63 protein-coding genes and 1 pseudogene (1 of these 64 running past the window's edge) are annotated in these 54,209 nt (G+C 70.0%); 32 read left to right on the forward strand and 32 right to left on the reverse strand.

Features of this window, described 5'->3' with window-relative positions; all coding sequences use genetic code 11:
* The 3 genes and pseudogenes from J7E94_RS00040 to J7E94_RS00050 all read left to right on the forward strand — a co-directional run.
* Positions 1–620, forward strand: a pseudogene (locus J7E94_RS00040) (hypothetical protein); the annotation flags it as partial.
* 71 nt (positions 621–691) lie between these two features.
* Positions 692–964, forward strand: a complete 273-nt coding sequence (locus J7E94_RS00045; RefSeq protein ID WP_215011046.1) for a DUF1876 domain-containing protein — start codon at positions 692–694, stop codon at positions 962–964.
* A 101-nt stretch (positions 965–1,065) separates the two neighbouring features.
* On the forward strand, positions 1,066–1,218 hold the full coding sequence (locus J7E94_RS00050; RefSeq protein WP_215011048.1) for a hypothetical protein: 153 nt from the start codon (positions 1,066–1,068) through the stop codon (positions 1,216–1,218).
* Here J7E94_RS00050 and J7E94_RS00055 read toward each other — a convergent pair.
* Together J7E94_RS00055 and J7E94_RS00060 are read right to left on the reverse strand one after the other, a co-directional pair.
* The gene (locus J7E94_RS00055; RefSeq protein WP_215011050.1) at positions 1,215–2,183 is read right to left on the reverse strand and encodes a hypothetical protein; all 969 of its coding nucleotides are present in this window, start codon (positions 2,181–2,183) and stop codon (positions 1,215–1,217) included. The two genes, J7E94_RS00050 and J7E94_RS00055, sit on opposite strands and share 4 nt — an antisense overlap.
* A gap of 101 nt (positions 2,184–2,284) precedes the next feature.
* Positions 2,285–2,680: a hypothetical protein gene (locus J7E94_RS00060; protein WP_215011052.1), complete on the reverse strand. Its 396-nt coding sequence runs from the start codon at positions 2,678–2,680 to the stop codon at positions 2,285–2,287.
* A 381-nt stretch (positions 2,681–3,061) separates the two neighbouring features.
* Between J7E94_RS00060 and J7E94_RS00065 the strand changes: the two genes are divergently transcribed.
* Positions 3,062–3,391, forward strand: a complete 330-nt coding sequence (locus J7E94_RS00065) for a hypothetical protein (RefSeq protein WP_215011054.1) — start codon at positions 3,062–3,064, stop codon at positions 3,389–3,391.
* Between the two features lie 75 nt (positions 3,392–3,466).
* Here J7E94_RS00065 and J7E94_RS34005 read toward each other — a convergent pair whose 3' ends face one another.
* From J7E94_RS34005 to argS, 6 genes are all read right to left on the reverse strand, one after another.
* Positions 3,467–3,685, reverse strand: a complete 219-nt coding sequence (locus J7E94_RS34005) for a hypothetical protein (RefSeq protein ID WP_251055888.1) — start codon at positions 3,683–3,685, stop codon at positions 3,467–3,469.
* A gap of 77 nt (positions 3,686–3,762) precedes the next feature.
* Positions 3,763–3,951, reverse strand: a complete 189-nt coding sequence (locus tag J7E94_RS34010) for a hypothetical protein (RefSeq protein ID WP_251055889.1) — start codon at positions 3,949–3,951, stop codon at positions 3,763–3,765.
* Positions 3,952–4,019: 68 nt separating this feature from the next.
* The gene (locus J7E94_RS00075) at positions 4,020–5,492 is read right to left on the reverse strand and encodes a hypothetical protein (RefSeq protein ID WP_215011058.1); all 1,473 of its coding nucleotides are present in this window, start codon (positions 5,490–5,492) and stop codon (positions 4,020–4,022) included.
* Between the two features lie 208 nt (positions 5,493–5,700).
* Entirely contained in the window at positions 5,701–5,841 is a 141-nt protein-coding gene (locus J7E94_RS00080) for a hypothetical protein (RefSeq protein WP_215011060.1), read from the reverse strand.
* Complete coding sequence (locus tag J7E94_RS00085) at positions 5,838–6,185, reverse strand: DUF6247 family protein (protein ID WP_215011062.1); 348 nt, start codon at positions 6,183–6,185, stop codon at positions 5,838–5,840. The genes J7E94_RS00080 and J7E94_RS00085 overlap by 4 nt, the downstream gene beginning before the upstream one ends.
* A 112-nt stretch (positions 6,186–6,297) precedes the next feature.
* The gene (argS, locus tag J7E94_RS00090) at positions 6,298–8,079 is read right to left on the reverse strand and encodes an arginine--tRNA ligase (protein ID WP_215011064.1); all 1,782 of its coding nucleotides are present in this window, start codon (positions 8,077–8,079) and stop codon (positions 6,298–6,300) included.
* 131 nt (positions 8,080–8,210) lie between these two features.
* On the opposite strand from argS, the gene lysS reads away from it, so the two are divergent.
* Positions 8,211–9,974, forward strand: coding sequence for a lysine--tRNA ligase (gene lysS, locus J7E94_RS00095; protein ID WP_215011066.1), 1,764 nt, complete (start codon positions 8,211–8,213; stop codon positions 9,972–9,974).
* A gap of 122 nt (positions 9,975–10,096) precedes the next feature.
* On the opposite strand, the gene J7E94_RS00100 is transcribed toward lysS, so the two are convergent.
* The 3 genes from J7E94_RS00100 to J7E94_RS00110 form a co-directional block, all read right to left on the reverse strand.
* The gene (locus J7E94_RS00100) at positions 10,097–11,428 is read right to left on the reverse strand and encodes a DUF2637 domain-containing protein (RefSeq protein WP_215011067.1); all 1,332 of its coding nucleotides are present in this window, start codon (positions 11,426–11,428) and stop codon (positions 10,097–10,099) included.
* 119 nt (positions 11,429–11,547) lie between these two features.
* The gene (locus J7E94_RS00105) at positions 11,548–12,276 is read right to left on the reverse strand and encodes a DUF3558 family protein (RefSeq protein ID WP_215011069.1); all 729 of its coding nucleotides are present in this window, start codon (positions 12,274–12,276) and stop codon (positions 11,548–11,550) included.
* A gap of 114 nt (positions 12,277–12,390) precedes the next feature.
* Positions 12,391–13,239 carry a DUF3558 domain-containing protein gene (locus tag J7E94_RS00110; protein WP_308344302.1) on the reverse strand — a complete coding sequence of 283 codons (849 nt, stop codon included), beginning with the start codon at positions 13,237–13,239 and terminating at the stop codon, positions 12,391–12,393.
* Between the two features lie 162 nt (positions 13,240–13,401).
* Between J7E94_RS00110 and J7E94_RS00115 the strand changes: the two genes are divergently transcribed.
* On the forward strand, positions 13,402–14,595 hold the full coding sequence (locus J7E94_RS00115) for an RtcB family protein (RefSeq protein WP_215011071.1): 1,194 nt from the start codon (positions 13,402–13,404) through the stop codon (positions 14,593–14,595).
* A 62-nt stretch (positions 14,596–14,657) separates the two neighbouring features.
* On the opposite strand, the gene J7E94_RS00120 is transcribed toward J7E94_RS00115, so the two are convergent.
* The gene (locus tag J7E94_RS00120) at positions 14,658–15,476 is read right to left on the reverse strand and encodes a hypothetical protein (protein ID WP_215011073.1); all 819 of its coding nucleotides are present in this window, start codon (positions 15,474–15,476) and stop codon (positions 14,658–14,660) included.
* Positions 15,477–15,767: 291 nt separating this feature from the next.
* Positions 15,768–16,499, reverse strand: a complete 732-nt coding sequence (locus J7E94_RS00125) for a hypothetical protein (RefSeq protein ID WP_215011075.1) — start codon at positions 16,497–16,499, stop codon at positions 15,768–15,770.
* 437 nt (positions 16,500–16,936) lie between these two features.
* Here J7E94_RS00125 and J7E94_RS35245 point away from each other — a divergent pair, with 437 nt between their 5' ends.
* Positions 16,937–17,062 carry a hypothetical protein gene (locus tag J7E94_RS35245; protein ID WP_285440683.1) on the forward strand — a complete coding sequence of 42 codons (126 nt, stop codon included), beginning with the start codon at positions 16,937–16,939 and terminating at the stop codon, positions 17,060–17,062.
* 30 nt (positions 17,063–17,092) lie between these two features.
* On the opposite strand, the gene J7E94_RS00130 is transcribed toward J7E94_RS35245, so the two are convergent.
* From J7E94_RS00130 to J7E94_RS00140, 3 genes are all read right to left on the reverse strand, one after another.
* Positions 17,093–17,845: a hypothetical protein gene (locus J7E94_RS00130; protein WP_308344303.1), complete on the reverse strand. Its 753-nt coding sequence runs from the start codon at positions 17,843–17,845 to the stop codon at positions 17,093–17,095.
* Positions 17,846–17,908: 63 nt separating this feature from the next.
* Positions 17,909–18,673, reverse strand: a complete 765-nt coding sequence (locus tag J7E94_RS00135; protein ID WP_215011077.1) for an SDR family NAD(P)-dependent oxidoreductase — start codon at positions 18,671–18,673, stop codon at positions 17,909–17,911.
* Positions 18,674–18,737: 64 nt separating this feature from the next.
* A complete protein-coding gene (locus J7E94_RS00140) occupies positions 18,738–19,073 on the reverse strand; it encodes a YnfA family protein (protein ID WP_215011079.1) in 336 nt (111 codons plus the stop codon).
* A 126-nt stretch (positions 19,074–19,199) separates the two neighbouring features.
* Here J7E94_RS00140 and J7E94_RS00145 point away from each other — a divergent pair, with 126 nt between their 5' ends.
* Positions 19,200–19,691 carry a hypothetical protein gene (locus J7E94_RS00145; protein ID WP_215011081.1) on the forward strand — a complete coding sequence of 164 codons (492 nt, stop codon included), beginning with the start codon at positions 19,200–19,202 and terminating at the stop codon, positions 19,689–19,691.
* 43 nt (positions 19,692–19,734) lie between these two features.
* On the opposite strand, the gene J7E94_RS00150 is transcribed toward J7E94_RS00145, so the two are convergent.
* On the reverse strand, positions 19,735–20,469 hold the full coding sequence (locus tag J7E94_RS00150; RefSeq protein WP_215011083.1) for a Mut7-C ubiquitin/RNAse domain-containing protein: 735 nt from the start codon (positions 20,467–20,469) through the stop codon (positions 19,735–19,737).
* 418 nt (positions 20,470–20,887) lie between these two features.
* Here J7E94_RS00150 and J7E94_RS00155 point away from each other — a divergent pair, with 418 nt between their 5' ends.
* Together J7E94_RS00155 and J7E94_RS00160 are read left to right on the forward strand one after the other, a co-directional pair.
* Positions 20,888–21,289: a VOC family protein gene (locus tag J7E94_RS00155; protein WP_215011085.1), complete on the forward strand. Its 402-nt coding sequence runs from the start codon at positions 20,888–20,890 to the stop codon at positions 21,287–21,289.
* Between the two features lie 358 nt (positions 21,290–21,647).
* Positions 21,648–22,550, forward strand: coding sequence for a helix-turn-helix transcriptional regulator (locus J7E94_RS00160; RefSeq protein WP_215011087.1), 903 nt, complete (start codon positions 21,648–21,650; stop codon positions 22,548–22,550).
* Positions 22,551–22,653: 103 nt separating this feature from the next.
* Here J7E94_RS00160 and J7E94_RS00165 read toward each other — a convergent pair whose 3' ends face one another.
* The 3 genes from J7E94_RS00165 to J7E94_RS00175 all read right to left on the reverse strand — a co-directional run bounded on the left by J7E94_RS00165 (position 22,654) and on the right by J7E94_RS00175 (position 25,760).
* Entirely contained in the window at positions 22,654–24,270 is a 1,617-nt protein-coding gene (locus tag J7E94_RS00165) for an ice-binding family protein (RefSeq protein ID WP_308344304.1), read from the reverse strand.
* Between the two features lie 658 nt (positions 24,271–24,928).
* Positions 24,929–25,141, reverse strand: coding sequence for a hypothetical protein (locus J7E94_RS00170; protein WP_215011091.1), 213 nt, complete (start codon positions 25,139–25,141; stop codon positions 24,929–24,931).
* 181 nt (positions 25,142–25,322) lie between these two features.
* Positions 25,323–25,760, reverse strand: a complete 438-nt coding sequence (locus J7E94_RS00175) for a hypothetical protein (protein WP_215011260.1) — start codon at positions 25,758–25,760, stop codon at positions 25,323–25,325.
* Between the two features lie 304 nt (positions 25,761–26,064).
* Here J7E94_RS00175 and hemL point away from each other — a divergent pair, with 304 nt between their 5' ends.
* From hemL to J7E94_RS00215, 8 genes are all read left to right on the forward strand, one after another.
* Positions 26,065–27,387, forward strand: a complete 1,323-nt coding sequence (gene hemL, locus J7E94_RS00180) for a glutamate-1-semialdehyde 2,1-aminomutase (protein WP_215011098.1) — start codon at positions 26,065–26,067, stop codon at positions 27,385–27,387.
* Positions 27,384–28,079, forward strand: coding sequence for a histidine phosphatase family protein (locus J7E94_RS00185; protein WP_215011100.1), 696 nt, complete (start codon positions 27,384–27,386; stop codon positions 28,077–28,079). The genes hemL and J7E94_RS00185 overlap by 4 nt, the downstream gene beginning before the upstream one ends.
* Before the next feature lie 210 nt (positions 28,080–28,289).
* Entirely contained in the window at positions 28,290–29,534 is a 1,245-nt protein-coding gene (locus J7E94_RS00190; RefSeq protein ID WP_215011262.1) for a hypothetical protein, read from the forward strand.
* Positions 29,535–29,640: 106 nt separating this feature from the next.
* Entirely contained in the window at positions 29,641–30,273 is a 633-nt protein-coding gene (locus tag J7E94_RS00195) for a TlpA disulfide reductase family protein (protein ID WP_215011102.1), read from the forward strand.
* Positions 30,274–30,277: 4 nt separating this feature from the next.
* On the forward strand, positions 30,278–31,063 hold the full coding sequence (locus J7E94_RS00200; RefSeq protein ID WP_215011104.1) for a cytochrome c biogenesis CcdA family protein: 786 nt from the start codon (positions 30,278–30,280) through the stop codon (positions 31,061–31,063).
* 13 nt (positions 31,064–31,076) lie between these two features.
* Positions 31,077–32,801: a cytochrome c biogenesis protein ResB gene (locus J7E94_RS00205; RefSeq protein WP_215011106.1), complete on the forward strand. Its 1,725-nt coding sequence runs from the start codon at positions 31,077–31,079 to the stop codon at positions 32,799–32,801.
* Positions 32,798–33,937, forward strand: coding sequence for a c-type cytochrome biogenesis protein CcsB (gene ccsB, locus J7E94_RS00210; RefSeq protein ID WP_215011108.1), 1,140 nt, complete (start codon positions 32,798–32,800; stop codon positions 33,935–33,937). The genes J7E94_RS00205 and ccsB overlap by 4 nt, the downstream gene beginning before the upstream one ends.
* A 25-nt stretch (positions 33,938–33,962) precedes the next feature.
* A complete protein-coding gene (locus J7E94_RS00215) occupies positions 33,963–34,475 on the forward strand; it encodes an SRPBCC domain-containing protein (RefSeq protein WP_215011110.1) in 513 nt (170 codons plus the stop codon).
* 64 nt (positions 34,476–34,539) lie between these two features.
* On the opposite strand, the gene J7E94_RS00220 is transcribed toward J7E94_RS00215, so the two are convergent.
* Positions 34,540–34,866 carry a PLD nuclease N-terminal domain-containing protein gene (locus J7E94_RS00220; RefSeq protein WP_215011112.1) on the reverse strand — a complete coding sequence of 109 codons (327 nt, stop codon included), beginning with the start codon at positions 34,864–34,866 and terminating at the stop codon, positions 34,540–34,542.
* 89 nt (positions 34,867–34,955) lie between these two features.
* On the opposite strand from J7E94_RS00220, the gene J7E94_RS00225 reads away from it, so the two are divergent.
* The 5 genes from J7E94_RS00225 (at position 34,956) to J7E94_RS00245 (ending at position 39,352) form a co-directional block, all read left to right on the forward strand.
* The gene (locus J7E94_RS00225; protein ID WP_215011114.1) at positions 34,956–36,413 is read left to right on the forward strand and encodes a menaquinone biosynthesis decarboxylase; all 1,458 of its coding nucleotides are present in this window, start codon (positions 34,956–34,958) and stop codon (positions 36,411–36,413) included.
* A 226-nt stretch (positions 36,414–36,639) separates the two neighbouring features.
* A complete protein-coding gene (locus J7E94_RS00230) occupies positions 36,640–37,110 on the forward strand; it encodes a hypothetical protein (protein WP_215011116.1) in 471 nt (156 codons plus the stop codon).
* Positions 37,107–38,030 carry a menaquinone biosynthesis prenyltransferase MqnP gene (gene mqnP / locus J7E94_RS00235; RefSeq protein ID WP_215011118.1) on the forward strand — a complete coding sequence of 308 codons (924 nt, stop codon included), beginning with the start codon at positions 37,107–37,109 and terminating at the stop codon, positions 38,028–38,030. The genes J7E94_RS00230 and mqnP overlap by 4 nt, the downstream gene beginning before the upstream one ends.
* 44 nt (positions 38,031–38,074) lie before the next feature.
* On the forward strand, positions 38,075–38,641 hold the full coding sequence (locus J7E94_RS00240) for a Uma2 family endonuclease (protein ID WP_308344305.1): 567 nt from the start codon (positions 38,075–38,077) through the stop codon (positions 38,639–38,641).
* 39 nt (positions 38,642–38,680) lie between these two features.
* Entirely contained in the window at positions 38,681–39,352 is a 672-nt protein-coding gene (locus tag J7E94_RS00245; protein WP_215011123.1) for a UbiX family flavin prenyltransferase, read from the forward strand.
* A 2-nt stretch (positions 39,353–39,354) separates the two neighbouring features.
* On the opposite strand, the gene J7E94_RS35250 is transcribed toward J7E94_RS00245, so the two are convergent.
* Positions 39,355–39,483, reverse strand: coding sequence for a hypothetical protein (locus J7E94_RS35250; RefSeq protein ID WP_285440687.1), 129 nt, complete (start codon positions 39,481–39,483; stop codon positions 39,355–39,357).
* Positions 39,484–39,606: 123 nt separating this feature from the next.
* Here J7E94_RS35250 and J7E94_RS00250 point away from each other — a divergent pair, with 123 nt between their 5' ends.
* The 5 genes from J7E94_RS00250 (at position 39,607) to J7E94_RS00270 (ending at position 44,084) form a co-directional block, all read left to right on the forward strand.
* A complete protein-coding gene (locus tag J7E94_RS00250; RefSeq protein ID WP_215011125.1) occupies positions 39,607–40,062 on the forward strand; it encodes an Lrp/AsnC family transcriptional regulator in 456 nt (151 codons plus the stop codon).
* Positions 40,063–40,115: 53 nt separating this feature from the next.
* Positions 40,116–41,294 (forward strand): aminofutalosine synthase MqnE, encoded by a 1,179-nt coding sequence (gene mqnE / locus J7E94_RS00255; protein WP_215011127.1) that lies wholly within the window; start codon positions 40,116–40,118, stop codon positions 41,292–41,294.
* A gap of 148 nt (positions 41,295–41,442) precedes the next feature.
* Positions 41,443–41,967, forward strand: coding sequence for a GNAT family N-acetyltransferase (locus J7E94_RS00260; protein WP_215011129.1), 525 nt, complete (start codon positions 41,443–41,445; stop codon positions 41,965–41,967).
* Positions 41,968–42,028: 61 nt separating this feature from the next.
* A complete protein-coding gene (locus J7E94_RS00265; protein ID WP_215011131.1) occupies positions 42,029–42,379 on the forward strand; it encodes a DUF4229 domain-containing protein in 351 nt (116 codons plus the stop codon).
* 400 nt (positions 42,380–42,779) lie between these two features.
* On the forward strand, positions 42,780–44,084 hold the full coding sequence (locus tag J7E94_RS00270; protein ID WP_215011133.1) for a dicarboxylate/amino acid:cation symporter: 1,305 nt from the start codon (positions 42,780–42,782) through the stop codon (positions 44,082–44,084).
* A gap of 107 nt (positions 44,085–44,191) precedes the next feature.
* Here the strand turns inward: J7E94_RS00270 and J7E94_RS34015 are convergent, their stop codons facing one another.
* The 10 genes from J7E94_RS34015 to J7E94_RS00310 all read right to left on the reverse strand — a co-directional run bounded on the left by J7E94_RS34015 (position 44,192) and on the right by J7E94_RS00310 (position 49,571).
* Entirely contained in the window at positions 44,192–45,115 is a 924-nt protein-coding gene (locus J7E94_RS34015; protein WP_308344306.1) for a recombinase zinc beta ribbon domain-containing protein, read from the reverse strand.
* Positions 45,039–45,635 carry a recombinase family protein gene (locus tag J7E94_RS34020; RefSeq protein WP_251055891.1) on the reverse strand — a complete coding sequence of 199 codons (597 nt, stop codon included), beginning with the start codon at positions 45,633–45,635 and terminating at the stop codon, positions 45,039–45,041. The genes J7E94_RS34015 and J7E94_RS34020 overlap by 77 nt, the downstream gene beginning before the upstream one ends.
* 122 nt (positions 45,636–45,757) lie before the next feature.
* The gene (locus tag J7E94_RS00280) at positions 45,758–46,078 is read right to left on the reverse strand and encodes a hypothetical protein (protein WP_215011135.1); all 321 of its coding nucleotides are present in this window, start codon (positions 46,076–46,078) and stop codon (positions 45,758–45,760) included.
* The gene (locus tag J7E94_RS00285) at positions 46,075–46,398 is read right to left on the reverse strand and encodes a hypothetical protein (RefSeq protein ID WP_215011137.1); all 324 of its coding nucleotides are present in this window, start codon (positions 46,396–46,398) and stop codon (positions 46,075–46,077) included. Before J7E94_RS00285 ends, J7E94_RS00280 begins: the two co-directional genes overlap by 4 nt.
* Positions 46,395–47,066 (reverse strand): hypothetical protein, encoded by a 672-nt coding sequence (locus tag J7E94_RS34025; RefSeq protein ID WP_251055892.1) that lies wholly within the window; start codon positions 47,064–47,066, stop codon positions 46,395–46,397. Before J7E94_RS34025 ends, J7E94_RS00285 begins: the two co-directional genes overlap by 4 nt.
* The gene (locus J7E94_RS34030) at positions 47,063–47,782 is read right to left on the reverse strand and encodes a hypothetical protein (protein ID WP_251055893.1); all 720 of its coding nucleotides are present in this window, start codon (positions 47,780–47,782) and stop codon (positions 47,063–47,065) included. Before J7E94_RS34030 ends, J7E94_RS34025 begins: the two co-directional genes overlap by 4 nt.
* Positions 47,779–48,243, reverse strand: a complete 465-nt coding sequence (locus J7E94_RS00295; protein ID WP_251055894.1) for a hypothetical protein — start codon at positions 48,241–48,243, stop codon at positions 47,779–47,781. Before J7E94_RS00295 ends, J7E94_RS34030 begins: the two co-directional genes overlap by 4 nt.
* Before the next feature lie 69 nt (positions 48,244–48,312).
* Positions 48,313–48,501 carry a DUF397 domain-containing protein gene (locus J7E94_RS00300; RefSeq protein ID WP_215011139.1) on the reverse strand — a complete coding sequence of 63 codons (189 nt, stop codon included), beginning with the start codon at positions 48,499–48,501 and terminating at the stop codon, positions 48,313–48,315.
* A 27-nt stretch (positions 48,502–48,528) separates the two neighbouring features.
* Complete coding sequence (locus tag J7E94_RS00305; protein ID WP_215011141.1) at positions 48,529–48,717, reverse strand: DUF397 domain-containing protein; 189 nt, start codon at positions 48,715–48,717, stop codon at positions 48,529–48,531.
* Positions 48,714–49,571, reverse strand: a complete 858-nt coding sequence (locus J7E94_RS00310) for a helix-turn-helix transcriptional regulator (RefSeq protein WP_215011143.1) — start codon at positions 49,569–49,571, stop codon at positions 48,714–48,716. Before J7E94_RS00310 ends, J7E94_RS00305 begins: the two co-directional genes overlap by 4 nt.
* A gap of 153 nt (positions 49,572–49,724) precedes the next feature.
* Here J7E94_RS00310 and J7E94_RS00315 point away from each other — a divergent pair, with 153 nt between their 5' ends.
* The 4 genes from J7E94_RS00315 to J7E94_RS00330 form a co-directional block, all read left to right on the forward strand.
* The gene (locus J7E94_RS00315; RefSeq protein ID WP_215011145.1) at positions 49,725–50,147 is read left to right on the forward strand and encodes an ATP-binding protein; all 423 of its coding nucleotides are present in this window, start codon (positions 49,725–49,727) and stop codon (positions 50,145–50,147) included.
* A 350-nt stretch (positions 50,148–50,497) separates the two neighbouring features.
* The gene (locus tag J7E94_RS00320) at positions 50,498–51,712 is read left to right on the forward strand and encodes a hypothetical protein (RefSeq protein ID WP_308344307.1); all 1,215 of its coding nucleotides are present in this window, start codon (positions 50,498–50,500) and stop codon (positions 51,710–51,712) included.
* Between the two features lie 49 nt (positions 51,713–51,761).
* Positions 51,762–52,349 carry a Uma2 family endonuclease gene (locus J7E94_RS00325; RefSeq protein ID WP_215011149.1) on the forward strand — a complete coding sequence of 196 codons (588 nt, stop codon included), beginning with the start codon at positions 51,762–51,764 and terminating at the stop codon, positions 52,347–52,349.
* Positions 52,350–52,540: 191 nt separating this feature from the next.
* Positions 52,541–54,209, forward strand: the 5' portion of a protein-coding gene (locus tag J7E94_RS00330) for an AMP-dependent synthetase/ligase (RefSeq protein ID WP_215011151.1). The gene runs 230 nt beyond the window's last position; only the first 1,669 of its 1,899 coding nucleotides appear in the window; the start codon lies at positions 52,541–52,543; its stop codon lies off the right edge, out of view.

Genomic DNA, 54,209 nt, shown 5'->3' on the forward strand with positions numbered 1-54,209 from the left:
ACAACCGAGAACAGGCCCTAGTACCGGCCGTGGCCCTGGTCGTCGTCCTGGCGGTCCTCACCGCCCGGCACGCCGAGCGGCGCATCCCGGTGCAGCGGACGAAGCGGATGACGGGCCGCTGGCGGCACGCCACCGACACCGTCCACATCCCTATTCGCCTCGACCAGGCCGGCTACAACCCGATGGTCTGGGCGTCCCTCGCCGTGTTCGCGCCGGCGTGGCTGTGGCATCTGTCCGGCCCCTGGTACCTCGCGGCGGCCTTCGGGGCCGTCGTCCTCGGCATGTATTGCTGCGCGCTGCGGGTGCTCGACCCCGAGGAGGTGGCCCGTGACATCCGGGGGCAGGGCGGCTTCGTCCCGGGCATCGCTCCGGGCCCGCAGACCGCCGCCTACCTCGGCTCCGTCCGCGCGCGGATGGCCTGGTGGAACGCCCTGTACTCCGGGGTGATCGTGCTGCTGCCGATGGCGGCGCTGACCGCGCTGGGCATCGGAGCGCGGGACCCGCTGAGTGCCCCCGGGATCCTGATGGCCGCCGGCCTCGCGATGATCGTCTCCATGGACGTCGCCCGGCAGGTCGAGAGCTACCTCATGATCGACAGGTACGCGCCGTACCTGCGCTAGCCAGCATTCGCGTACGGGGCATCGCGGGCGCACCCTGGAAGTCAAAGGGTGACCCCTGGAGGTGATGCACCATGTCCACGCTGGTCGGGTGGCATGTGGAGCTGGAGTTCACCGAGGAAGGCCACCGCACGAGTGCGGCGGCCATGGTCAGGCTCGGTGACGGTACTGAGGTGAAGGCGCGCGGCTACGCCCTGCGTCATCCGTCCGACCCGGAGCAGTTGAGGGTCGGAGAGGAGATCGCGGGGGCCCGGGCGCTCATGGATCTCGCGTCGCAGCTGCTGATGAAGGCACACGGTGAGATCGACGAGGTGACGGGCCGGCACTCCTATCCGCTGAGCCACTGATCCACGTCCGCGGCAGGGCGGTCCGGGCGGTGTCCGGGCCGCCCGCTACCGCGTCCGGTGGCGGAAGAGGACGGCCGTCAGGACCAGGGCGAGGGGCCGTGATGCCCACCCACCCGGCCCTGACGCGGCTGCTGGAGTCCTCGGCGTTGGGCTGCTCCGGCGAGCCGGGCTTCCCGTTCCGCTACGCCTTGGGCCGCCTGCTGGACGGCCTGGCGGAACTGATCGACGAGCGGCGCGGCGGGGCGGGCGGCTAGCCGGCCGTGGTCAGGGAGGCGGCGAGGCGCAGGCGTTCGTCCAGCTGCTTCTTCACGCGGTCCAGGGTCTCGGCGTTCTGCTCGGCCAGCCGCTTCTGGTAGGCGACTTCGACGGTGTACCAGGTGCCCACCAGGTTGGTCTGCTTCTTGCAGTCCACGTCCTGCTTGGCGATGGCGATGGCCTGTGGGCTGCTGATGTTGGCGTCGTCGATGCCGGGCGGCTGGTCCACGGGGCTGTTCATGGCGTAGCCGTGCTTGGCCATGCACTCGCTCCAGGACGTGGTGGCCGTACGGACCCGGCTGTCCTCGCGGGAGCGGGCGAAGGCCTCGAAGCCGAAGTTCTGCGGGACCATCAGGTCGACCGTGTCCTTGGACGGCGCGTACAGCTTGAGGGCGCTCTCGCGCAGGCAGCCGCCCGCCGGGACCCTCTGGCCGCCGACGACCGTGGTCGCCACGTCGGACTTCTCCGCCTCCTCCTGGCTCATCGGGACCGGCTTGGAGGGGTCCACGTCCAGCCCGTGGAGCACCAGCTTCTCGTTGGGTCCGAGCGGGGGCTGCGGCTGCCGCTGGGCGGCCTTCGCCGCCGGGTTCTCGTAGCCGATCCGCTCGGCCTCGGCGGCGTCGGAGACCCCGTAGCGCCGGGCGTTGTCCTTCTTGGCGGCCGGGTCGGCCTGGCGCCGCAGCGGGTAGCGGAAGCCGTAGCGCTGCATGCACTGGTCGACGAGGACGTCCTGCGCCTGATCGAGCAGGCCGCGCTGGCGCGGGTCCGGGATGTACGGGTCCAGGGGGAAGGCGAGGTCCCGGCTCGCGAGCAGCGTCGGTACGGTGCCGATCGCGGGTTCCTTGCCGGAGTCGCCGCTGCCGCTGCTGTTGCCGCCGTCGGAGGAGGAGCAGCCGGCCAGCAGGAGCGCCAGGGCGGCTGCGGAGGCCGCCAGGGCGGGCAGGGCGGGACGCGGCGGGAACATGGTGACTCCGGAGGGCGGGGGCAGGGGGGGGCGGCTGCGGTGCGGGGGGCGGCAGCCCCGCCCGGCGGCGGAGGCGGAACTGCCGCTTCGTGCGTGCGCGCCTAGACGAAGAAGGCCGAGGAGATCGTGTTGGTGAACGTCGAGGTGGTGTTGCCCCGGGCACCGACCGGGAGGGTGGCGCTGTAGCCCTGGCCCGCCCAGCCGGTGTAGACGGTCCACGCGTAGACGTCCTTGTTCAGGTAGGACTCCGTGTAGTTGTCGACGAGCTGGTTGGCGCAGCTCTGCGAGCCCTTGAAGAAGTCGTCCCCGAAGTTGCTGTCGGAGCCGTAGAGGTCGAAGACCGCGTTCGTCTGGTTCTTGTAGCAGAACAGGCCGAACTCCCCGTCGGTGAGCCAGCCGTCCTTCTCGGTGGCGGAGGCGGAACCGGCACCGATTCCCACGGTGGCGAGGATCAGGCCGGCCGCGACCGCGGCGCGCAGTGAAGTGCGAAGCTTCATCGGGAATGCCCTTCATTCACATCGTCGTGAGCTTGATGGTCGGTATGGCGGCGGCCATTGCGGGGGACCGGGCGCTGACCGCGGAGAAGTCGATCACGACCGGGCGGTTGCCGCAACTGTCCCTGACTCCAGGGTCTTTGGGGATTCTTTGGCTTATGGTGCGAACACACAAGGCGCCCTAGGAGGCTCGCTGTGCCATGTCGTTGGGCCCGATCCGTGGCCGCCCCCGCCCTTCTCTCCTTCCTGCTCCCGCTGTCCGGCTGTTCCGGTGGGGATTCCGGTTCAGCTTCGGCACCGGCCTCGGCTCCGCCCTCCGTCCAGTCGTCGGCCGCGCCTTCCGCTTCGCCGTCCCGGCCGCCCAAGGGCACGGTCCTCCCCGAAATGGCCGCCTTTTTCCAATGCTTGAAGGAAAAGGGGCTGCCGATGAAGGACACCCCGTCGGGGATTCCGGTTGTGGACGATTCCACGGCGGATCCGGCCGCGGTCAAGGAAGCGGAACGCGCCTGCGAGAGCCTGGTGCCGGTGACGCCGGTGACCGCGGAACAGCACGCCGAGGCAAGGGACTTCACCGCCTGCATGCGGGCCAACGGCATTGCGGAGTTCCCTGATCCCGATCCGCAGACCGCCCGGCACGACATGGAACGCCTCGACCTGAAGGGCTCGCCGGAGGGGGTCGCCGCCCTGACGGCATGCGGGCGCGGGAAGAGGTGAAGCCCCCCGGCCGGCCGTGAGGGGCACCATCACTCCGGACGGGTCGGCGCACACGCTCCCCGCCGACCCGACGGGTCATCCGGCCCGCCCGGCCCGCCCGGCCCGAACCGGGCCGTACCGGTGATGCCCGGCCGGTGCCAGCGCCAGGCGGGCCGCGGCCCAGCCGAAGCCCAGGCAGGCCGGGGGGTAGAGCACGAGGTTGAGGGCGTGGAAGGGGCTGTCGGGCGGGCTGTCGAGCAGCCCGGCGGCCCACCCCAGCCCCGCGAGGGCCCGTACGCCCATCCCGGCGGCCACGGCGCCGGTGACGGCCCGGGTGGGCAGCCCGCCGCGCCCGCGGGAGTGGGCGAGGACGGCGCCCGCCCCGGCCAGGGTCAGCGCGCCAGGGGCAGGGCCGCGGGAGGCGCGAAGGAGGTCTCGATGCCGAGGACGGCGAGCGAGAGCGACCGGCTGTCGGCGGCGGGCCAGGTCGCGCCGGTGGCCCAGTACAGGTGCAACAGCCCGTCGGCGGCGAGGAGTCCGGCCAGCGCGAGCCCGGTGCGGTGTCGTGTCGTGGTCTTCATGTGAGAAGAGAGGGGGCCCACAGGGGAAACATTCCCTGTGGGCCCCCTCACACGGGTGAGGCCTGGGCTCAGGCCGTCGTGCGGCGGCGACGGCCGGTGCCGGCGACCAGGGTGGCACCCATGGCCAGTGCCACGCCCGCGCCGCCGAGGGCCCAGCTGGTGGCCGCGTCGGCGCCGGTGGCGGCGAGCTCGCCGCCGGTGTTGCCCGCGGTGGTGTTGCCGCCGGTGGTGTCCACGATCGGCTTGGCGTCGCCGTTCGGCTTCGGCTGGTTGCCGGTCTCGCCCTCGTCGCTGGTCTCCGGGGTGGCGGCGACGAGCTGCGTCAGCTGCGGCGTGGACCGCGACATCGCGATGCCGTCTTCGTAGTCCTCGCCCAGCGGGGCCATGCCGAAGGAGCGGAAGGTCAGATCGCCGGTCGGGGCGTCGGCGGTGAACCGGACGCGCACCTGGACGTCGAAGCTCTGGCCGGCCTTGACGGGACCGCCGGCGAGGTCGAGGCCGATGTACGGTCCTTCGTCGGACCGGAGCTCGGTCTCGTGCCAGCCGGCCTTGCCGTCCAGGTCCTTGCTCAGGACCTCGACCTTGATTTGGTCCGCCTGCATCGACACCCAGTCCGGGCGGGCCAGGACCAGGCCGAGGTAGAAGTCCTTCAGCGCCTCCTTGCCCGAGTTGTCGACGTGGACGGAAAGGGTGGTCCAGCCGCCGCCCACTGCGATGGTCTCCGGCACCCCGTTCACCGTCAGCTCGGGGCCGTCGACGACCGCGGGTTCCTCGTCGCCCCCCGTCGCGCCGCTGATCTTCGCGGTGTACCAGCTGGCGGGGGAGTGATTGGTGCCGTTCGCGGTGCGGCTCTGGCCGTCCGTGGACAGCTCGAACGCCACGACCGGGCTGTCCGCCGCGAAGCTGATGCGGACATCGACGGTCTGCACCGCGCCCTTGGCGAGGTTCGGGGTGGTGCCGAGTGCGTACTGGAGGCCGGGGCCGAGCTCCGGGGTCTGGATCGGCTGGGCGGCCTGCCAGGACTGGTTGCCGACCCGCCACTCGACCTTGACCTGCGAGGCCTTGAACTTGTCGTCCTCCTGGAAGACGGTCAGGTTCGGCGTGTAGTTCGGCACCGCCGTGTGGCCGGAGTTGTCGACCTTGACCTTCAGCGTCGTCCAGCTGCCGTCGGCCTTGAAGCCGTCCTTAGGGATGCCCGCCAGCGTGACCTCTGGACCCATGAGGATCCCGTCGGACTCGGCGTCCTGCTCGTCCTGCTTGTCCTCGGCGGCCTTGGCGTCCTTCGCCGGCTGCCCGGTCTTCGGTGCGGCCGGCGCGGGCTGCTGCCCCACGGGCTTGGGCGCGGGCGCCTCGACGACCGGGGCGGTGGTCTCAGGGGTCTTCCCGGCCTCACCGGTGACGGGCGCGGCGTCTTCCTTCGGCGCGGTGTCCGGGACGATCACGGCCGGCTGGTCGGCGGCCATCGCGGGCGTGGACAGCAGGGCCGTCGGACCGGCCACGGCGACCGCCGCCATGGCGGCGATGCGCTTGATCTTCTTCACTTCGTTCCCCCCACTGATTTTTTGAACGTGATCAGATTAGACGGACTGAAGGGAATCTGGGCGGCCGGGAGATCACGAATCGCATACGACCCCGGCAGCAGCTGCCGGGGCCGTACGTTTCGCGTGGAATGCGCCGGGGTCAGAGCTTCTCGGGGGTGCGTTTCCGAGGAGGGACGGTTCTCGCCCACCACGAGCTCGGGCTCCGGCTCTATGGGTTGCGAGCTGTGCGCAACTCGAAGAGGGCTTCCCAGAGCGCCTCGCGGGCCCTGTCGGCGAGGCCGAGCCGGTACTTCTCGGCGTCGTGCGTGCAGTCCACGGCCCACGGCGGCCCGGTGAACTCCTCGCTCACTCGCCGGGCTCCAGCGCGCGCAGCTCGTGGCGGATGCGCGAGGCCTCATTGAGGAGCTTGCGGGCCGCTTCGGCGTCCGTGGTTTCGGCTGCCCGAGCTTCGAGATCATTGACGCGGCGGTCCAGCTCGGGGTCGCGCGCGAGGGCGTACTCGCCCCACCAGCGGGCCATGAACGCGGGGACGGGCCCGATGTCGTACGCGTCGGCGATCTGCTGTCGCCAGGCGGCGTCGAAGTCCGGCAAGAGGGCCGGGGTGCGGGCGGCCATGGCGGCACGCAGGGCCTTCGGCGTGTACTCCGGCATCGGCGGCACTGATCCGCCAGGCGCAGGCGTCGCGGTCGTCATTTCCGGTTCCTCCTCGGATCGGACGCCCTCCACCCTAGCCGTCCGGCGTGGGCCGGTCCGGGAAACGCGGCGGCCCCCGGGGCGGGTGCGCCGGGGGCCTCCGCGTGGGATGTCAGAGCTTCTCGGGGGTGCGGATTCCGAGGAGGGACATGCCCTTGGTGAGGGTGCGGGCCGTGAGGTCGCACAGGAACAGGCGGTTCTCGCCCACCACGAGCTCGGGCTCCGGCTTCACGACCGGGCATTCCGTGTAGAACGTCGTGAACAGCGAGGACAGCTGGTAGAGGTACGCCGCCACCTTGTGCGGGGCGTGCTCCGCGGCCGCCTCGGCGATCAGCTCGCCGAACTGGTCCAGGTGCAGGCCCAGCGCGCGCTCGGCCGGGGCCAGCTCCAGCTCCGGGTGCGCGACCGGCTTGCGGTCGCCCGCCCGGCGCAGGATGGACTTGATCCGGGCGTACGCGTACTGGAGGTACACCGAGGTATCGCCGTTCAGCGAGACCATCTGGTCCAGGTCGAACTTGTAGTCCCGCGCGGCCGAGGTCGACAGGTCGGCGTACTTCACCGCGCCGATGCCCACGTACTGGCCGTTCTCGACGATCTCCGCCTCCGTCAGGCCCACCTTCTCGGCCTTCTCCCGGACCACGGCGGTCGCGCGCTCGACGGCCTCGTCGAGGAGGTCGACCAGCCGGACCGTCTCGCCCTCACGGGTCTTGAACGGCTTGCCGTCCTTGCCGAGGACGGTGCCGAAGGCCAGCTGGACGGCCTTGACCTCGTCGTTCAGCCAGCCCGCCCGGCGCGCCGTCTCGAAGACCATCTTGAAGTGCAGGGACTGCCGCGCGTCGACCACGTAGATCAGCTCGGTGGCGCCCAGCTTGCCCACCCGGTCGCGGATCGCGGAGAGGTCGGTGGCGGCGTAGCCGAAGCCGCCGTCCGACTTCTGCACGATCAGCGGGGTCGGGTTGCCGTCCGGGCCCTTGACGTCCTCGAAGAACACGCACAGCGCGCCGTTGGAGCGGACGGCGACGCCCGACTCCTCCAGCAGCTTGCAGGTCTCGACCAGCATGTCGTTGTAGCCGGACTCGCCGACCACGTCGGCGTCCTTGATGTCCATGTCCAGCTTGTTGAAGACGGAGTAGAAGTAGATCTTCGACTCGTCCACGAACCGCTGCCACAGGGCCAGGGTCTCCGGCTCGCCGGCCTGGAGGTCCACCACCCGGGCCCGGGCCCGGGTCTTGAACTCCTCGTCGGAGTCGAAGAGCGCGCGCGAGGCCTTGTAGAGGCGGTTCAGGTTGGACATGGCCTCCTCGCCGGAGACCTGCTTGTCGGCGTCGTTGCCGCCCTTGTGGTCCAGCTCGTGCGGGTGCTCCAGCAGGTACTGGATGAGCATGCCGAACTGGGTGCCCCAGTCGCCGATGTGGTGGCGGCGGATCACCTTCTCGCCCGTGAATTCCAGGATCTCCACCATCGCCGCGCCGATCACGGCGGAGCGCAGGTGCCCGACGTGCATCTCCTTCGCGACGTTCGGCTGGGCGTAGTCGATCACCGTGACGCCCGGGTTCGCCGCGAGCGGCACGCCGAGCCGGTCGTCGCCGGCCCGCGCCGCGAGGGTCTCGATGATCGCCTTGTCGGTGATCGTGATGTTGAGGAAGCCGGGGCCCGAGACCTCGATCTCCCGGATCAGGTCACCGGTCGGGATGCCTTCGACCACGGTCGTCGCCAGCTCGCGCGGGTTGGCCTTGGCCTTCTTCGCGAGCGCCAGGATGCCGTTGGCCTGGAAGTCGGCCCGGTCGCTTCGTCGCAGCAGCGGGTCGGCGCCACCGGCCTCCGGCAGGGCCGAGGCGAGGGCGTCCGCGACGCGCTGATTGACGGAAGAAGCGAGGGAAGGGACCGAGGCCATGAGCTGCCGTTCCTGTGAGGTTGTGCCGGTGGGTGCACTTGGTTGTTCCGACAAGTCCCGAGTATCCCATGCGGGGCCCTGCGATTTCGCGGGAGAAAACAACCGCGGAGGGGCTCGTTACGTCTGGGAGAATGGCTGAAGCCAGCATTCGAGTAGAAGGACGTGTCGTGGCTCAGAGCAGCACCGAGACCGACTGGGTCTCCCGTTTCGCGGACGAGGTCATCGCCGAGGCGGAGCGACGGGCACCCGGCAAACCTGTCGTCGTCGCGTCCGGCCTCTCCCCCTCCGGCCCGATCCACCTGGGCAACCTCCGCGAGGTCATGACCCCGCACCTGGTCGCGGACGAGATCCGCCGCCGGGGCCGCGAGGTCCGCCACCTGATCTCGTGGGACGACTACGACCGCTACCGGAAGGTCCCGGCGGGTGTCCCCGGCATCGACGAGTCGTGGGCCCAGCACATCGGCAAGCCGCTGACCTCCGTCCCCGCCCCGGCCGGTTCCCCGTACCCGAACTGGGCCGAGCACTTCAAGGCCGCCTTCGTCGGGGCGCTGGCCGAGATGGGCGTCGAGTACGACCCGATCAGCCAGACCGAGCAGTACACCACGGGTGCCTACCGCGAGCAGGTGCTGTTCGCGATGAAGCACCGCGGCGACATCGACGCCGTCCTCGACCAGTACCGCACCAAGCAGAAGCCGGGCGGCAAGAAGCCCCAGCAGAAGCCGGTCGACGCGGCCGAACTGGAGGCCGCCGAGGGCTCCGGCGCGGCAGCCGAGGACGACGGCAGCACCGGCGAGGGCGGGTACTTCCCGTACAAGCCGTACTGCGGCGCGTGCGGCAAGGACTTCACCAAGGTCACCTCGTACGACGACGAGACGACCGAGATGACCTACGTCTGCACCGAGGACGAGTTCACCGAGACGGTCAAGCTCAGCGAGTTCAACCGCGGCAAGCTGGTCTGGAAGGTCGACTGGCCGATGCGCTGGGCCTTCGAGGGCGTGGTCTTCGAGCCCTCCGGCGTCGACCACTCCTCGCCCGGCTCGTCCTTCCAGGTCGGCGGCCAGATCGTGCACATCTTCGGCGGCGAGCAGCCGATCGGACCGATGTACGCGTTCGTGGGCATCAGCGGCATGGCGAAGATGTCCTCCAGCAAGGGCGGGGTCCCGACCCCGGCCGACGCGCTGAAGATCATGGAGCCGCAGCTGCTGCGCTGGCTGTACGCCCGCCGCCGCCCGAACCAGTCCTTCAAGATCGCCTTCGACCAGGAGATCCAGCGGCTCTACGACGAGTGGGACAAGCTGGAGGCCAAGGTCGCCGACGGCTCCGTGCTGCCCGCCGACGCCGCCGCGCACAGCCGCGCCGTGCGCACCGCCGCCGGCGAGCTGCCGCGCACGCCGCGCCCGATGCCGTACCGGACCCTCGCGTCCGTCGTCGACATCACCGCCGGGCACGACGAGCAGACCCTGCGCATCCTGAGCGACCTGGAGCCCGAGAAGCCGCTCACCTCGCTCGACGAGGTACGGCCGCGCCTGGACCGCGCGGAGAACTGGATCACCACCCAGGTCCCCGCCGACCAGCGGACCCTCGTACGCGAGGAGGCCGACGTAGAGCTGCTGTCCTCGCTGGACGAGGAGGGGCGCGAGTCCCTGCGGCTGCTGCTGGAGGGACTGGACTCGCACTGGTCGCTCGACGGGCTGACCACGCTGGTCTACGGCGTCCCGAAGGTCATGGCCGGCCTGGAGCCCGACGCCAAGCCGACGCCGGAGCTCAAGGTCGCGCAGCGGACCTTCTTCGCGCTGCTCTACCGGCTCCTCGTGACCCGGGAGACCGGGCCGCGACTGCCCACGCTGCTGCTGGCGGTGGGCGCGGACCGGGTGCGCAAGCTGCTCGCCGTCTGAGCCCGCGCGGGCGGGTGACCCGCGCAGGCATGTGAAAGGTCCCGCACCCCGAGGGGTGGGGGACCTTTCACTTGCCGCTTGCCGCTTGCCGCTTGCCGCTTGCCGCTTGCCGCTTGCCGCGGCTAGGCGATGTGCTCGTTCTCCAGCTCGGTCTGGTAGCGCTGCTTGAGCTGCGGGAAGATCTTGCGGATCAGCGAGGCGCTGCGCGGGTGCACCACTCCGTACCGGTCGGACAGCACTATGTCGAGCTGCTCGGCGGTCAGGACCTCGCCGTTCTCCTCCAGGTGGGAGCGGAAGACCTCGTACGCCGCCTCCGCGAACTTCACCGTCTCCTCGTCGTCGGAGTCCAGTACGTAGTCGTCCTGGCGGGGGGTCGGTATCGGGAGATCCGACTGCTGGACCAGTTCCGCCGGCTCCGGGCCGGTCGGGGGCATCACCGGGGTCGGCTCCAGGCCCTCCACCACGTGCGGGTGGTAGCCGCCCTCGTACGCCGCCTGCGGGGCCCGCGGCGCCGCGAACCAGGCGCTGTTGTGCGCGGCCGGCATCGCGGTCGGGTCCACCGCGAAGGGGGCCTGCGCCATGGCGGCGGGCTCGGGCACCGCAACCGGATGGGCCGCGGCAGCCGCTTGCCCGGCCGCTGCCGTCTGCCCGGGCAGCAGCTGCGGCTCGGAGCCCGCGGGGAGCGCCGGACCGGCGCCGGGAAGGGCGTGACCGGCCGCCGCGCCGCCCTCCTGCCCGGCCGGGAGCGCCTCGGACGCGGGCGGCAGCAGCGCCGGGCTGATGCCCGCCGCGGCCAGCCCCTCCGGGGCCGTCTGGGAGAGGGGGACGCCGATCCGGGCCAGCCGCAGCGGCATCAGGGCCTCCACCGGGGCCTTGCGCCGCCAGGAGCGGCCGTAGCGTGCCTGGAGCCGCGCCTGGTAGATCAACCGGTCCTGCTCCATGCCGACCGCCTGCTCGTAGGAGCGCAGCTCCCACAGCTTCATCCGGCGCCACAGCTTGAAGGTGGGGACGGGGGAGAGGAGCCAGCGCGTGATGCGGACCCCCTCCATGTGCCGGTCCGCGGTGATGTCCGCGATGCGGCCCACCGCGTGCCGGGCCGCCTCGACCGTGACCACGAACAGGATCGGGATCACGGCGTGCATGCCGACGCCCAGCGGGTCCGGCCAGGCCGCCGCGCCGTTGAAGGCGATCGTCGCGATCGTCAGCAGCCACGCCGTCTGGCGCAGCAGCGGGAAGGGGATCCGGATCCACGTCAGCAGCAGGTCCAGCGCGAGCAGGACGCAGATGCCCGCGTCGATGCCGATCGGGAACACCAGCGAGAAGCTGCCGAAGCCCTTCTGCAGTGCGAGGGCGCGCACCGCGGCGTACGAGCCCGCGAAGCCGATGCCCGCGATGACCACGGCTCCGGCGACCACGACGCCGATGAGTATCCGGTGCGTACGAGTCAGCTGCATCGCGGCCACCGCGCGATCCCCTCCCCTTGTCGAGCACTTACCGAGCACTTACCGAGCCTTTGCCCAGCTGCGGCAGGCACAGCGTACGGGTGGCGCGGTGTCAGTGCTTGCGCAGGCTCCTACTGCTTGTTGGCGGCGTCGACCGAGGCCACGGCCTCCTTCGCCGCGGCGATGGCGTCCTGGAGCAGCTTCGCCTGGTCCGGGGCGCCGGCGCCTTCGTACGCCGCACCGTTGTAGTCGAGGGTCACGACCACGTTCTGGCTGCGCGCCACGATCGTCGTGTTGAAGAAGTCGACGTCCTTCTTCACGCTGTAGACGACCGACGTCCCCTGGTCGCCGATGCCGCCCGCGTCCTCCGCCTTCAGGTTCTGCGCGCCCTCGGTCACCTTCGCGGCCTCGACCTGCTTGGTGTACTGCTCCTCCGCGCGCTTGTTGGCGCTGCCGAGGGAGGCGTGCGAGTCGTAGCGGAAGAGGGAGAGGGAGAGCCAGCGGTACTGCGAGCCCTTGAGACCGTCCTCGTCGAGGCCGTTCCAGGAGCAGCTGGCGCGGCTCGTCAGGTCGTTGGACTTGGTCGCCGTGCCGTTCTTGTCCTTCGCCTCCGGCACGAGGGTGTCGACCGTGCCGGTCTGGAGCGCCTTGCAGGGGTCGGGCAGCGTGGCGTACGCCGCCTTCTCCAGGGTGGCGGAGGGCTTCGCGCTGGGCTTGGCGGACGAGGAGGAATCGGACTTCTTGCCGCCGTCCGAGCCCGAGGCCTTGCCCGAATCGGACGAGCACCCGGCGACGGTGAGGATCACCGGGACGGCTGCGCAGGCGAGAACGCGGGTGAGGCGCGAGGCTGATCGGTGCATGGTTCCTTCAGTGCGTGTGTGGGTCTGCTTCGGACGCGGGACCCGAGCAACGGTAGCCCGATCGGGTGGCGGCCTGCTGTGCGCGCCGTCACCCCGGGGCGCCCGGCGCCCCGCTCACTCGTTGAGGCGCTCCACCAGAGCCTCCGCCAACTGCCGTGCCTTGTCCTGGGTTTCGCCGCTCGGCGGGACCGTGCCGGGCAGCGCCGGCTGCACGCTGTACTCAAGCGTGACGATGACATTCGAGGTGCGGAACACAATCCGCACGGTGCGCGCCTGCGCCGCGGTGGCCCCGGCGGGGCTCAGCTTGTCCTCCAGGTAGGCCTCGTTCCCGAGGCCCTCCAGTACGCGCGAGCCGAGCTCGGGCGGGGCGGAGGGACTGCCGGCGGGGGTGGGCGAGCCGGCGGGCGCACCGGAGGGCGAGGCGGGCGGGGGCGCGGCCGGGGTCGGGGCGCTCTGGGTGGCGGACGGGTTCGGCGCCGGGGGGGAGACCGGGCCGGGGAAGGGCAGCTTCGCGTCGGTGAGCCGGCGCACGTACACCTGGCGCGCCTTGTCGTCGTCGCTGGCGATGGCCCGGTCGTACGAGACCACGCGCTCGAAGGTGACGGACAGCAGCCGCGTCTCCTCGAGCGTCTGCGCGGTCCAGCGGCAGCCGACGTGCCGGTCGCCGTCGTACGAGGCGTCCGCGACGCCCGCGTAGAGCTGGTCCCGCTGCTCGGGCGTGAGCGAATCGGCGGCCGGGAGCATGCCCTTGAGCCGCTTGCTGTCGACGCCCGCCTTGCAGGGGGCGGGGAGGCTGCGGTACTTCCCGGGCTGGGCGGGCGCCGCCTGGCTGCCACCGGCCTTCGAGTCGACGGCGCCGCCGCCGCTGCCGCCGCTGGTGCACCCGGCGACGCCGGCCGCGAGCGCGGTCAGCATCACGATGCCTGGCAGGACTCGCCGTACCGCCTTGCGCTGCACGTCCACTGGCTCCCCTCCGGAAAATGCGTTGCCGCGGTTCCGACGCGGATGGGAACAATGTCTATCGCACACGCTGGTGCCGGCGCCGGTCCCCTGTCGCATTTGGGGCCAAGAGCGAGGCTTTTGCGTATTCAGATTTTTCTGTGGTTTTCGGGGGATTGATTCTGTATGTCGTATGTAGAGGTACCCGGGGCGAAGGTCCCGATCCGGATGTGGACGGATCCGGCGTCCGTCGAGGACGGCGCGATGCAGCAGCTCCGCAACGTCGCCACCCTCCCCTGGATCAAGGGCCTGGCCGTCATGCCGGACGTCCACTACGGCAAGGGCGCCACGGTCGGCTCGGTGATCGCGATGAAGGACGCGGTCTGCCCGGCGGCGGTGGGCGTGGACATCGGCTGCGGCATGTCGGCGGTGAAGACCTCCCTGACGGCGAACGACCTGCCGGGGGACCTGTCGAAGCTGCGGTCGCGGATCGAGCAGGCGATTCCGGTGGGGGCCGGGATGCACAAGGAGGCGCTGGATCCGGCGCGGCTGTACGGCTTCGCGGAGGCGGGGTTCGGGGACCTGTGGGAGCGCTTCGACTATGTCGCGGATGCAGTGAAGTTCCGGCGGGACCGGGCGCTGCGGCAGATGGGTAGCCTTGGCCAAGGAAATCACTTCTGTGAGGTATGTGTTGATGTGTCCGGTTCCGTGTGGCTCATGCTGCACTCGGGATCGCGCAACATCGGCAACGAACTCGCAGACTTCCACATCAATGTGGCTCGTGGCCTGTCGCACAACCAGGGCCTCGTGGACCGGGACCTCGCGGTCTTCCTCGCGGCCACACCCGAGATGGAGGCCTACCGCAACGACCTCTTCTGGGCGCAGGAGTACGCGAAGTACAACAGGGCCGTGATGATGAGCCTGTTCAAGGAGGTGTTCCGGAAGGAGTTCCGGAAGGCGAAGGTCTCCTTCGAACGCGAGATCAGCTGCCACCACAACTATGTGGCGGAGGAGCGGTACGACGGCATGGACCTGCTGGTCACGCGTAAGGGCGCGATCCGCGCCGGCAGCGGTGACTACGGAATCATCCCGGGCTCCATGGGCACGGGCTCGTACATCGTGAAGGGTCTCGGCAACGAGAAGTCCTTCAACTCGGCCTCGCACGGAGCGGGCCGGAAGATGAGCCGGACGGCGGCAAAGAAGAGGTTCTCGGCGCGCGACCTGGCGGAGCAGACCAAGGGTGTGGAGTGCCGTAAGGACTCGGGTGTCGTGGACGAGATCCCGGGAGCGTACAAATCGATCGAGCAGGTCATCGACCAGCAGACGGACCTGGTGCAGGTCGTGGCCAAGCTCAAGCAGGTCATCTGCATCAAGGGCTGAACCAGGATGGTGCTCGGATGGGCCCCGATCGCGACAGGTCCGGGCCCATCTGTCTACGGCCTTCAGGCCTGCCCAGTGCGCAGACGCCAGAGGCGCATGAAGCAACTCTGCTCGGTTCGATCGAGAGCGACGCCTGCCATTGCGGGGTCGTTCAGCCGGAGCAGTTCCTGGTCTTCCTGCGCTGTCCAGCGGCGACGGGGCGGGGCGATCCGCATATCCGCGGGGCGCACCCAGGCCTGGATCGCGTCCGCATTTGCCTTCTTGTGGGCGAGGGCGAGGCACCCCTTGTAGTAGAGGTGCGCGGCGAGCTGCTGTGCCGTCTCTTTGTAGTAGCAGACGTTGTAGACGCCGTCTCGCGTGTTGCGGGAGATGGTGCGCCCGGTTCCCGTGACCTTCCTGCCGTAGTGGCAGAGGTAGGCGGCGATCGCGGTGCTGGCCGACGTGAGAGACAGGTACGGAAATCCTTGTCCGGTCCAGCCGAGGGAGCCGTCCGCGTCGATGATTCCGCGGACGTAGTCGGGGCGTGAGAACTCTGTGCGGGGCGGCTTGATGGTCCAGGACTTCTTGCCGTACGGGATTCCGAGTTCGTTGACGATGGTCCTTGCTTCGAGCGAGCAGACGGACCAGGTGGCCGAATGGTGGCAGTCGGCGAAGTTCGTGCTCCGGACGCGCTCCGTGATGGAGCTGTAGTAGGGGGTGAGCTGCTGGAACTCGCGGAGTATGTGGATGTCGCGGACGTTGATCTCAGCAGCGAGTCGTCCCTTCTGCCCTGCGCCTTGGCGAAGGTGCCCGTCGGCTTGGAGGAAGCCGAACATATACGCGTAGCGGGGGTCCTGGAGGTCCATGAAGCGCACGGGGGCGCTAGGGTCCTGATCAGCCATGAGGAAGTCCTTTTCCTTGTGGTGAGGCCCTCGGCTGGGACTGCCATCCCGGGCGGGGGCCGTTCGTGTTGTTGCCGAACTTAGGTGCGGCTTCAGAGGACTTCCGGGACCTTGTGCATCCTTCACTCGAACGCATGATGCAATGTCAAATCCCGGTAGCAAGGTCGGCTGGGTGGGGCCGTGCCGTAAGGACTGGGGCGAACGCACGTGTGCCGTGCCCCGAAGACTCCGGGCACGGCACACGTGTTTCTTCGGCCTTCTTCGGCCTTCTTCAGCGGGATCCTGACGGGGTCAGGGGCGCGCGGTGCTCTTCGAGGGCCCCTTCGGCGCCGCCTTGTTGGCGGCGAACGGGCCGCTGGCCACCGGGTTGAAGGTGACCGCGTTCCAGCGCCTCGGGGCGGCGGCGCTGCCGCAGTCGAGGGTCACGCCGGTGGAGGTGCACTGGAGCTCGTACACGACTCCGGAGAGGGTCTGGACCTTGAAGTTCGTCGTGGGGCCCTGGGAGGAGACCGAGGCGGAGCAGACCGTGGCCCGGTCGGGGTAGCCGGGGTTCTGCGCGGGCGTGGTCAGGTCCTGGCGGTCGTAGGGACCGGTCGTGGGGCTGTCCCGGTGGCCACCGAACGCGGTCCCGTTGACCAGGAAGACGCTGAATTCCTCGGCGCCGTTCGGGAGGACCGAGTCGATGTCGTTGCCGCACCCGGTCGCGTCGCGGCCGTCGCGGCCGTCGCGGCCGTCCCGACCGTCTCGTCCGGGCTTGCCGGCCTTCCCGTCGCACTCGTCGCGGGTGCCGCGGAGGCGGGCGTCGGGACCCTCGTCGGAACGGTAGTCCTCCTCGCACTCGGTGCCGCCCCGGGCGTCTGTCGACGCGACTCCGGCCGGCTGCGGCTTTGCGACGGCCGCCTGTGCGGGGGTGGCGAAGCCGAGCACCGCGATTGCCATCGATGCCACCGCACCGCCGGCGAGCCACTTGCTCTGCCGGGGCAGCGGACCCATACGGGACGGCGTCCTTTGCTCAGGACTCATGTGTGTTGCTCCTCGTGGAACCGGTTGGTTTGACCTGGAGGCGCGAAGGGCCTCGACATGCATCTTTCGGCCGGGGGGCGCGGAACGACGCGAGGCGCGAGGTGCGATCATCACATTGGAGTCATATATGGGGCCGCTTAGCCGAGCGTCCTGGCCGTCGGCCCGGGACGGGGGGTGTTCGGTGGTCGGTTACCGGGCTGGTCGGCGACGCGTATGGGTTGGCGTGATCGGAATGGCCGTGGGGTGTGCGGTCGGGATGGCCGGGTGTACGCCCGTGAAGGGTGGGGCGAAGACGGCGGGGGCCAGTGCGTCGCCGTCGCCCGTCCCCACCCGGTCTGCCGGGGAAGTTCGCAGCCGGGTGAGGAGCGGGCCGGCGCCCTGCACTACTTCGTCCAGGAGGGCCCGGGGCGGGGTGTAAGGCGGCCGCGATCTCCTGCGTGTACGACAAGCCGGTCAGGCCGGACAAGCCCGAGGACCATTCGTACCGGGCGACCGGCTTCGAGGTGAGGGACAAGGAGATCGCGGCGTTCGGTACGAGCCCGCGGCCCTCGTGCCGCACCTGAAGACGGCCGGGCTGGTCCCGTAGAGACGGATCAGCGAACGGTGCCGGCGGCCTGCTGGCGCCGGTACCGGTCGAACTGCCAGGCCGTGAACGCCACGACCGGGACGACGGCCGTGGGGACGGCCCACCACGGGATGCCGAGCAGGAGGGCGGCGAACGCCACGCCGAAGCAGAGCACCGTTATGGCGATGAGCAGCGGCTTTCCGAGCAGGCGCCAGGTGTACGGCTCGTGTCCGCGCGGCCCGGAGGCCAGCAGCATCGCCCCGAACCAGAGCCCGAGAGCTGCCAGAAGGCCCGCGAACGTGCCGAGGCCGGCTGTCATCTGGGCCTCGTCGCGAGGCTCATCGGCGGTGCTCTGCCGGATGCCGGCCTTGTCGAGCGTCATGATGTAGCCCCGCCAGACGGTGCCGGTCACCTGGTCTCCCGGGCGGAGCCGCTCGAGCAGCGGTCCCGGATCACCGAACTCCTCGGGCCCGTTCCAGAAGGGCGCGCCGGACAGGGTCGCCACGTAGCTGGGGGGCCCACCCCCGCCGATCCGCGTCTTGTCGACGGTGAAGGAGACCGTGCGCACGCAGTTCTCCTGTTCCCGCACCGGCAGGTCGGTGGGGCACGGCTCGGCCACCCTGTAGTCCTGGTACCGCTGGATGTCCGACGGCAGCAACCCGGTGAACACGAGGTAGCAGACCGTGGCCGGGATCAGCGACACCAGGAGCAGCCACGCGCCCGTGGGCCGTGCCCCGAGCGCGGGTCCATCCGATATGTGGCCTGACGTCGTTTCTGTCACTGCGTGCCTCCCCCTGGCTTTCGCTACGGCTCCATTCAGCCACACAGAGGCAGGCAGCGGGGGCTAGAACTCGCGGTGGACCTTCGTGTTCGAGGCCTGGGCGCGGGGGCGGACCACGAGGAGGTCGATGTTGACGTGGCTGGGGCGGGTGACTGCCCAGGTGATGGTGTCGGCGACGTCGTCGGCGGAGAGGGGTTCGGCGACGCCCGCGTAGACCTTCTCGGCCTTGTCCGCGTCGCCGCGGAAGCGGGTCTTCGCGAACTCCTCGGTCTTGACCATGCCGGGGGCGATCTCGATGACGCGGACCGGACGGCCGACGATCTCCAGGCGGAGGGTTTCGGCGAGGACGCGGGCGCCGTTCTTGGCGGCGACGTAGCCGGCGCCGCCCTCGTACGTGGAGTGGCCGGCGGTGGAGGACAGGACGACCACCGTGCCGTCGCCGGAGGCGGTGATCGCCGGGAGGAGGGCCTGGGTGACGTGGAGGGTGCCGATGACGTTGACCTCGTACATGGTGCGCCAGTCGGCGGGGTCGCCGGTGGCGATGGGCTCGGCTCCGATGGCACCGCCCGCGTTGTTGACCAGTACGTCACACCGGCTCAGCGAGGCCGCGAAGGCGTCGACGGCGGCGCGGTCGGTGACGTCGAGGGCGTGGGCAGTGGCCTGCAGGCCCGCTTCGGTGAGCTCGGCGGCGAGGGCCTCGATGCGGTCCTTGCGGCGGGCGGTGAGGACGACGTGGAAGCCGGCCGCGGCGAGCTGCCGGGCGGTGGCGGCGCCGATGCCGCTGCTCGCTCCGGTGACTACGGCGGTTCGGGTGGCGGCCGTGCTCATGTGCGGGCTCCTCGTTCGGTCGTACGGGCGATTCTCCGCCAGCATAGGCGGGTGCGGCGCGGGGTCAGCGGCCGCGCGGGGCGTACATGATCACGGCCATGCCGGCGAGGCAGACGAGGGCGCCGGCGACGTCCCAGCGATCGGGGCGGTAGCCGTCGGCGACCACGCCCCAGGCGAGGGATCCGGCGACGAAGACCCCTCCGTAGGCGGCGAGGACGCGGGCGAAGTCGCCTTGGGGCTGGAGGGTGGCGACGAATCCGTAGAGGCCGAGGGCGATGACCCCGGCGCCGATCCAGGCCCAGCCCTTGTGCTCGCGGACGCCTTGCCAGACGAGCCAGGCGCCGCCGATCTCCAGGACGGCGGCGAGGGCGAAGAGGGCGGCGGAGCGGGCGATGAGCATGGCCGGAAGCCTACGCAGATCACGCGGACGGCCGGGCGAATGGAGGATCGGCCCGCCCTCATTCGTGTGATGGTCCGACCGGATGGGGGCGGTCGGCTTTAGCGTCCGCGCGTGGAGGTGGTGGCGATGCGCCGTGTTGCCGTACGGAGTGTGGTGCTGGCCGGGCTGCTGGTGCTTGCCGGGGGCTTGCCCGCGGGGGCCCATGCGTCGGCCGGTGCCGGGGACGGCCCCGGGGCGGAGGCCGACGTGGCGTACCACGGGCGGGTGTCCCTGACCGGGGCCCGGCTGCGGATCTGGCTGGTCCCGGAGAACGACGGCCCGGCGGCGCTGGCGAACGCGACGGTGCGGGTGCGGCTGTCGGCCGGGCTGGCGGACGGGCAGGAGCTGTCGCGGGGGTGCGCGCGGGCGGGGCTGCGCGAGGTGGTGTGCGAGACGGGCCCGCTGCCGCTGCACGGGCGGGGCCGGCACATCGGGCTGGCGCTGGGGCTGCGGGAGCCCGCGTCGGAGGTGGTGGTGCGGGTGGACACGTGGTGGAACGGCGGGGCGGCGGACCGGAACCTCGCGAACAACGAGCACGTGGTGCTGGCGCTGGACACGGGGGACGCGTACGCCTTCTAGTCCTCAAGGGCGTACCGGGTTCTGGAGGGCCCTCTAGTGCTGTCTAGGCGGGTGCGGTGCCGAATTCGACGAGGGCCTCGTCCACGATCCGTTCGAGACGGGCGTGGTGGGCGCCGCGCCAGTAGACGCGCTCGCAGACGGTGCACTGCGCGAAGACGTCGTAGGAGCGGTGCGTGCCGCGCTCCAGGCGGTCGCCGACGCTGTCCTTGTCGGCTTCGCGGAGCGGCCCGTTGCAGGCGGTGCAGCGGGTCCACGGCGCGAGCGCGGGCGCGAACCGGCTGAGGACGTCGCGCAGTTGCTCGTCGGGGTTGTCGCTGTAGACGTACGCGCCGGCGAACAGCTCGCGGCGGCGCAGCAGTCCGCGGTCGCGGGAGAGCAGGACGCGCTGCTCGGCGGCGGAGCGGGTGGCGAGGGCCGGGTCGCCGATGTCCTCGTTCTCGTACGCGGCGTCGACGCCGAGGAGGCGCAGGCGACGGGCGAGGGTGCCGAGGTGGACGTCGAGGAGGAAGCGGAGCGGGGCGCCGGGGACGCGCTGGGGCCGCTCGACGCCGAACACCTCGACCGACTGGCCGTCTTGGGGCACGTAGGAGACGGGCACCTCGCGGCCGTCGACGAGGAGGCGGCCGACCTCGGTGAGCGGGACCCCGGCCGACTCGACGACGTGGCCGAGGCTGGAGGCGCCGTCGGTCGCGGTCGGTACGCGTTCGCCGCGCCGGCTGGGGGCGGCGAACAGGCGCAGTTCTGGTGCGAGGGTGAGGTGAATGCCGGGTCCGTTCACTCTGTCAGCATGCCACTGCGGGGGCGCCGGGCGCGGCTCAATTACGAGGTCGAGGCGGCCTGGTCGTAGGTTTCGCGGTGCGCGCTGACCTCGTCGAAGTGGTGTCTCGGAGACCTTCCTGCTCGCCGAGGCCGCCACGGCCCGCTCACGACCGGCTCGGGGGCCCCGGGCGTACGCGGCCGGATCGTGCCGACCGCCTGACGCGCCGGCGGGACCGTCGGGCTCAAGGAGCCGGGGCCGGCTCGCCCCGCGGCCCGCGCCCGGTGGGGGCGGCGGCAGCGGCCGGCGACACGTAGGCGGGGGTGCGCCGGCCCGCGGCGAGGACCCCCTGCGGAGGCAGTCCGTGTACCGGACAAGGAAAGTGCTGCGGCGTAGCATCGAAAATACGACAGCCCACCATCAGGAGGAGGTGGCGTCCATGCCTGAAGCCCTTGGAATCGGGCACCTCGCGCTGACCGTCACCGACGTGAAACGCAGCGCGGAGTTCTACAACCAGCTGTTCGACACCCAGACGGTCGTCGACATGGAGGACGAGTTCGGCCCGTTCGTGGCCATCGCCTCACCCGCCTTCGTCCTCGGTTTCCGCAGGCACGAGTCGACGAACGGGTCGGACGCCTTCGACCCGGCGCGGGTCGGGCTGGACCACTGCGCCTTCCACGTCGCCGACCGGACCGCACTGGAGGCCTGGGAGTCGCGGCTGGACGAGCGGGAAGTCGCGCATTCCGGCGTCTTCGAGGATCCGTCCGGGGCCCTCCACCTCAACTTCAAGGACCCGGACAACATCGCCGTGGAGTTCTACTGTCCGGCCGGGCAAGGCTGAGCCGCAGGAGGGACCTGGCACGCGCCCGTAGGCTTGCAGCCGATCGCCGAGTACCAGCCGTTCACACCCGCCATCGGACCGCTGCGGGGGCCCGCTCCGCCGATATCGTCGGCTGCAAGTCCCGTCTCTCTGGCGCTGGCATGTTGCGCGCAGAAACCGTATCGAATTGCGGTTCATCTCGATTATTTGTTGCAACCGGAAAATACGGTCAGAGCGGTGAGATGCCATACGAAGTTCAGGTCGCTCTGCGCCCGGCGTGAATCACCTTGCATGACACGGGGCCAAGGCGGATCCGGCTGCCCTGGCCGTGACAATCTGTTCGCCAGCACAAGGTTCTTGGAGCGGAGGTACGCGCCCTGTGGGTGTCACTGTCAACCCCACCGTCAGCAGGCGCCGACTGGGGTCGGAGCTGCGTCGGCTCCGGGAGAGCAGCGGTATGACGACGCAGCAGGTGGCGGCGCGCCTGCTGATCTCCCAGCCCAAGATCAGTCTGCTGGAGAACGGCCGCCGCCTCATCAAGCCGCGCGATGTGCGAGATCTCTGCGAGCTGTACGGAGTCCGGGATCAGCGGCGCGTTGACCACCTGATGCAGATGGCCAGGGAATCGGGTCAGCAGGGCTGGTGGAACGCCTACGACGACATCCCGTACGGCGCCTACATCGGCCTGGAGGCCGAGGCGGCCGCGATCCGGTTCTACGAGCCCCTGGTGGTCCCCGGCCTGCTGCAGACCCCCGCCTATGCGCGGGCGGTCATCGCAGGAACGATCCCTCATGCCACTGCCGAACAGGCGGCCACCCGACTCCAGGTGCGGATGCGGCGCCAGGACCGGCTGCGCGCCCCGGGCCACCCGCTGCGCCTATGGGCCGTGATGGACGAATCGGCGCTGTCGCGCGTCGTGGGCAGCCGCGAGGTCATGCGCGAGCAGCTGGACCATCTGACCCACCTCAGCGCCCAGCCGCACATCACCATGCAGGTTCTCCCTCACGAGGTGGGTGCGCACCCAGGCGTCTCGGGGCAGTTCTCGCTGCTCGAGTTCGCCGACGCCACCGATGTGAGCGTGGTGTATCTGGAGAGGTTCACCAGCGACCTCTATCTGGAGAAACGATCCGACGTGCGACGCTACAGCGCCATGTATGCGCACTTGCAGGCCCAGGCGCTGAGCCCGGAGGCTACCCGGCATTTCATCGAGGAAGCCGTCAGGGCGTACGCCGGCCCAGAATCGCGGCCAGATGCCCGCGTGCTGTCCCTGCCGAGCCCGTGAGAGCCACTGAGCCCCCGGACGATGTGTCCAGGGGCTCCGCTGCCGAACGGCGGACCGGACGGCCTATGTGGTTGACGGCGTCTCAGCCCTTACCTGTGATGGGCTAGTCCTGGCGGGTTGCCGCACCTCGCCGGGTCCGCCTCATGGCGAAGAAGGCCGAGCCTCCGACGAATGCCAGCACGGCTGCAGTGGCGGCCATGATGCCGGCCTCGCTGCTCGGGTCGGTCGCGGCGAGGTCCGGCGACGTCTCCTTTGACTGCAGGCCGCTGGCGGCGCTCACGGGAGTGAAGTTGACGGTCTTGGCGGTGTGCCCGGGACCGATGTGGCCCAGAGCGTCGTCGAGGCCGCCTGGCAGGAAGTCGGCCCACGGGGGCTTGCCCTGGTCGGGACCGTCCTGACCGTGCTCGGGCTTGCCGTGGTCGTGACCGTCGTGACCGTGACCGTCGGGACCGTGGCCGGGCTTGCCGTGGTCGTCGTCGCGACCGTGCTCGCCCTCGTCGCCACCGTCGCCACCGTCGCCCTCGTCGTCGTGACCGTGGTCGTGATCGTGATCGTGATCGCCCGAGTCACCCTTTTCACCCTTGTCGCCGCGAGGCCCCTTGGGTCCGGCGGGTCCGGCGGGTCCGGCGGGTCCTACGGGTCCCACGGGTCCGGCAGGTCCGGCGGGTCCGGGGGAGCCAACGGGGCCGGGAGCGCCTGTCGGGCCGGGTGCTCCGGGGCTGCCGTCAGGGCCGGGAGCGCCGGTCGGGCCGGGGGCGCCGGGGGCACCGGGGGCGCCGGGGGCACCGGGGGCGCCGGGGCTGCCGCTCGGGCCGGGGGCTCCGGGGCTGCCGTCAGGGCCGGGGGCGCCAGGGGCGCCGGGGGCGCCGGGGCTGCCGCTCGGACCGGGGGCGCCGGTCGGGCCAGGGGCACCCGTCGGGCCGGGGGCGCCGGGGCTGCCGTCAGGGCCGGGAGCGCCGGTCGGGCCGGGGGCACCCGTCGGGCCGGGGGCTCCGGTCGGGCCAGGGGCTCCGGTGGGGCCGGGCGCTCCGGTGGGGCCGGGGGCTCCCGTCGGGCCAGGCGAGCCGGTCGGGCCAGGCGAGCCGGTCGGTCCGGGAGGCCCAGGCGGGCCAACGGCGCAGGCCGCCCTCGTGATGGTGTTGGTGTCCAGCGTGACCGCGCCATTGCGCGCCAGAGCGCGGCCTTCGATCACGGCGCCGGTGTTCAGCGTGATGGACGTCAGGGCCAGGATGGTGCCCTTGAACTGGGAGTTCGTGCCCAGGGTGGCGGAGCTGCCCACCTGCCAGAACACGTTGCAGGCGTTTGCCCCGTTGATGAGGGCCACGACACTCGCCGGAGCCGTGATCAGGGTCTCGGGGATCTGGAAGATGAAGACGGCGTCGGGGTTGTTCTGGCCGTCGAGAGTGACCGTTCCGGTGATGTTCAGTGTCGACGAGGCCGTGTAGACGCCGGGCGCCAGCGTTTGTCCGCCGATATCGGCCGGAATGGCGGTGCCGGGTCCCCGGCTTGCGGCGTCGTTGTAGGCGACGACGAGGTCGGACTTCGCCTGAGCGGCGGCGGCGTCGGTGATGTGCTGCGTTCCGTTGACGATGCCGGGCGGAAAGCCGGTTACCGACGTGCCCGGGTGGAGCCCCAGATCGCCGTTGATGACGGTGGGGCCCGTGTTGGTGACCGTTGAACCGGCCAGGACCGCGTAGTTGGTGGCGGTCCCCAGTCCCACGGGGGCTTCCAGGGCGTGAGCGAGGTTCGGGACCAGGGTTGCCGCCGCCAGGAGCGCTGCGGGGAGCAGGACGAGGACTCCCCGTTTGAACAGACTGCGTCGAGGCTTTTTGTCGGGTGGACCCGACCGGATGACATCCAATGCCACAGCAGAACCTTTCTTGTTGCTTCGGGTCTCAGCCCTCCCGGAGGAGGTTCCCGAGCGCCCGCGACGATGGCTATGCAGGGCCGCAAGCCCCTAACCTGCGCAGGCGCGCAGGCTTCCCAGAGCGGGGACTTCGAGAGCGGCTCCCTGCCCAGGTAGTGATACGCCGTCACGTGGGGGCAGTCACGCATATTTCACAGGAATGAGCCATAAATCGGAAAAACTGGTCTATGTGAGTGAGGTAACGCCAAGGAAGTCGCATTTGCCGCACGTCCGTGCGAATCCGTTGTGTCGTCAAAGTGGCGGGCGCGTCGGCGTCCCCTACCGCCGCATCGCTGAACGACCGTCCGTCCGGAGGCCGTTGCGGTTCTTCTGCCTGGACCGCCTCGGAGGCAGGGCCGTCTCACCCCTCCCGTTGCAAGCCTCAGGTCAGCGTCGGGCGGGACATGACAGAGCCCGGCCGGGTGACTGCGGACCGGCCGGGCTCTGTGCGTGGGGGCGAGTGGTTCTCTGGTCAGAGGGTCTCGTCGTGCAGGTCCTCTTCGCGCAGCAGGTCGTCTTCGCGGCGGCGCGAGGTCTCCTTCTGGCCCTGCTTCTGGCCCTGCTTCTGTTCCTGTTCGCGGGACGGCTTGCCCGGCTGAGCGTGCGCGGGGTCTCCGGGGCGCTGGTGACCCTGTGCCTCGCGGCCCTTGCCCGGCTCCTGACGCTTGTCCTGCTTACCGCTCATGACGGCGACTCCTCTGCGTGGGGTACGGATTCCTCTCGGATCACGCTGACACGCACAGTGACGGTCCGCATCATGGCGGCTACGAGGCGAGGCACACGGGTGACGCCCGTCCCCGGTTGTGGCTGCGCCGGAAGCCGGGCCAGCCCGCACACAGGGCTGCCCAGATTGACGAAAGGCCAGGTCAGGGCCACACGAGGCAATAGGGTTGGTGCCCGGCTTCATGCAGCCGGTGGGAGAAGTCCTGCCATTCGTGGAGCAGCTGGTAGACGTTGAAGGCGTCGCTCGGCCCGCCGCGGTCCGGGACCGTGGACCAGATGAACGCGGCCGCGCCCACCGCCTCCTCGCCGATGCCGCGCAGCGGGTCGACCACCGTCATCGGGAGCTTGACCACCGCGTAGTCGGGGTGGAGGACGACCAGCTCCAGCGGCGGGACCTTGTGGAGCGGTATGCCCTCGATGCCGGTGAGGACCATCGCCGCCATGGTCTCCGGCTTGATCTTGGTGAAGAGGCCGCCCATGCCGAGCTCGTCGCCGCCGAGCTCCTCGGGCCGCATCGTGACCGGGACGCGGGCCGCCGTCGCGCCGTCCGGGGCGCCGAAGTACTTGTACGTCACGCCCATGCCCCGGCCCTTGGGGAGCTCGTCGGCCGGCAGCATGGGTCCCGGGACGGCGTCGGCCGCCTCCGTGGACCGGCGGCGGTGCTTGCCGCGGCGTCGGGCCTCGCGGGCTTCGCGGGCGCGCTGGGGGTCGAGGCCGTCCGTACCCTCGCCCGGTCCACCACCGCGTTGCATATCTCCACCCGACTGGTCTTTCTTGCCCCGGCCCCGCGGCCCCCGCCACGCAGCCTGATCATCATGGCAGTGACCTCCCCCGCGGCGGCGCGGTGAAACGCCCGTCCGCAAGACTGTCGCGGCCTCTGAGACCATGGCTGGTGTGAGCTACCCGTACCCGTATGAAGCCCCAGTTTCGCAGACGCTCTTCGAGCGCGCCTCCCTCGTGACCCCCGGCGGCGTGAACTCTCCGGTGCGCGCCTTCCGCGCCGTGGGCGGTACGCCCCGGTTCATGGTGTCCGGCACCGGTCCGTACCTCACGGACGCCGACGGTCGTGAGTACGTCGACCTCGTGTGCTCGTGGGGTCCGATGATCCTCGGACACTCCCACCCCGAGGTGATCGAGGCCGTCCAGGCCGCCGTCGCCCGCGGCACCTCCTTCGGCACGCCCGGCGAGGGCGAGGTCGCGCTCGCCGAGGAGATCGTCGCGCGCATCGAACCCGTCGAGCAGGTGAGGCTCGTCTCCTCCGGTACGGAGGCCACGATGTCGGCGATCCGGCTGGCGCGCGGGTTCACCGGCCGGGCCAAGGTCGTGAAGTTCGCCGGCTGCTACCACGGCCACGTGGACGCGCTGCTGGCCGCCGCCGGTTCCGGGCTCGCGACCTTCGCGCTGCCCGACACCCCCGGTGTGACCGGCGCGCAGGCCGGCGACACGATCGTCCTCCCCTACAACGACCTCGACGCGGTGCGGGCGGCCTTCGCCGCGCACCCCGGCGAGATCGCCTGCGTGATCACCGAGGCCGCGCCCGGCAACATGGGCGTCGTCACCCCGGCCGAGGGGTTCAACCAGGGGCTGGCCGACCTCTGCCGCGAGAACGGCGCGCTGTACATCTCCGACGAGGTCATGACCGGTTTCCGCACTTCGCGCGCCGGCTGGTACGGAGTCGACGGGGTCAAGCCCGACCTGATGACCTTCGGCAAGGTCATGGGCGGCGGCTTCCCGGCCGCGGCCTTCGGCGGCCGCGCCGATGTGATGGGCCACCTCGCCCCCGCCGGCCCGGTCTACCAGGCCGGCACGCTCTCCGGTAACCCGGTCGCCACCGCCGCCGGCCTCGCGCAGCTGCGCCTGCTGGACGCGGCCGCGTACGAGAAGGTCGACGCGGTGTCGAAGGAGATCCAGGGGCTGGTGACGGCGGCGCTGAGCAAGGAGGGCGTGGCGCACCGGCTGCAGACCGCGTCCAACATGTTCTCCGTCTTCTTCACCGAGGACGAGGTCCGCAACTACGACGACGCCAAGAAGCAGGAGGCCTTCCGCTTCAACGGCTTCTTCCACTCGATGCTGGCGCAGGGCGTCTACCTGCCGCCGTCCGCCTTCGAGTCCTGGTTCGTGTCCACCGCCCACGACGAGCAGGCGATCGAGCGGATCGCGGCCGCCCTGCCGGCCGCCGCCCGGGCCGCCGCGGAGGCCGCCGCATGAGCAGCGACACACCGACCCGCCCCGACTTCACCGTCGTGCACCTGGTGCGCCACGGCGAGGTGCACAACCCGGACGGGGTCCTGTACGGGCGCCGCTCGGGCTACCACCTCTCCGAGCTGGGCCGTCAGATGGCCGACCGGGTCGCCGAGCACCTGAAGAGCCGGGACATCGCCTACGTGGTGTCCTCCCCGCTGGAGCGGGCGCAGGAGACGGCGGAGCCGATCGCCAAGACGCACGGCCTGGACCTGGCGACGGACGCGCGGCTGCTGGAGGCGGAGAACGTCTTCGAGGGCAAGACCTTCGGCGTCGGCGACGGCGCGCTGCGCAAGCCCGGCAACTGGAAGCACCTGACGAACCCGTTCAAGCCCTCGTGGGGCGAGCCGTACGTCGAGCAGGTGGTCCGGATGATGAGCGCGCTGGAGGCGGCGCGCGACGCGGCCCGCGGGCGCGAGGCGGTGGCGGTCAGCCACCAGCTGCCGATCTGGATCGTGCGCAGCTTCGCGGAGAAGCGCCGGCTGTGGCACGACCCGCGCCGCCGCCAGTGCACGCTCGCCTCGCTGACGTCCTTCACGTACCAGGGCGACAAGCTGGTGTCGGTGGGCTACAGCGAGCCGGCCCGCGACCTGGTCCCGGCGCACCTGCTGGCCGGGGCGAAGCCGGTGAAGGGCAAGTCCAAGGCCTTCGGCGCCTGATCCGGGCCCGCTCGGCTCCGGGGCTCGGTCGGCTCCGGAGCCCGCCCGGCTCCGGGGCTTGATCGTCACTCTGTTACGAACCGTTACAGCTTTACCTAAATAAATACAAGTTGCGCCGGGAATCACCGTTCCAGTGCCGCAAGTTCTGACAACTTGTCCGTTTATATGGGCAATGGCATGAGCTGCGCGAGTGACGACGGGGACGGTGACATGCGCGACTTCGGAGGCGTCAGTCGGAGGGGCCTGCTGGGATGGGGACTTGGGGCCGCCGCCGCGGTGGGTATCGCGGGCTGCGGCTCACCGGCCGCGTCCGATCCCGGCACCCCCGGACCGGTCAAGAACCCCAAGGGCCCGAAGCCGGGCGAGAAGCCGGCGGCCAAGGCCCTCGGTGACGGCTCCACCGCCGACACCGGCCCGCAGCCCCACCAGCCCGACAAGCCCGTCCCCCTCCAGCCGGGCGAGACCCCGCCGCAGTTCGTCGTCTTCAGCTGGGACGGCGCGGGGGAGATCGGGAACGGCCTCTTCCCGCGCTTCCTCAAGCTCGCCAAGGACCACGGCGCGGGCATGACCTTCTTCCTCTCCGGCCTCTACCTGCTACCGGAGTCGAAGAAGAGCCTCTACCAGCCGCCGAACAACCCCGTCGGGGCCTCGGACATCGGCTACCTCAAGGACGAGAACATCCGCAACACCCTGAAGTGCGTCCGCGAGGCGTGGCTCGACGGGCACGAGATAGGCACCCACTTCAACGGCCACTTCTGCGGGGGCTCCGGCTCCGTCGCCAAGTGGACCCCGGACGACTGGCAGAGCGAGATCGACCAGGCCGTGTCCTTCGTCACCAACTGGCGCACGAACACCGGCTTCACCGACCTCGAACCCCTGCCCTTCGACTACCGCAAGGAACTGGTCGGCGCCCGCACCCCCTGCCTCCTCGGCCAGGACAACCTGCTGGCGACCGCACAGAAGCTGGGCTGGCGCTACGACTCCAGCTCACCCGGCGGCCTCCAGGTCTGGCCGGTGAAGAAGTCGGGGATCTGGGACCTGCCGCTCCAGTCCCTGCCCTTCCCCGGGCACTCCTTCGAGGTGCTGTCCATGGACTACAACATCCTCGCCAACCAGTCCAAGAACACCACCAGGGGCGTCCCGGCCAACTATCCGGGCTGGCGCACCCAGGCCACCGCCACCTACCTCGGCGGCTTCCGGCGGGCCTACGAGACCAACCGCGCCCCGCTCTTCATCGGCAACCACTTCGAGGAGTGGAACGGCGGCATCTACATGGACGCCGTCGAGGAAGCCTTCAAGGGCATGGCGGACAAAAGGGATGTAAGGCTCGTATCCTTCCGGCAGTTCACCGATTGGCTGGACGTCCAGGACCCCAAGGTGCTCGCCAAGCTCCGCGGGCTCGGCCCGGGTGAGCCGCCCGCCGGCGGCTGGGCGGCGTACATGACGAGCGCCTGACAGGGCCCGACCGGGCCTGGCAGCGCCGGACCTCGCCTGACCAGGGCATTGGCACCCCGCCGGGGGGTGCGGCACATTCGCACATTGCCCATGCGAAACTTTTCACATGAGTCCTAGCCGCGCCCTCCGTCGCCGCTCGACCGGCGGCCGCGCCCTCCTGCTGACCGCGGCGACCGTCGCGGGCGTCATGACCCTGACGTCCTGCGACGGATCGGACGGCGGCGGCAAGCCCACCAGCAGCTCCGGCGGCAACTACGTCACCGGATCGGGCGGCATCTCCAGGGTCGCCAGGGGCGAGCGCACCGAGGCCCCCAAGCTCGACGGAGCGACCGTCGACGGCAAGACCCTCGACACCACGACCCTCAAGGGCAAGGTCGTCGTCCTCAACGTCTGGGGCTCCTGGTGCCCGCCGTGCCGCGGAGAGGCCAAGTACTTCGCGAAGGTGTCGAAGGAGCTCGCCGACTCCGGCGCGGACGTCGCCTTCGTCGGGATCAACACCCGGGACAACAGCACGCAGAACGCCGTCAACTTCGAGCAGGACTACGGGATCACCTACCCGAGCCTCTACGACCCCGACGGGAAGCTGATGCTCCGCTTCCCCAAGGGCACGCTCAACCCGCAGGCCATCCCCTCCACGGTCGTCCTCGACAAGGAGGGCAAGATCGCCGCCCGCACCCTCGTCGCGATCAACGACAAGCAGCTGCGGTCGATGATCGACCCGCTCCTCGCGGAGAAGTGACCCCGTGGTCACCGCGGTCCCCGACGTCCTGCTCGCCGCCGAGGCGACCGGCGTGAACACCACCGTCCTGAGCGGCGCCCTGCTGCTGGCGCTGCCCATCTCGGTGCTCGCCGGGCTGGTCTCCTTCTTCTCGCCCTGCGTGCTCCCGCTCGTCCCCGGCTACCTCTCCTACGTGACCGGCGTCAGCGGCGCCGACCTCGCCGAGGCGCGGCGCGGCCGCATGCTGGCCGGGGCGAGCCTGTTCATCGCGGGCTTCACCGCCGTCTTCGTCTCCACCGGCGCCCTCTTCGGATACTTCGGCGCGAGCCTCCAGGAGAACAAGGCGCTGATCTCCCAGATCCTCGGCGGGCTGGTGATCGTCCTCGGCCTCTTCTTCATGGGCGCGATCCCGGGACTGACGATGCGGGAGTTCCGCTTCCACAGGAAGCCGACGGCGGGCCTCCTCGGCGCGCCCCTGCTCGGCGTGCTCTTCGGCGTCGGCTGGACCCCCTGCATGGGCCCGACCCTCGCCGCCGTCAACACCCTCTCCATCGACCAGGCCAGCGCCGGGCGGGGCGCGCTGCTGACCGTCGCCTACTGCCTGGGCCTCGGTGTGCCCTTCATCCTCGCCGCGATCGCCTTCCGCAAGGCGCTCGGCGCATTCGGCTGGGTGAAGAAGCACTATGCGTGGGTGATGCGCATCGGTGGCGGCATGCTGATCCTCACCGGTCTGCTGCTCGTCACAGGAATGTGGGACAGCATCGTCAGCGACATGCAGAGCTGGACCCAAGGCTTCACGGTGGGGATCTGAGGACGTAACGCACATGAGCAAGACAGACAACGCACCCACCGGCACCGACAACGCACCCACCGGGGCCGACGCCGAAGCCGAGCCCGTGCTCGGCGCCGCCGGCGCCCAGCTGTCCACCGCCCCCGTCGAGGACAGCGGTCCCGTCGGCATCGGCGTGCTCGGCTGGGCCCGCTGGTTCTGGCGGCAGCTCACCTCCATGCGGGTGGCGCTGATCCTCCTCTTCCTGCTGTCCCTGGCCGCCATCCCCGGCTCCCTCATCCCGCAGACCTCGGTCGACGCGATGAAGGTCGCCGCCTGGAAGAAGGACAACCCGTCCTGGGTGGGCATCGCCGAGAAGCTCCAGCTCTTCGACGTCTACTCGTCGTTCTGGTTCTCCGCGGTCTACCTGCTGCTCTTCATCTCGCTGATCGGCTGCATCCTGCCGCGCTCCTGGCAGTTCGCCGGCCAGCTGCGCGGCCGCCCGCCGGCCGCCCCCAAGCGGCTCGACCGGCTGCCCGCGCACACCACCTGGCGCACGGACAGGACCCCGGACGAGGTCCTCGCGCACGCGAAGACCCTGCTCGGCGGGCGGCGCTTCCGCACCGAGAGCGGCGAGAACCACGTCGCCGCGGAAAAGGGCTACCTCCGCGAGGCCGGGAACCTGATCTTCCATGTCGCGCTGATCGTGATGCTGGTGGCCTTCGCCTGGGGCCAGTACTTCAAGTCCGAGGGCGGCAAGCTCGTCCTGCGCGGCAAGGGCTTCTCGAACACGCTCACCCAGTACGACGACTTCAAGTACGGCGCGCTCTTCGACCCCCAGGACCTGCCGCCCTTCTCCTTCACCCTGGACAGGTTCGACGCCACGTACGAGGAGACCGGCCCGCAGAAGGGCACCCCCCGCGACTTCACGGCGTACGTCACCTTCAGCGACGGCGCGCACGGCAAGCCGCAGAAGCGCGAGATCCAGGTCAACAAGCCCCTGAAGGTCGACGGCTCCAAGGTCTACCTGCTCGGGCACGGCTACGCACCGGTCATCTCGGTGACCGACCCCGCCGGCACGGTGGTCTACAAGGACGCCGTGCCGATGCTGCCGCAGGACGCGAACCTCACCTCGCGCGGCGCCATCAAGGTCACCGACGGCTACCGGAACAAGAACGGCGAGAAGGAGCAGCTCGGCTTCTCCGCGCAGTTCGTGCCGACCTTCGCGGGCAAGGGCCAGGGCACGATGCTCTCCCAGTTCCCGGCGGCGAACTTCCCGGTGATCGCCCTCAACGCCTTCCACGGCAGCCTGGGCGTGGACTCGGGCCTGCCGCAGAACGTGTACCAGCTGGACACGTCCAAGATGCAGCAGTTCAAGAAGGAGAATGGCGACCCCTTCGCGCAGATGCTGCTGCCGGGCGAGACGATGACCCTGCCCGACGGCGCGGGCACCGTGAAGTTCGAGGGCATCGAGCGGTGGGCCACCTTCTCCGTCACCCACCAGCCCGGCAGCGGCCTCGCCCTGGCGGGCGCGATCGCCGCCATCGCGGGCCTGGCCGGATCGCTGTTCATCCAGCGCCGCCGGATCTGGGTCCGCGCGGTGCCCGGCAAGGACGGCGTCACCGTCGTCGAGATGGCGGGGCTGGGCCGCAGCGAGTCCGCCAAGCTGCCGGAGGAGCTCGCGGAGCTCGCCGCCACGCTGCACCGGCAGGCGCCGACCGCGCCCCCCGCCGTATCCGCAGAACCTGTCGAAGAAACCCCTGAAGGAGAGCGCGGATGACGCCGCTCGCAGCCGCAGCCAACGAGAACCTGGCGCAGATCAGCAACTACCTGGTCTATTCGTCGATGGCGGTCTACATGCTCGCCTTCTTCGCGCACATCGCCGAGTGGACCTTCGGCAGCCGCAGCAAGGTGGCCCGTACGGCCGCCGCGCTGACCGGCGGTGCCGGAGCCGGCGCCGGTGACGCGGCCGCGGCCGCCGCGCCCGCCGTGCAGGTGCGCCGAAAGGGGGTGCGAAGCTCCAGTGGAGCCGGTGAAACCGGGGGCTCCACGGCCGTCCTCGACCAGCCGAAGGTCGTCACCCGCTCCGCCGCCGGCACCCGCGACGTGCCCGACGGCCCGGGCGCCGCGGGCGGCACCGTGCAGGGCGACCTGTACGGCCGGATCGCCATCTCGCTGACCGCCCTCGCCTTCCTCCTGGAGGCGGGCGGAGTCGTCGCCCGCGCCATGTCGGTGCAGCGGGCCCCCTGGGGCAACATGTACGAGTTCTCGATCACCTTCTCCACGGTGGCCGTCGGCGCGTACCTGGTCCTGCTCGCCCTGAAGAAGAACGTCCGCTGGCTCGGCCTGATCCTGGTCACCACCGTCCTGCTGGACCTCGGCATCGCCGTGACCTGGCTCTACACCGACAGCGACCAGCTGGTCCCGGCCCTGCACTCGTACTGGCTGTGGATCCACGTCTCCACCGCGATCTTCTGCGGCGCCGTCTTCTACATCGGCGCGGCCGGCGCGGTCCTCTACCTCTTCCGCGACGGATACGAGGCGAAGCTCGCGCGCGGCGGCACGCCGGGCCGGTTCGCCTCCTCCGTGCTGGAGCGGCTGCCCTCGGCGGGCTCCCTGGACAAGTTCTCGTACCGCATCAACGCGGCCGTCTTCCCGCTGTGGACCTTCACGATCATCGCGGGCGCGATCTGGGCGGGCGACGCCTGGGGCCGCTACTGGGGCTGGGACCCCAAGGAGGTCTGGTCCTTCGTGACGTGGGTCGCGTACGCCTGCTACCTGCACGCCCGCGCCACCGCCGGCTGGAAGGGCCGCAAGGCCGCTTACCTGGCGCTCTTCGCCTTCGCCTGCTGGATCTGGAACTACTACGGCGTGAACATCCTGCTCAGCGGCAAGCACTCGTACGCGGGCGTCTGACCGGCGGGAGTGGGACGCTGGTGTCATGCCTCCTGTGATCCATGGCACCAGCGAGAGCCGCGGCGAGGACCGCTGGCGGCTGCGGTTCGAGCTGCACCTGCCGTACGCGTACGAGGAGCTGTGGCCCGTCCTGACCACGCCGGACGGGCTGCGGGGCTGGCTGGCCGAGGCCGAGGTCCTGGAGCGCCGGCTGGGCGGGGCGGTCACGCTGCGCCGGCCGAACACCGGGACGGTGGCGACCGGCCGGATCACGGCCTGGGACGTCGAGCGGGTCGTGGAGTACACGGTGTCCGGGGACGAGAAGATCCGCTTCCACCTGGAGCCGGTGGGGACGGACTCGACGGTCATCCGGTTCGTGCACGAGCGGTCCGGCACCGAGACCGAGCGCCTGGACTGCCTGGCGGGCTGGCACGAGCACTTCGAACTGCTGGAATCCGCCCTCGACGGGCGCCCGGCGAGACCCGCGGACTGGGCCGCCTGGACGGACGCCCACTGGAGCGAGCTGCGCGCGGACTACGCGTCCCTCTCCAGCACGTAAGAGCTGCGCGCCTCCTTTGCTCCTGGCCGTCGAGGAGGGTGGTGGTGGCCGAGCGGTCACAGCACTAGGGCTGCGGGTCGCCCTTGTCGGTGCCCGGTCCCTGGTCCCGGTCCTTCTTCTGCTCGTCGCGCAGGGACTTCAGGAACTCCGGGTTGTCGTCGGGCGCGACCCACTGGGTGCGGCCGCGGGGTCCGCGTCCGCCTCCGGAGGCCACCCGCTTCTTGCCCGCGAACAGCCACACCACCGGCCCGACGATGGAGAAGAGCAGGATGATGAGCACCCACACCACCTTGGGCAGGTGCTTGACCTCTTCCTCGGGCGTGTTCAGGCAGTCGATGAAGGCGTAGATGGTCAGCGCGATGATCAGCAGGAACGGCAGATAGCGCAGCACGGTGTGGGACCGACTCCCGGGCAGTGGCGGCGGGGCCGCACGGGCCCCGGTGACCCTTCCAGGGTAGTAGGTGACGGATACTGGCCCCTATGGCTTACGACGATCTCCGCTCGCTGCTCCGGGCTCTGGAGCGGGAGGGCGACCTCAAGCGCATCAAGGCCGAAGTCGACCCGTACCTGGAGGTCGGGGAGATCGTCGACAGAGTGAACAAGGCGGGGGGCCCGGCGCTCCTCTTCGAGAACGTCAAGGGCTCGGCGATGCCGCTGGCCATGAACGTCTTCGGCACCGACCGCCGCCTGCTCAAGGCCCTGGGCCTGAAGTCGTACGGCGAGATCAGCGAGAAGATCGGCGGCCTGCTCAAGCCGGAGCTGCCGCAGGGCTTCATCGGGGTCCGCGAGGCCTTCGGGAAGCTCGGCTCGATGGTGCACGTGCCGCCGAAGAAGGTGAAGGGCGAGGCCGCGCCCGTGCAGGAGGTCGTCCTCACCGGCGACGACGTGGACCTCGACCAGCTGCCGGCCCTGTTCACCTGGCCCAAGGACGGCGGCTCCTTCTTCAACCTCGGCCTCACCCACACCAAGCACCCCGAGACGGGCGTGCGCAACCTCGGCCTGTACCGCCTCCAGCGCCACGACAAGCGCACCATCGGCATGCACTGGCAGATCCACAAGGACAGCCGCAACCACTACGCCGTCGCCGCCAAGCGCGGCGAGCGGCTGCCGGTCGCGATCGCCTTCGGCTGCCCGCCCGCGGTGACGTACGCGTCCACCGCGCCGCTGCCGGGGGACATCGACGAGTACCTCTTCGCCGGCTTCGTCGCGGGCAAGCGGATCGAGATGGTCGACTGCAAGACGGTCCCGCTGCAGGTCCCGGCCCATGCGGAGGTCGTGATCGAGGGCTGGCTGGAGCCGGGCGAGACGCTCCCGGAGGGGCCCTTCGGCGACCACACCGGCTTCTACACGCCGCAGGAGCCGTTCCCCGCGCTGAAGATCGACTGCGTGACGATGCGCAAGCGCCCGCTCCTCCAGTCGATCGTCGTCGGCCGGCCGCCGACGGAGGACGGTCCGCTGGGGCGTGCAACGGAGCGTTTCTTCCTCCCGCTCCTCAAGATCATCGTGCCGGACATCGTGGACTACCACCTCCCCGAGTCGGGCGGCTTCCACAACTGCGCGATCGTCTCGATCGACAAGAAGTACCCGAAGCACGCCCAGAAGGTCATGCACGCCATCTGGGGCGCCCACATGATGTCGCTGACGAAGCTGATCATCGTGGTGGACGCGGACTGCGACGTCCACGACCTGCACGAGGTGTCGTGGCGGGCGCTCGGCAACACGGACTACTCCCGTGACCTGACGGTCGTGGAGGGCCCGGTCGACCACCTCGACCACGCCTCCTACCAGCAGTTCTGGGGCGGCAAGGCGGGCATCGACGCCACGAAGAAACTCCCCGAGGAGGGCTACACCCGCGACGGCGGCTGGCCCGACATGGTCGAGTCCGACCCTTCGACGGCGGCCCTGGTGGACCGCCGCTGGAAGGAGTACGGACTTTGAATCCTCGCCCTCCTGGGGGAGGGAGATTCCTGGCTCACGCCGCCTGGCGGACCGGCGGCCCGTCAGGTTTTCCACGATCAGCGCCAGCCGGGTTGAGACCAGCCCGGACAACAGCAATGCGAAAGAGGAAGCGCGTGCTTGGTTCTCGCTGCGCACTGTCCGTAGTGCACCATACCCAATTCTGTGACGAACGTCAGTCCGCCCTGGCAGCGACTCCGAGGCCCAGGTGAGCCCCACGATCACGGGCCCGGGCCTGTTCATCGGCGACCTCGGGGCCTACGTGACCCTGGAGCGCCCGAAGATCGACTCCACCGAACCGGAGGTCCGGCGGGCCGCCGAGCGGGCGGGCGTCTCGCCCGAGGAGTTCGCGGGCCCCGGCGACATCTGGGCGCTGATGTGGGAGGACAAGCACGGCGAGGGCGGCGGCTTCGAGCTGCCCGGCCTGCGCGACGCCGAGGCCGAGGACTTCGCCGAGCGGCTGGGGCTCGCGCTGAACACCGGCGAGGCGTTCACGATCGAGGCCGGCGCCGTACTCCACCTCGACGCCCGCCCGGCCGGGGCCGACGGCTATGACTTCACGGTTCACGTCACCCCGCCCGAAGGCGAGGAGACCGAGCCCGCGACCCTTGCGTTGGACACGGCCCGCACGGCCTCGCTCCTGACCCACCTCGAAGAGTTCCGCAGGAGCCTCGCATGATGACCACCGCCGACGGTGTGATCGGACCCGGCCCCGCGCCGGAGGCCACCGGCAAGGTCAAGGCGTTCCTGCGGCTCGTGATGATCGAGCACTCGGTCTTCGCGCTGCCCTTCGCCTACATCGCCGGGCTCACCGCCATGTTCCAGCTCGACCGGAACGTGCACTGGGGCAAGCTGCTGCTCGTCACCGTCTGCATGGTGGGCCTGCGCACCTTCGCGATGGCGGCCAACCGGATCATCGACCGCGAGATCGACGCCCGGAACCCGCGTACCGCCGGCCGCGAGCTGGTCACCGGCGCGGTGTCGGTCCGGTCCGCCTGGACCGGGGCCGGGATCGCGCTCGCCGTCTTCCTCGGCTCGGCGGCGCTGCTGAACCCGCTGTGCCTGGCGCTGGCGCCCGTCGCGGTGATCCCGATGGTGGTGTACCCGTACGGCAAGCGGTTCACGAACTTCCCGCACGCCATCCTGGGCCTGGCGCAGGCCATCGGACCGGTCGGTGCCTGGCTGGCCGTCACCGGCGAGTGGTCCTGGGACGCGGTGATCCTGGGCCTGGCCGTGGGCGTGTGGATCGGCGGCTTCGACCTGATCTTCGGCAGCCAGGACGTGGCCGCCGACCGCGCGGAGGGCGTCAAGTCGGTCCCGGCCCGCTTCGGTGTCGCGGCGGCCCTCTGGGGCGCGCGCGGCGCACACGTGGTCACCACCGGCCTGCTGGCCTGGTACGGCCTCGCCACGGACGCGGGCGTGCTGTTCTGGGCGGGCCTGGTGATCGTCGTCGGCGCCTTCCTCTACGAGCACACCATCGTGACCCCGCACGACCTGTCCCGCCTGAACCGGGCCTTCTTCACGGTCAACGGGTTCATCGGCATTGCCCTCTTCGTGTGCGCCGTGCTGGATCTCGCGGTCCGGGGTCTGACCCTGTAGTTACTGTGCGGCCTACCATCGAGTGCATGGACAGGGAGGCCGACGTGACTGTCTCGGAAAGCGATCGCCTGCACTCACAGCTCAGCCGGTTCGAGGACATGTTCCCGGGCTACCGGATGGAGATTGTCGAGGGCGCCATCGTGATGAGTCCGCTCAAGCCGCACCACAACGCCACCATCTGGGCGCTGTGGACTGCGCTCAGGGCCCAGTTGTCGGACGACTGGGGCTTCCTCAGCGACGTTGCGATCCCCTTCGACGGCGACAACGAGTTCTGTCCGGACCTGGCGGTGGTTCCCGCGACCGAGGCGGGCAAGAACCTCAGTGCCTACTCGCCGGACCTCGTCGAGGTTGTCGTCGAGGTGGTTTCCCCGGGCAGCATCCGCAACGACTACGAGATCAAGGACGGGGCCTACGCCCGACGGGGCATCCCGAACTACCTGATCTTCGACCCTTACAAGGCCCAGTGCACGACCCTGTGGAACCCCGGGCCGGACGGCTACCGGGGCCGGGACGTGATCCCGTACGGCCAGACGGTCGTCGTGGAGACCGGCATCGGCAAGATCACCGTGGACACGGCCGATCTGCCGGTGGACCCCGGCACGGCCACCTGACCCGCGCCGCGTCAGGGGTGGCCGGATAGTCTCGGAGGTATGACTGAGCGCAAGCGCACCCCGTGGGTGGTCGGGGTTTCCGGGGCATCCGGGACGCCGTACGCGGCGGCGGTACTCCGCGGGCTGCTCGCGGCGGGGGAGAGCGTCGACCTGGTGGTCAGCCGGGCCTCGCGGCTCACCCTGCTGGACGAGACCGGGATCGCCTTCCGCGACGCGCACTGGCGCGACGACCTGGGCGAGTGGCTGGAGCGCGGCGCGGACGGCAAGCCCGCGGCCTTCGCGCGGCCGGAACTGGACGACGTCCGCTACTGGGGCGCCGGGGACCTGGCGGCCGGCCCGAGCTCGGGCTCGTATCCGGTGAAGGGGATGCTCATCGTCCCCGCGTCCACGGCCTGCGTGGCGGGGGTGGCGCTCGGGCTGTCGAAGGACCTGCTCCAGCGGGTGGCGAGCGTGACGCTCAAGGAGCGGCGCCGGCTGGTGGTCGCGGTGCGGGAGACCCCGCTGAACGGGCAGACGCTGAAGCATCTGGTGGCGCTGGACGAGGCGGGCGCGATCGTGCTGCCCGCCTCTCCGGCGTTCTACGCGGGCGCGACGCACATCCAGGATCTGGTGGACTTCGTCGCGGGGCGGGTGCTGGACGCGGCAGGGGTGCCGCACCGGCTGTACCGCCGTTGGGAGGGGGAGATCGGTGGTTCCCGCCCCCGGGGGTAGCGCTACTTCGTGGTGCGCGGCTTGCGGGTCTTGTCGACGCGCTGCGCGGCGGCGGGCTGGTGGGCACGGGATCGGTTGGCCAGCTCCTGGAGCTGTCGCATGTGTGCGTAGGCCATCTCGATCGTGTACACGGTGAACCACTCCTGAAGATCGTCATTGATCTGTTGAAAGAATTCACAGGGAATTGACCCCTGTGTGCCTTAGATTCTATACCTAGACTTGCAGGATCGCCGAATAATGGAAGGCTCCACGTAATGGACACGGTGGACAGGCAGCTCATCCAGGCACTTCGCGAGAACGGTCGTGCCTCGTACGCGGAGCTGGGCCGTCTCGTGGGCCTCTCCGGCCCCAGCGTCACCGACCGCATCAACCGGCTGGAGAGCGCCGGAGTCATCACCGGCTACCGCGCGACCGTGGACTCGCCCTCGCTCGGCATGGGGGTCACCGCGCTGATCGGCATCTCCCTCTCCGACGCGGCCGACCACGAGGACGTGGCCCGGCGGTTGCGCGACCTCGCGGAGATCGAGGACTGCTGGTTCATCGCGGGCGACGACTCCTTCATGCTGAAGGTGCGCGCCAGCGATGTGGACGGCCTGGAGAAGATCATCCGCAAGCTCTCCGGCACCAAGGGCGTCTCGCGCACCCGCACCACGATCGTGCTGTCGACGAAGTGGGAGAACCGGGTCGGGGAACTGCCCGAGGAGGGCTGAGAGTACGGTGGGTGGCGGTTGCAGGACAGGTATCTAGAGGAGGCGGCCGGCTGATGACTGCATCTATTAAAGATGTAGGGCTCAAGCGCGAGCTGGAGGAGAAGGTCCGCTCCGGCGAGCGGCTGACCCGGGAGGACGGCATCGCCCTCTACGAGTCGGACGACCTGGCCTGGCTCGGCGGCCTCGCCCACGAGGTGCGGATGCGCAAGAACGGCGACGTCGTCCACTTCAACGTCAACCGCCACCTCAACATGACGAACGTGTGCACCGCGTCGTGCGCGTACTGCTCGTTCCAGCGCAAGCCGGGCGAGAAGGACGCGTACACGATGCGCATCGAGGAGGCCGTGCGCCTGGCCAAGGCCATGGAGAACGAGAACCTCACCGAGCTGCACATCGTCAACGGCCTGCACCCGAACCTGCCGTGGCGCTACTACCCGCGCTCGCTCTCCGAGCTGAAGAAGGCGCTGCCGAACGTCTCGCTGAAGGCGTTCACGGCGACGGAGATCCACCACTTCGAGACGATCTCGGGCATGTCGGCCTCCGACATCCTCGACGAGCTGATCGAGGCCGGCCTGGAGTCCCTCACGGGCGGCGGGGCGGAGATCTTCGACTGGGAGGTCCGGCAGCACATCGTCGACCACCGCACCCACTGGGAAGACTGGTCGCGCATCCACCGCCTCGCCCACTCGAAGGGCCTCAAGACCCCTTCGACGATGCTCTACGGGCACATCGAGGAGCCGCGCCACCGCGTGGACCACGTGCTGCGGCTGCGCGAGCTCCAGGACGAGACCGGCGGCTTCCAGGTCTTCATCCCGCTGCGCTACCAGCACGACTTCGTGGACATGAAGGACGGCAAGGTACGCAACAAGCTCCAGGCGCGGACGACGATGGCGACGGGCGCGGAGGCGCTGAAGACCTTCGCGGTCTCCCGCCTCCTCTTCGACAACGTGCCGCACGTCAAGGTCTTCTGGGTGATGCACGGCGTGCAGACCGCCCAGCTGGCGCTCCAGCACGGCGCGGACGACATGGACGGCTCGGTCGTCGAGTACAAGATCACGCATGACGCGGACAACTACGGCACCCCGAACAAGCTGGGCCGTGAGGACCTCCTGGAGCTGATCCGCGAGGCCGGCTTCCGCCCGGTCGAGCGCAACACGCGCTACGAGATCATCCGTGAGTACCCCGGCCCGGACGCGGGGCTGCGCGAGACGCCGCAGGCGATGCGCGTCTGACCTCGCGGCCTGCCGAACGGAACGCCGAACGGAACGCCGAACGGAACGCGCGAACGGAACGCCGAACGGAACAACGAAGCCCCGATCCAGCCGGATCGGGGCTTCGCCGGTACTGGACCCCCACCGGTGTAATAGATAACATCCCCATGTGGCTATTACTTTCACCCTGGATCCGGTCGTCGACTCCGCCCTGAGCGCCGGAATCCTCAGCCTGTGGACGGACGTGTCCAACGCGGGCGGCGCGGTGGGCTTTGTGCCCCCCGTCACCTCGGACGACGTCCGCCCGGCGCTGAGCACCCAGCTCGCCGCGGTCGCCGCCGGCGGCACCCGGCTGCTGGTCGGGTACGACGAGGAGGGCCAGGTGGCCGCCACCGCGTTCCTCACCCGCAACACGCACCGGCTCCAGCTCCACTGGGTGTGGGCGTACACGGTGATGGTCCACCCGCGCCACCAGGGCAAGGGATACGGCCGCGACCTGATGGCGGCGACGGAAGCGGCGGCCCGCTCCATGGAGGGCATCGACGCGATCCGCCTCGGCTGCCGCGGCGGCCACGGCCTGGAGCACTTCTACGCGGCCTGCGGCTACAAGGAGGTCGGCCGCGTCCCCGACGCCATCCGCGTGGCCCCGGGCGACGACCGCGACGACATCACGATGCTGCTGCCGCTGCACTGACCCGGGGCGGCGGCCGGAGCGGGGGTCCGGCGTGCTTCACTGGACGGGCACCAGCCGACGTATGACGACATACGACCACGACGAGAGAGAAGGGGTCACCGTGTCCCTCAAGCCGAGCGCGACGATCCGCTACACCGCGATGCGTCTGGGGATCTTCGTCGGGTGCCTCGTCGTCGTCGCGGGCCTGGTCCGTATGGGGTGGGTGCCCGCCGGACTCGGTGACGCGAACTTCGCCTGGGTCGTGCTGCTCGCCCTCGTCCTCTCCGCCCCGCTCTCCTTCGTCCTCCTGCGCAAGCAGCGAGACGAGATGTCCGCGCAGATCTCCGGCCGCGTCGCGGGTGCGAAGCAGAAGCTCGCCGCGAACCGCAGCCAGGAGGACCTGGCGGACGATGCGGCGCGCGTGAACCCGTAGGGGTCCAGTTAGCTTCCTCACACACCGAACCGCCTCAGCGCCCGGGATACCGCCCGTAACGCTGGGGCGTTCGCGTTTTCCCGGCCCGCGCAAGAGGGCCTGGTGCGCCGCTGTCTCAAAGAACGCCTTTGAGATTCCCAAAGCGCAAGTGTTAGCGTGTTGAACATGTTGACCACAGCTGCGCACCCGATGACCACGAGCGTCCCGCTCGTGGCGCGCCTGCACGTCGACCTCTGCCGCCGCGTGTCCGCGGCCTGTTGCTGTTGTCGTTGAGCTGTTCCGCTGTTCCGCTGAATCGATACAGCAGCGGTCCCGGCCGGCCCCTTCTGGCTGTTGCCGCACCGCGTCACCACCACAGTGCCCCCCTTCTGTCTTCGTGCGTCACCACCGGAGAGTGTCCGTGTCCGCGTCCCCCCAGGCCCCCGCCAAGGCCTCGTTCAAGTTCCCCTTCTGGGCCCAGATCATCGCCGGTCTGGCGCTCGGCGTTCTGTTCGGCTGGCTCGCCCGCAGCCAGGACATCAGCTGGCTCGGCACCACCCTGGAGAAGGTCGGCGACATCTTCGTCCAGCTGCTGAAGCTGGCCATCGCCCCGCTCGTCTTCTTCGCGATCCTGGTGTCCATCACCAACCTGCGGAAGGTCAACAACGCGGCGCGCCTCGCCTCCCGCACCCTCCTCTGGTTCATGATCACCTCGCTGATCGCGGTCGGCATCGGCATCGCCATCGGCCTGCTGACCGACCCGGGCTCCGGCACCGGCCTCACCGCGGCCGACGGCAAGGACCCGAAGAAGACCGGCTCCTGGATCGACTTCCTCACCGGGATCGTGCCGACGGACATCGTCACGCCGTTCACCGAGCTGAAGGTCCTTCAGATCGTCTTCCTCGCCGTCGTCGCCGGTATCGCCGCCCTCCAGCTGGGCAGCAAGGCCAAGCCGGTCCTGGACCTCGCCGAATCCGCCCTGGAGCTCCTCCAGAAGGCCCTGTGGTGGGTCATCCGCCTCGCCCCGATCGGCACCGTCGGCCTGATCGGCACCGCGATCGCCACGTACGGCTGGGACCTCATCGGCAAGTACGCGACCTTCACCGCCGACATCTACATCGGCTGCGCGCTGGTCATGTTCGGCGTCTACCCGCTGCTCCTCGCCACGGTCGCCAAGGTCAGCCCGCTCCAGTTCTTCAAGGGCGCCTGGCCGGCCATCCAGCTGGCCTTCGTCTCCCGCTCCTCGGTCGGCACCATGCCGGTCACCCAGAAGGTCACCGAGCGCCTCGGCGTCCCGAAGGAGTACGCCTCCTTCGCCGTCCCGTTCGGCGCCACCACCAAGATGGACGGCTGCGCCGCGATCTACCCGGCCCTCGCCGCCATCTTCATCGCGCAGATCTTCGACGTGCAGCTGGGCATCAAGGAGTACCTGCTCATCGTCTTCGTCTCGGTCATCGGCTCCGCGGCGACGGCCGGCCTGACGGGCGCCACGGTCATGCTGACGCTGACCCTCTCCACGCTGGGCCTGCCGCTGGCGGGCGTCGGCCTGCTGATGGCGATCGACCCGATCCTGGACATGATGCGCACCGCCACGAACGTGGCCGGTCAAGTTGTCACTCCGGTGATCGTGGCGTCGCGCGAGAACATCCTCGACCGCGAGCAGTACTACGCCGTCAGCGCGTCCCCCGTTGACGAGCCGCAGGTGGCGGCGGCCGCCGCTGCGTGATGTCCGTCGGCTCGTAGTGCCCGTGCCCCGCACCCGTGAATCGGGTGCGGGGCACGTTCTGTTGGCGAGGGCCGAGGCGCAGTGGTTTCGTCGGCGCCGGACACTCGTTAGTCCGAGCGACTCTGGTCCTCTGCGCCGACAGGCGTGATCTTGATGGAGTTCATCTCGGGAGGCTTCCGTCGTCCCCGACCGATGCTGAACACCTCCACCTTGTCGATCACGCTGGCGACGATCGTCCGGCGACGTTCGAGATTCTCGATGCTGTCGTCGCGCCAAACGGTCCAGGCGTCGGGTTCGGCGCGCGAGTGTCGTACGGCCGCTGCAGTCTCACGCGTACGGAGCGTCTGGAGTTCGCCGCGGAGGTGTGCCAGTGATTCGAAGTAGTCCTCGTCTTCCATCCGGCCCGCCTTCCACATGACGCGCATCGCATGGATGCGATCTTCCAACAGTCTGATCGCACCAGTGAGGTCCTCAGCCGGCCCCGGCGGCTGCTGCGGCTTGGGCCTGTCCAATGCGGCTTCCACCACCTCGTTCAGACGCTCCTCGATCCACTCGTACTTGCGGCTGACCTTTCCGCAGCCGAGACGTTGTCCGCCTCCGGTCCGCTGGCCCGAGTGACAGAACGCCCGACGGAACGTTCGCCCTTGGTCGGTGACCCACTGGACACGCATGATCGACTTGCAGTATCCGCAACGAAGGAAGCCGGAGTACACGTGCTTGCGCTTGCCTTGGCCTTGAGCTGCCGGGGTGGCGCGTCCGTCCAGGATGGTTTGGACGTTCTCCCACTGCTCGCGGGTGAGCGGCGCGCCGTAGACGCTGTCGCCGATGTCGTGGCCCTTGTGGGTGACGACTCCCCCAGTTCGCTCGGCACGGAAGACTCGCTTGACGGCGTTGATCGTCCAGACGCCACCCTGCGGTGTCGTCGAACCCAGGGCGTTCCACAGTCGCGTTACGTCACCGGGTGTCTTGGGCTGTCGGTCCATGAGCATCCGGTAGCCGGCGAGGATGAGTTCCCTCTCCTGTTCGTCCACCTCCTGGATGCGTCCCGGCTTTGAAGCCGAACTGACGCTTTCCTCCCGCATGTGGTTTGCCCTGCTCCCGGCGTTGGAGCAGTGAGTTGTTCACTCGTTCCGACATCCGCTCAGTCTCCTGCTGAGCCACCGCGCCCTTGATGGTGAGGATCATCCGTCCGTTTGCGGTCTGTGTGTCTTCGCCCTCGGTTGTGGCGAACGCAAAGCCGTGTTCTTTCTGTTCCTCAAGGAAGGTGGTCAATTCGCTGATTCGGCGCGTCAGACGGTCGATGGAGTAGACGACGACCCCGTCAATGATTCCGTTGCGGGCGTCCCGCATCATCTCCGCGTACTGCGGGCGCCGCTTCTTGCTCGTGGTCGATGCCGAGACGTCGTTCTCCGGGTAGACCTTGAAGACGCCCCATTCCATGCGTTCACACAGCTCTCGACACGCTTTCTCCTGGCGCTGGACGCCGAGTTCTTGACCCTTGCGGTCCTTGCTGATCCGGACGTAGATGCCCACACGCTTCGGCTTGGCCATGCCCCACCCCTGGTAGCGGAAGACTCACCTGCGCACTGACCAACGTGCATACACGCAAACGGTGACGGGGGTGGGCGACCAGGCCACCGTAGCCCCCGCCCCGGGCGGGGGCTGTGGCGTGTTCAGCCCAGGGTCTCCCCGCGGATGTAGGCGATCAGCCCGAGGACGATGGGCGGGGCGAGCCACCACAGGCCCATGGCCCGGCGCACGCTGGGGATGAGGGTGATGAGAAGGCTCAGCACGCTCAGGCACATGGAGATGAAGCACATGGCGTCAACGCCCTCGTAGCCCTGGTGGTCCCACTCGCCCTGGGGCCCGAAGAACACGGCCAGGTACACGGCGCCGGCGTTCAGCAGGTGGATGAACCCAAGCGGAACCCCCAGCACCCACCTCAGGCATCCCCGGTCCTCGGGCAGGTCGATGTTCTCCCGGGGGAGTCTCATTCGAGCGTTGCGATACGCACCCACGCGATCACCCCCAGGAGGAGGGGAGGGGCGAACCACCACAGGCCGAGGGTTCGGCGGACCGGCGGGATGAGGGTGATCAGGATCCCGATGACGCTCAGGCCGATGGAGATCAGACACATCGCGGCAGTCCCGGCGTACCCCTGGTCGTCCCAGTCAGCCTGCGGCGGGTAACGGAGTATGAGATAGACGGTGGCTGCGTTCACCACGTGGGTGATCCCGAGGGGTACGCCGAGTACCCAGCGCAACCATCGACGCCGCTCGTCCGGGTCGCGGTCTACAGGCCGCCCGTCTGTCATCGCATCGCGTCCTTCACCTTGCGGAGGCTGTCGCCGAAGTCGTTGCCGTAGTTCTGGGCCTTCTCCGACTGCCAATACGGGCCGCCGTTGTAGCGGGCGGCGATCTCCCGCATCTGGGCGTCGGTCAGCTGGTCGGCGGGGACGTCGCCATAGCCCGCCTCTGCCTTGATCTGAGCAAGGAAACCGGCGGCGATGAAGGCATTCTGCCTCGGGTCCTGGAGCGACTCCTCCACGAGGTCGCGTTGATCCTCAGTGAGGTGCGCCGGGTCGTAGCCGAGTACTTCGGCACCGCGCCGGAGTTGGATGGCGATCGGGCCGAAGGAGGTCTCGTCGGGTGCTCCGCCGGCCCGGCTGGGGAGGTTCTCCGGGGTGATGGGACTCAAGGGGGATTCGGCCCACTGGCGCACGGTATCGCTGCCGTCGTCGAAGATCCCGGGCTGCCCGGCGATCTCTTTCCAGGCGATCCCCGCGACCAGTTCCTCGGGCAGTCCCGCGTGCTGGGCGGCCGCCCGGAGGATCTCCTTCTTCTGGGAGATCCAGGCCGCCTTCTCCTTATCGCCGTCCGGCGGGTTCCAGTAGCTGTCGTCGACCTCGGGCAGTCCCGCGATCCGCATCCGGATGTCCCGCAGCTCCGGCGACATCTCCGTCTTCCCGATCGGCCCCGTCATCTCCGCTTGGGGCCGCTGCCCGGCAGATGGGCCAGCGGGCTGGTGGCGGCCTCCGCCGCCTCCCGGCGGATGTCCGCCATCGCCGCGTACAGGTCGGGCCGCTTGGCGCTGCCCGGCATCTTGAAGTCGGGGAGCAGTTCGTGCGCCTGCTTCAGCGCGTGCACGCACGTGCTGCGCGCTTCCTGCTCGACCGTCTTCGCCAGGTGGAAGCTGCCGCCCGCGGCGTCGTGAAGGCGGTTGGCCTCGTCCCGGATGTCGTCCACGTCCATGGTGAGTTCGGCGAAGAAGTCGAGGACCCCGGTGGTCGCCCGCATGTCCTCCCACTGGCGCATCGGCTCCGCCTCCTGCGCGACCTTGGTGATCGCGGTGCCCTTGGTCCCGATGAGCGCGGCGAGTGCCCGCTCCGAGCGTTTGCCGTCGCGGTAGTGGGTCTTGGCGGTGGTCAGCGCCAGGGCGTAGGCGTTCAGGGCGCTGGCGGCCTTGTCGTACCCCTCGGCGATGTGGGTGATGAGCTGGCGGGCCTCTTTCAGGCGCGAGGTGTACGTGTGGCTGTTGGCGCTGTGCCACTCGGTACGGGTCTCCGCGCGCCTGGCGGGTTCCTCCACCTGGACGAGGAGATCGCGCAGCCTGCGGAACTCGGCGGCATTGCGCTCGACGAGGGGCGGATTGCACTCCTCCAGGAACTCGACGTCCTTGCGGTAACTCAGCCCACTCACTTGCACTCCGGTGCTACGTACTGCCCTGATTCGAGGAGGTTGTCGAGGAAGGACCGGGCGGTGCCGTCGTCCACGTGGGCGAAGTCGGTGCCGGTGGTCTTCAGGCGGGTGGCCAGACCGGCGAAGAGGGCGATCGTGTCCTTGAACTGATCGTCGGCGAAGCGCGCGAAGCGGAGCGCTTGCGCGGCGACGTCCGGGTGCGCCCTGGGTGCGCGGGCCATCGTGCTCGCGTCGCCATCCGGGCGGCCCTCGTGCAGGAGCGCGGCGATCTCGATGAGGAGGTTCGCATTGCCGTTGATGGACCCGACCCCGGCCAGCAGACTGCCGTTGGCGCTGGAGCTTGAGCTGCCGCTTGCCTCGGGTGCGACGTGGTTGAGGCGCATGCCGGCGAGGGCGTCGGCCTTGTGCTGCGCCCATTCTGCGTCGAACGAAATCTGGTCCCCCCGGGATGAGATGGTCATGCCCATGCCCATCCTAAAGGGGCTCAGGTGGTGGCCAATCGGATCAACACCACCGCCGTCAAAGGGTCGTCATCCGCGGGCGTGGGCGACGAATCCGGTCCAGGCGTGGGGAGCGAAGGCGAGTTGGGGGCCCTGGAGGTTCTTGGAGTCGCGGATGTGGATCGTGGCGGGGGTGTTGGCCACCTCGACGCAGTCGTTGATGTCGCCGCTGTCGCTGTAGCTGCTCTTGAACCAGTCCAGCTCGGGGTTGTGGATCACGTTTCTCCTAGCTCTCGCATCGGGTCGTCATCCGCGGGCGTGGGCGACGAATCCGGTCCAGGCGCGGGGGGCGAAGGCGAGTTGGGGGCCCTGGAGGTTCTTGGAGTCGCGGATGTGGATCGTGGCCGGTGAGTTCGCCACCTCGACGCAGGAGTCGCCCTCACTGCCGTCGCTGTAGCTGCTCTTGAACCAGTGCAGCTCGGGGTTGTCGGTCATGTCTCTCCCAGCAGTTCCTCGATGAAGCCCCGAGTCTCCAGGGGCGTGAGCGCTTGGGCCCGGATCATGCCATAGCGCAGCTCAAGGATCCGGAGCTGCCTGGGGTCGGAGACCGGGCGCCCGCCGAAGGCGCCTTCGGAGCGTCCCACCGCCTTGCCGTCTCCGAACTTCAGCACTTCGATCCCACCGTCCATGCCGGCATGGACCTCGCGGTTGATCGGCATTACTTGGAGGGCCACATGACGCAACCGGCTTACCTCCAGCAGACGTTCGAGCTGTCGACGCCACACCATTGTGCCCCCGATGGGGCGGCGTAGTGTCACCTCTTCCTGGACAATGCTGAGCGACGGGGCGGGTTCCCGCTCGAAGACGGTGTGTCGGGCCATGCGTGCGGCCACATATCGCTCCACCTCGTCCTGGGTGTAGGCAGGCTGCCGCATCTCGAAGAGCGCCCGGGCGTAGTCTTCCGTCTGCAGAAGGCCGTGTATCCCGTGGATGCGGTAGACGCCGATCTCGACTGCCATACGCTCGCGCTGCGCTTGGGCCCGCACCTTCGTCGGGTAGCGAACCTGCTCCATGTCGGCCTTCATCGCGGCGATCTTGCCGCCCGCCCGCAGTACCTCGTCCGCCTTGTCCAGGTACTCGGGGCGGGGGATCCGCTTCCCGCCCTCGATCTTGCGGACGAGGTCCTCCCCGTACCCGAGCGCCGTGCCGAAGTCGGCGGCTCGCATGCCCGCCTCCTCGCGCCAGGCCCGGAGCTGGCGGCCGAGTGCGGCCAGGACCGCCAAGCCCTGCTCGTCCTCGGGATCGACGTCCCAGCCGGCGTCTTCCGTACCGTCACTGTCCACGCTCATGCGTGCCACCTCCGACGCACCAATATCCTCAACGCCCCTTGCCCAGGTGCCGCGTGGGACAGCCGGGACAGCACCGGACAACGTCCGGACAAGTGCGGGACGCAAGGGCGGTACCGCTTCCCACGGTACGCACGAACCGCCACGCTCAGTCACGTGAACACTCAAATCTGTGACTCCGAGGGCCGATTCGCCGCCCAGCTCGCCGCCACGCCCCGCGGGGCCCGCCAGGCCCGCCGGCTCGCCGTCGAGAAGCTCGCCACCTGGGGGCTGCCCTCGGAGGAGGCGGCGCTCATCGTGGCCGAGCTCGCCGCCAACGCGGTGACCCATGGCCGCGTCACCGGGCGGGGCTTCCGGATCGTGCTCGCGCTGGGCGGTGGGGTGCTGCGGATCGAGGTGGTGGACAGCTGTGGCGACCGGGTCCCGGGTATCCGCGACGCGGACGGGGGCTCGGAGGCCGGGCGGGGACTGGTGCTGGTGGCTGCGATGGCCGACCGCTGGGGGGTGGACCGGGGGCTGCCGCCGTGCAAGTCGGTGTGGGCGGAGCTGGATGTGCCCGGATGGCGTGGGGAACCGTGACGCGGGGAACCGGGACCCGGTTCGCTTAGACGTCACCACTCAAATCACGGAGGTAAATCCAACCAACCCCACCCCTCCGGCTCCCCGTAACTCGGACGGGTGAACTGTGCCAACTGAGCTGGATTTCGGGCTGGTTGCCGGGCATATGCTCGGCGCACAACATCAGACATGAGACGGCCCCCGCCGGGACTGGCATCCCGATCGAGGGCCTGACCAACTAGGAAGTCAGCACCTTCCCAATGGCTCTTCGGCAGCTTAGCGCGCCCTCGCGCGCCTCGTCCCGTGTTCGCGCCGGGACCGCCCAACCCGGTGTCGTTCATGTCAACGTCCGGCACGCCGATCACTACGTGGTGATCGGCAACCACCTCGCCCAGCATCACTCGTTGTCGCTGGTCGCGATCGGCCTCGCCGCCTACATCCAGTCGCTGCCGACCGGTGCCCGCGTCAGCATCAAGCGGCTGGCCGAGCGGTTCCGTGAGGGGGAGGCGCGGATTGCGGCCGCGCTCAGGGAGTTGGAGGCGCACGGATACCTGGAGCGGACTCGTGTGCGGCTGGCCAGTGGGCAGATCGTCACGCGGACCGTGTCCTACAACCGGCCTTCCGCACGGGCCGTTCCTGCCTCGGCGCCGGTGTCGGTGGCGGTGTCCGCGCCGGAGCCGGGGCCCGTCTCCGTGCCGGAGCCCGTCCCCGGGCCGGGGCCGGTTAGCGAGCCCGTGCCGATGTCGGCGTCGGCGGCTTTGGCGGTGACGGACCCGGAGCCGGTGGCTGCGCCCGAGCCGATGCCGGAGCCGCTCGCTGTGGCCACGCCGGAGCCGGAGCCCGCGCCGGAGCCGGGGCCCGTCTCGGTGCCGGAGCCCGTCCCCGGGCCGAGGCCGGTTAGCGAGCCCGTGCCGGTGCCGGTGCCGGCGGCTTTGGCGGTGACGGACCCGGAGCCGGAGCCCGCGCCGGAGCCGGGGCCCGTCTCCGTGCCGGAGCCCGTCCCCGGGCCGGGGCCGGTTAGCGAGCCCGTGCCGATGTCAGCGTCGGCGGCTTTGGCGGTGACGGAGCCGGAGCCGCTCGCTGTGGCCGAGCCGGAGCCGGGGCCGGAGCCGGGCCCCGTGCCCGAGCCGCTTTCGGGGCCGATGCCGGAGTCGGTGGTCGCGCCCGAGCCGCCCGCCGGGTCGGAGGTCGAACTGCACTCGCCCGGCGCGGCAGCGCTCGCGCATCAGGACGCCATGGACCTGCTCGCGCGGCTGCGGGAGGACGATCCGCGCCTGCTGCTGGCCGAGCGCGACGTACGCCGGCTCGCGCCCGGGGTTTCGACCTGGCTGGCGCGCGGGGCCGAGCCCGAGGCCGTACGGCATGTGCTGTCCGCGCGGCTGCCCGACGACATGCGCCACCCTGCCGCCGTGATCGGCTACCGCCTCAAGGCGGGGATCCCGCCGAACCTGCCCGCGGCCCCTGCCGTACGGCCCGTGAGGCCCCCCGATCCCTTCCAGACCTGCGACGGCTGCGAACGCGCCTTCCGCGCACCGGCGCCGGGCCGCTGCCGCGACTGCCCGCCCGATGTTCAGGCGGCCGCTTAGCATGAAGGTGATGACTCGGGCCCCGGGGGACAGGCGAGGAGCCGACACCATGACCATCGCCCAGGACGACGCACGGCGCGACAGCCTTCGATACCAGGCGATGCGCGATGTCGTGCGGTCGCTGGACGACACGGTTCCCGGCAAGTTCGAGATCACCAAGGACGGCATCGTCCACGACATGATGGCTCCGTCCGGCCCTCACGAGCTGACCGCGCTGCGTCTCCGGAAACGGCTGGAAAAGGTGATGCCGGAGGAGCTTGCGGCGCACACGGGGGCCCCCGATGTCGAGGCGGAGCCCGAGGGCATCATGCGGTTGCCCGACATCATCCTCATTGCCGAGGCCGACATGGAGATCCAGGGTTCCTTCGACCCCCGGACCCTCATCGCCGCCATCGAGGTCGTGTCCCGCTCGAACCCCGACAACGACTGGGTCGGCAAAATGCGCGACTATCCGCTGCTCGGGATCCCGGTCTACGCGATCTTCGATCCCCGTACAGGCGCGGGCGCCGTGCTGTCCGACATCCACTCCACCTCCGATGGTCCCCGTTACGCCACGCGCAAGGACTTCGTGTACGGAGAGGACGTCACCATCGCCGACTGGACCATCTCGACCGCCGAGCTGCCCCGCTACCTCTGAGGGGGCGGGCCGCCCGGAGGCCTCGACGCCTGCCGCGCCCCCGGGGCGCACAGGGGGTCGCCGGTCTGGCCGCTCCGAGTGCGGCGGCGGCGTGCAGCGTCCGTGAAGAAGGGTTCCAGGGGGTGTTCAGGCGCGGTCACTCCTCCGTAGATTACCGGCGGTAACACTGCGTCGAACCGAGGGAGCGCGCCGTGGCAGCCGAATCGAGCCCGCTCAAGGCCGCACAGCCCGGAAAGCCTGCCGCCGTCGAGCCCGTGAAGACCGTGATCGACGGGCGGGTGCGCGAGGTACGGGTGCCCGCGCTGGCGGCCGTACCGGGGCGGGGCTCCCTCGGGGACATCCCCTTCGACAACGCCCGCGAGGCCCCCGCCGAGGCCGTGCTCGCCCGCAAGGAGCGCGACGGGTCCTGGCGGGACGTCACGGCCGCCGAGTTCGCGGCCGAGGTGCTCGCCGTCGCCAAGGGGCTCATCGCCGAGGGGCTCCGCGAGGGCGACCGGCTGGCGATCATGGCGCGGACCACCTACGAGTGGACCCTGCTCGACTTCGCCGGATGGGCCGCCGGGCTGGTCACCGTGCCCATCTATCCGACCTCCTCGGTGATCCAGGCGCGCTGGATCATCCACGACTCCGGCGCTGTGGCCTGCGCCGTCGAGGACACCGCGCAGGCCCGCCTCATCAGCGCCGAGCGGGTCAACCTGCCCTGGCTGGCGCACCTGTGGGAAATCGACACGGGCGTGGTCGCCCGGCTGGTCAAGGCCGGGGAGCACCTGCCCGACGCGCTGGTCCACCAGCGCCTGGCCGCCCGTACGCCGGACTCCGTGGCGACCCTGATCTACACCTCGGGCACCACCGGGCAGCCCAAGGGGTGCGTGATCACCCACGCCAACTTCTTCGCCGAGGTCGACAACGCGGTCGAGCTGCTGCACCCCGTCTTCAAGTCGGCCGGCAAGGACCCGGCGTCCACGCTGCTCTTCCTGCCGCTGTCGCACGTCTTCGGGCGGATGGTGGCCGTCGGCTGCCTGCGGGCCCGCGTCAAGCTCGGGCACGCGCCCAGCATCCGTACCGAGGACCTCCTCGCCGACCTCGCCGGCTTCCGGCCGACCTTCCTCCTCGCCGTCCCCTACGTCCTGGAGAAGGTCTACAACACCGCCCGCGCCACCGCCGAGAAGATGGGCCGGGCCTCGTCCTTCGACCGGGCCGCCCGCATCGCCCGGCGGTACGGGGAACTCGTCGAGGGCAAGGCCCCGGGGCTCGGGCTGCGCGCCGCGCGGGCGCTGTACGACCCGCTCGTCTACCGCCGCATCCGGGCGGCGCTCGGCGGCCGCGTCCGGTACATCCTGAGCGGCGGATCCCCCCTCGGCCGCCGGCTCGCCGCCTTCTACACCGGCGCCGGCATCGAGGTCTTCGAGGGCTACGGGCTCACGGAGACGACCGGCGCCAGCACCGTGACCCCGCCGCAGCGGCCCCGCCTCGGCACGGTCGGCTGGCCGCTGCCGGGCACGGCGGTACGGATCGCGGAGGACGGCGAGGTGCTGCTGGGCGGGCGGCACGTCTTCGCCGGCTACTGGAACACGGCCCAGGCGGTCCCGCCGGGCGGCTGGCTGGCCACCGGCGACATCGGGGAGCTCGACGCCGACGGGTACCTCACCATCACCGGCCGCAAGAAGGACCTGATCATCACCTCCGGCGGAAAGAACGTGGCCCCGGCCCCGCTGGAGGACTGGCTGCGGGCCCACCCGCTGGTCGGCCAGTGCATGGTGGTCGGCGACAACCGGCCCTACATCACCGCACTGATCACCCTGGAGCCGGACGGGCTGCTGCACTGGCGCCAGATGCACAAGAAGACCGGGGTGCCGATGC

Origin of the sequence: Streptomyces sp. ISL-94, assembly GCF_018614075.1 — a bacterium.
Lineage (GTDB): Bacteria > Actinomycetota > Actinomycetes > Streptomycetales > Streptomycetaceae > Streptomyces.

Bases quoted from the DNA above. Each gene is read 5' to 3' on its own strand.
- J7E94_RS00285 (WP_215011137.1), bottom strand. From the start codon at position 46,398: ATGACAGACGGGCGGCCTGTAGACCGCGACCCGGACGAGCGGCGTCGA.
- J7E94_RS00250 (WP_215011125.1), top strand. From the start codon at position 39,607: ATGGACACGGTGGACAGGCAGCTCATCCAGGCACTTCGCGAGAACGGT.
- mqnP (WP_215011118.1), top strand. From the start codon at position 37,107: ATGATGACCACCGCCGACGGTGTGATCGGACCCGGCCCCGCGCCGGAG.
- argS (WP_215011064.1), bottom strand. From the start codon at position 8,079: ATGGCCTCGGTCCCTTCCCTCGCTTCTTCCGTCAATCAGCGCGTCGCG.
- J7E94_RS00215 (WP_215011110.1), top strand. From the start codon at position 33,963: ATGCCTCCTGTGATCCATGGCACCAGCGAGAGCCGCGGCGAGGACCGC.
- J7E94_RS00050 (WP_215011048.1), top strand. From the start codon at position 1,066: ATGCCCACCCACCCGGCCCTGACGCGGCTGCTGGAGTCCTCGGCGTTG.
- J7E94_RS00100 (WP_215011067.1), bottom strand. From the start codon at position 11,428: ATGCAGCTGACTCGTACGCACCGGATACTCATCGGCGTCGTGGTCGCC.
- J7E94_RS00325 (WP_215011149.1), top strand. From the start codon at position 51,762: ATGACCATCGCCCAGGACGACGCACGGCGCGACAGCCTTCGATACCAG.
- J7E94_RS00085 (WP_215011062.1), bottom strand. From the start codon at position 6,185: ATGACGACCGCGACGCCTGCGCCTGGCGGATCAGTGCCGCCGATGCCG.
- J7E94_RS00225 (WP_215011114.1), top strand. From the start codon at position 34,956: ATGGCTTACGACGATCTCCGCTCGCTGCTCCGGGCTCTGGAGCGGGAG.
- J7E94_RS00310 (WP_215011143.1), bottom strand. From the start codon at position 49,571: ATGAGCGTGGACAGTGACGGTACGGAAGACGCCGGCTGGGACGTCGAT.
- J7E94_RS00140 (WP_215011079.1), bottom strand. From the start codon at position 19,073: ATGCTCATCGCCCGCTCCGCCGCCCTCTTCGCCCTCGCCGCCGTCCTG.
- J7E94_RS00190 (WP_215011262.1), top strand. From the start codon at position 28,290: ATGCGCGACTTCGGAGGCGTCAGTCGGAGGGGCCTGCTGGGATGGGGA.
- J7E94_RS00155 (WP_215011085.1), top strand. From the start codon at position 20,888: ATGCCTGAAGCCCTTGGAATCGGGCACCTCGCGCTGACCGTCACCGAC.
- J7E94_RS00295 (WP_251055894.1), bottom strand. From the start codon at position 48,243: ATGACCATCTCATCCCGGGGGGACCAGATTTCGTTCGACGCAGAATGG.
- J7E94_RS00175 (WP_215011260.1), bottom strand. From the start codon at position 25,760: ATGGGCGTGACGTACAAGTACTTCGGCGCCCCGGACGGCGCGACGGCG.
- J7E94_RS00245 (WP_215011123.1), top strand. From the start codon at position 38,681: ATGACTGAGCGCAAGCGCACCCCGTGGGTGGTCGGGGTTTCCGGGGCA.
- J7E94_RS00205 (WP_215011106.1), top strand. From the start codon at position 31,077: ATGAGCAAGACAGACAACGCACCCACCGGCACCGACAACGCACCCACC.
- J7E94_RS00305 (WP_215011141.1), bottom strand. From the start codon at position 48,717: ATGACCGACAACCCCGAGCTGCACTGGTTCAAGAGCAGCTACAGCGAC.
- hemL (WP_215011098.1), top strand. From the start codon at position 26,065: ATGGCTGGTGTGAGCTACCCGTACCCGTATGAAGCCCCAGTTTCGCAG.
- J7E94_RS00145 (WP_215011081.1), top strand. From the start codon at position 19,200: ATGCGCCGTGTTGCCGTACGGAGTGTGGTGCTGGCCGGGCTGCTGGTG.
- J7E94_RS00105 (WP_215011069.1), bottom strand. From the start codon at position 12,276: ATGCACCGATCAGCCTCGCGCCTCACCCGCGTTCTCGCCTGCGCAGCC.
- J7E94_RS34020 (WP_251055891.1), bottom strand. From the start codon at position 45,635: ATGGCCAAGCCGAAGCGTGTGGGCATCTACGTCCGGATCAGCAAGGAC.
- J7E94_RS00280 (WP_215011135.1), bottom strand. From the start codon at position 46,078: ATGAGACTCCCCCGGGAGAACATCGACCTGCCCGAGGACCGGGGATGC.
- J7E94_RS00065 (WP_215011054.1), top strand. From the start codon at position 3,062: ATGGCCGCCTTTTTCCAATGCTTGAAGGAAAAGGGGCTGCCGATGAAG.
- J7E94_RS34010 (WP_251055889.1), bottom strand. From the start codon at position 3,951: ATGAAGACCACGACACGACACCGCACCGGGCTCGCGCTGGCCGGACTC.
- J7E94_RS00195 (WP_215011102.1), top strand. From the start codon at position 29,641: ATGAGTCCTAGCCGCGCCCTCCGTCGCCGCTCGACCGGCGGCCGCGCC.
- J7E94_RS00135 (WP_215011077.1), bottom strand. From the start codon at position 18,673: ATGAGCACGGCCGCCACCCGAACCGCCGTAGTCACCGGAGCGAGCAGC.
- J7E94_RS00185 (WP_215011100.1), top strand. From the start codon at position 27,384: ATGAGCAGCGACACACCGACCCGCCCCGACTTCACCGTCGTGCACCTG.
- J7E94_RS00115 (WP_215011071.1), top strand. From the start codon at position 13,402: ATGTCGTATGTAGAGGTACCCGGGGCGAAGGTCCCGATCCGGATGTGG.
- J7E94_RS00265 (WP_215011131.1), top strand. From the start codon at position 42,029: ATGACGACATACGACCACGACGAGAGAGAAGGGGTCACCGTGTCCCTC.
- J7E94_RS00045 (WP_215011046.1), top strand. From the start codon at position 692: ATGTCCACGCTGGTCGGGTGGCATGTGGAGCTGGAGTTCACCGAGGAA.
- J7E94_RS34025 (WP_251055892.1), bottom strand. From the start codon at position 47,066: ATGACGGGGCCGATCGGGAAGACGGAGATGTCGCCGGAGCTGCGGGAC.
- lysS (WP_215011066.1), top strand. From the start codon at position 8,211: ATGGCTGAAGCCAGCATTCGAGTAGAAGGACGTGTCGTGGCTCAGAGC.
- J7E94_RS00125 (WP_215011075.1), bottom strand. From the start codon at position 16,499: ATGAGTCCTGAGCAAAGGACGCCGTCCCGTATGGGTCCGCTGCCCCGG.
- J7E94_RS00170 (WP_215011091.1), bottom strand. From the start codon at position 25,141: ATGAGCGGTAAGCAGGACAAGCGTCAGGAGCCGGGCAAGGGCCGCGAG.
- J7E94_RS00060 (WP_215011052.1), bottom strand. From the start codon at position 2,680: ATGAAGCTTCGCACTTCACTGCGCGCCGCGGTCGCGGCCGGCCTGATC.
- mqnE (WP_215011127.1), top strand. From the start codon at position 40,116: ATGACTGCATCTATTAAAGATGTAGGGCTCAAGCGCGAGCTGGAGGAG.
- ccsB (WP_215011108.1), top strand. From the start codon at position 32,798: ATGACGCCGCTCGCAGCCGCAGCCAACGAGAACCTGGCGCAGATCAGC.
- J7E94_RS00055 (WP_215011050.1), bottom strand. From the start codon at position 2,183: ATGTTCCCGCCGCGTCCCGCCCTGCCCGCCCTGGCGGCCTCCGCAGCC.
- J7E94_RS00120 (WP_215011073.1), bottom strand. From the start codon at position 15,476: ATGGCTGATCAGGACCCTAGCGCCCCCGTGCGCTTCATGGACCTCCAG.